Origin of the sequence: Candidatus Allofournierella merdipullorum, assembly GCF_048426865.1 — a bacterium.
Taxonomy (GTDB): Bacteria; Bacillota; Clostridia; order Oscillospirales; family Ruminococcaceae; genus Allofournierella_A; species Allofournierella_A merdipullorum.
Genome location: NZ_DBFNWJ010000025.1, coordinates 1 through 57,445, shown reverse-complemented (window position 1 = coordinate 57,445; position 57,445 = coordinate 1). Strand labels below are relative to the sequence as shown.

Genomic DNA, 57,445 nt, shown 5'->3' with positions numbered 1-57,445 from the left:
GCCGATATGCCCATCCCCATGGTGGCGGACTGCTCCGACTACGAGACCTACCGCTCGGGCAAGTATATCCCCGGCATCATGGGCACCCTGTTCAGCCTGGTGGACAAGCTGGTCTCCAGTCTGTCCGCCACGGTGGTGGGTATCGCGGTGGGCCTGATCGGACTGGACATCCTGCCCACCCAGTACAGCCCCTACACCGAGGGCATGAACATGGTGGTCATCGTGCTGTTCTGCATCATCCCCATGCTGGCATGGGCGGCCACGCTGCTGGCCATGAAGAACTACAGCCTCACCGGCGAGCGCATGAAGGAGATCCAGGCGGTGAACGCCGTGCGCAAGGACGCTGTGGCCAAGGGCATGAGCATCGACGAGGCCATGCAGACCTGGCAGACCATCGACCAGGTGCCCGAACAGTTCCGCTGATTTTTCAAAAGCAAAAAAACGCCCCGGACCGCAAGGTCCGGGGCGTTTTGTGTTCCGGCGTGACGTTTCAGGCGCCCGGGGCGCGGCGGGGGCTGCGGGGCAGCAGAAGGCGCAGGTAGAAAGCGCCGTCCTCCGCCTTCACGGTCATAAAGCCGCCGTACTTTTCGGCGGTGTGGCGGATGCTCCGCAAACCGAAGCCGTGGTAGCCGTTGGCCTCCTTGGTGCTCACCGGCAGATCCTCCGCGTCGAAGGTCAGCTCGTGGGCGATGGGGTTGATGATCTGGATCACCAGCATCTGTTTTTCGCTGTACACCTGCACGTCGATGATGCGGCGGGTGCGGTCCTCAATGGCCGAAACGCTCTCGATGGCGTTGTCCAGCGCGTTGCCGAAGATGGTGTAAAGATCCACCGGGTCCATGAAATCCAGCAGGCGGCCGTCCGCCACGCAGTTTGCCTGGATGCCGCTCGCCTCACAGAACAGGCTCTTTTCGGTGAGCACGGTGTCCAGCACTTCGTTGCCGGTCTTGGCCAGCACGTCGTAGATGCGCACCGACTGCTCCACTTCCTTGAGGTACTGCTCCCGGGCGCCGCCGGCGCAAACGGCCTCCAGCGCGCGGATCTGGTGCTTCATGTCGTGGCACTTGCGGTTGATGAGGGCGATGGTCTCTTTGGAAAGATCATACTGGGCTTTGTGCTGCATCCACAGGGTGTTCATCATGGCCAGCTCCTGGCGGATGGCGCTCTTCTGGAACAGCCCGTGCTGCAGGTAGAGCACCGTGGCGCAGTAGAACTTGATCAAAAGCAGCAGCGCCCAGCTGGTGATCTGGTCCGAAGGGGGCGCCCACACCGCCCAGAACAGGTTCGCCCCCAGAGAGATGGTCCATAGCACCAGCGCAAAGGTCAGCTGCCGCGGCCCGGTGTGGTAGGTGCCCTTGTCGGGCATCCAGCGGGCGATGGTGAGCCCCACGCCCGCCACCAGCCCGACTAGCAGGACCGTGCAGACCGACAAAAGCAGAAGGGGACGGCCGCTGAGAAAATGACGCAGCAGCGCGTCGTATTTGAACACAAGATCGCTGAGGACGGTGGCCCACACCGCGCAGTACAAAACGGATTTGCCCGTCAGATCGGCGCACAGCCGGAACAGCACGGCCGACAGCGCGAAGAACAGCGGCGGCCGGACCCACAGCGCGCCCGGGCCCAGCAGCAGGACGAGGATCAGAAACAGGACGCTGCCGGCCCCGGCCCACAGCGCGGCGCGGGATCTCCAGCGGCTGTCCCGCTTTTTCAGGGGCAGCGCAAAGACCAGTGTGAAGGACCAGAGCACCAGAAGATCCCACAGATTTGTAAGAAAAAGACTCCAGTCCATGGGTCACTGCCCTCCCACATACGCGGTCAGTGCGGTCAGGAACGCCTTGCGGTTGCGCCGGCTGATCTCCAGCTCGGTCTCGCCCACCAGAACGGTGTCCCGCCGCAGCTCGGTCACATGGCGCAGGTTCACCAGATACCAGTGGTTGCAGCGCACGAAATTGTAGCGGGAAAGCTCGTTCTCCACGCTCTGCATGGTGCCCCGCAGCACGAATTCCCCCACCTGGGTGTGATAGTGGAGCATCTTGTTCATCACTTCGATGTAGTAAATCTGCTGGGTCTCGATGCGCCGCACACAGTCCGGCAGATTCAGCAGGATCTGCCCGCTCTTGCGCGCACCGGCCCGTTTGATGGCCCGGGCGAACCGCATGGAGAAGGTGTTGTAGTTGATGGGCTTGAGCACGAAATCCAGCGCGCCCACAGCGTAGCCGCCTACGGCGTACTGGGCCATGTTGGTGATGAACATCAGCACCACGTCCTCGTCCTGGGCACGGATGCACTCGGCGATCTCCATGCCGTTCATGCCGGGCAGTTCGATGTCCAGCAGGATGATGTCGTGCTCCGGATGGTAGTCGGCCAGCAGGTCGCGGCCGTCGGCAAAGGTCTCCACCTCAAAGGTCACGCCGCTCTCGCGGGAGTATTGGTCGATGTAGCTTTGAAGCAGCTCCCGCTGGGCCTGCTCGTCTTCCACGATGGAGATGCGCATGGGCGAAACCTCCTGTAAAAAAAGTGTTCATCATTATAGCATACGCGGACCGGCTTTGCAAAAGGCGGGTCAGAACTCGCCGCCCCGCAGCACACAGTCGCTGGGGCTCAGCCGATAGCGCGTTTTGAAGGCGCGGTAGAAATTGGGATAATCTTTGAAACCGCACTGTGCCGCCGCCTCGCTGGGGGCCGCCCCCTGCAAAAGCAGCTCCCGGGCGATCTGCAGCCGTTTGAGGGTGATGAACCGGTAGACGCTGGTGCCGGCCACCCGGCTGAACTCGTGGCAGAGATAATATTTGCTCACATGCAGCTGCGCGGCCAGGTCGTCCAGGGTGATCTCCTCGGCATAATGGCTGTTGATGTGGGCCACCGCGCGGGAGACAAGGGGGCTGTTCTCGCCGGCCTGCTGACGGCTGTTCAGCGCCAGCCGGTTCAGCTGCACCAGAAGCTGCAGCAGATAGCCCCGGGCGCAGGCCTCGCCGGCGTAAAGGTTTTGGGAACGCTCTTCCAGCAGCTGCTCGAACAGCGGCTGCACCTGCACCCCGTCCGAGCGCTTGAGCAGGTTGGTGTGTTCGCTGAGGGCGTTGTCAAAGCAGCGGGAGAGGGAGTCCTCGCCGCTGCCCAGCGAGGCGAGATAGGAGCGGGAGATCCACAGCACGATGCGCTCATAGGGCACCCGCCCGGCCTGCACCGTCACCTGATGCAGCTCCATGGGGCTCAGCAGCAGCACGTCCCCCGGCCGCAGCCGGTACAGGCGGCCTTCCACCCGGTATTCCGCCTTGCCGCCCAAAAAGAAGTAGACCTCGTAAAAATCGTGGTGGTGCAGGCCCACCGAATCCAGGTGCATATCCTTGTTGTGAAAGATCTCAAAATCCGGCCGGCGCATCTCCTGCCGGGGGTCAAAGGGCTGAAAAACCGTCTTCATTCGCCTCACCTGCCTCTGCTTTTTATCTTATAGCAAGAATTACAATGTGTCAAACAATCTGTGCAATTCTTCCTTGTAAAAATCATGGTATGCTGAATACAGTAACACACAGGAGGCGGCAAGATGGAAAACGCGATCGCGCATCCCGATTTTCTGCTGGACACCGAAACGGCCCGCAAGCTGTATCACGGCTGGGCCGAGAAGATGCCCATCATCGACTATCACTGCCACATTGATCCGAAGGAGATCTTCGAGGACCGGCGGTTTGACAACATCGCCCAGGTCTGGCTGGGAGGCGACCACTACAAATGGCGCCTCATGCGCTCCAACGGCGTGGACGAAAAGTACATCACCGGCGACGCGCCCGACCGGGAGAAGTTCCAGAAGTTTGCCGAAACGCTGCCCCGGGCCATCGGCAACCCCATGTACCACTGGTGCCACCTGGAGCTGAAAAACTACTTCGGCTACACCGGCGTGCTGAACGGCAGCACCGCTGAGGAAGTCTGGCAGCTGTGCAACGAAAAGCTGAAGAACGACCCGGCCATGAGCGCCCGCGGCTTCATCACCGGCAGCAACGTGGCCATGGTGGGCACCACCGACGACCCCTGCAGCGACCTTTGCTGGCACGAAAAGCTGGCGGCGGACGAGAGCTTCTCCGCCCGGGTGTGCCCCAGCTTCCGCCCCGACCCGGCGGTGAATCTGCACAAGGCGGGTTTTGCCTCCTACATCAAAAAGCTGGAGCAGGTCACCGGCCGCTCCATCGCCACGGCACAGGACGTGTGCGCCGCGCTGAGCGAGCGCATCGAATACTTCGACGCCCACGGCTGCCGCTCGGCGGACCACGGCCTTGACTATGTGATGTTCCGCCCGGTGAGCGACGAGGCCGCCACCGCCGCGCTGCAAAAGGCGCTGGCCGGCGAAGCGCTGACCCGCGAGGAGGCCGAGGGCTACCAGACCGCCCTGCTGCTCCACTGCGCCCGGGAGTACGCCCGCCTGGGCTGGGTGATGCAGCTGCACTTCAGCTGCATGCGCAACCCCAACAGCCGGATGATGGCCACCCTGGGCCCGGACAGCGGCTTTGACTGCATCGCCGTGACCGACAGCTGCGCCGCCACCTACCGGCTGATGGACGCGCTGGAGGCGGAGGGCAATCTGCCCAAAACGGTGCTCTACAGCCTGAACCCGGCGGACAACGCCTGGCTGGACACCCTGCTGGGCGCCTTCCAGAGCTCCGAGATCCCCGGCAAGATCCAGCACGGCAGCGCCTGGTGGTTCAACGACCACAAGACCGGCATGACCGAACAGCTCACCAGCCTGGCCAACCTGAGCGTGCTGGGCAACTTCATCGGCATGCTCACCGACAGCCGCAGCTTTTTGAGCTACGCCCGCCACGAATACTTCCGCCGCATCCTGTGCAGCCTCATCGGCCGCTGGGTGGAAAACGGCGAATACCCGGCGGATATGGAAACTCTGGGCGCTCTGGTGCAGGATATCTGCTGCAACAACGCCGAACGATACTTTGGACTTTAAGAAAGAGAGGAAACGCAAATGAAGCTGTCTTTCCGATAGTACGGGCGTGAGGACGCCATCCCCCTGGAGTACATCCGCCAGATCCCCGGCATGCGCAGCGTCGTGACCGCGGTCTACGACGTGAAGCCCGGCGAGGTGTGGCCCCGGGAGAGCCTGGCCGCCCTGAAGGCGGACTGCGACTCAAACGGCCTTGTGTTCGACGTGGTGGAGTCCATCCCCGTGCACGAGGACATCAAGCTGGGCCGCGGCAACGTGGGCCAGCTGCTGGAGGTCTACTGCGAGAACATCCGCCGCTGCGCGGAGTACGGCGTGAAGTGCGTGACCTACAACTTCATGCCCGTGTTCGACTGGACCCGCACCCAGCTGGATAAGAAAGCCGCTGACGGCTCCACCAGCCTGGTGATGTACTGGGAGCAGATGAAGGGCCTCGACCCCCTGAAGGACGACATCCATCTCCCCGGCTGGGACTCCAGCTACACCCAGCAGGAGGTGCGTGAGCTGATCGCCGCCTACGGTGAGCTGGGCGAAGAGGGCCTGTGGGCCAACCTGGAGCGCTTCCTCAAGAAGGTCATTCCCGTGGCCGAGGAGTGCGGCGTGAAGATGGCCATTCATCCCGACGATCCCCCGTACCCCATCTTTGGCCTGCCCCGCATCATCACCTGTGAGGAAAACCTGGACCGCTTCCTCAAGCTGGTGGGTTCTCCCGGCAACTGCCTGTGCCTGTGCACCGGCAGCCTGGGCTGCGCCGCCAGCAACGACGTGGTGGCCATGGTGCGCAAGTACGCGGCGATGGACCGCATCGCCTTCATGCACATCCGCAACGTGAAGATCATGGAGGACGGCTCCTTCGAGGAGCGTGCCCATCTGTCTTCCTGCGGCAGCCTGGACATCAGCGAGATCGTGCGCGTTCTGGTGGAGAACGGCTTTGACGGCTACGTCCGGCCCGACCACGGCCGCATGATCTGGGGCGAGGAAGGCAAGCCCGGCTACGGCCTGTACGACCGCGCTCTGGGCGCTACCTACATCAACGGACTGTTCGAGGCCTGGGAAAAGGCCCTGAAGGCATAAACGGAGGATACAACAATGGAAAAGAACGTTCTGAATACCGATCTGACCGGCAAGGTCGCTGTTGTCACCGGCGCGGGCGGCGTGCTCTGCTCCGCTTTCGCCAAGGTGCTGGCCCGTGCGGGCGCCAAGGTGGCCCTGCTGGACCTGAACGAGGAAGCCGCCGGCAAGTTTGCCGACGAGATCGCCGCCGAGGGCGGCGTGGCCAAGGCTTATAAGTGCAATGTTCTGGACAAGGACAACTGCTACGCCGTGGCCGACGCGGTGGCCGCTGACCTGGGCCCCTGCGACATCCTCATCAACGGCGCCGGCGGCAACAACCCCCGCGCCACCACCGACAAGGAGTACTTTGAGGTGGGCGACATCGACGGCGACACCAAGAGCTTCTTCGATCTGGAGACCAGCGGCGTGGAGTTCGTGTTCAACCTGAACTTCATCGGCACCCTGCTGCCCACCCAGGCCTTTGCCCGCCAGATGGTGGGCCGCGAGGGATGCAACATCCTGAACATCTCCTCCATGAACGCCTACACCCCGCTGACCAAGATCCCCGCCTACTCCGGCGCCAAGGCCGCGGTGAGCAACTTCACCCAGTGGCTGGCGGTGCACTTCAGCAAGGTGGGCATCCGCGTGAACGCCATCGCCCCCGGCTTCTTCTCCACCCAGCAGAACCAGAAGCTGCTGTTCAACGAGGACGGCACCCCCACCGCCCGCACCGGCAAGATCCTGGCCGCTACCCCCATGGGCCGCTTCGGCGACACCGACAAGGAACTGGCGGGCGCGGTGTTGTTCCTGCTGAACAACGAGGCCGCCAGCTTCATCACCGGCGTTTGCATTCCCATCGACGGCGGCTTCTCCGCCTATTCCGGTGTGTGATCTAAGGAAAGGAGCGATACGTATGAATCCCATTTCCGAGCGCATTTCCAAGATCGGCGTCGTGCCGGTCATCAAACTGAACCACCCCGAGAGTGACGCCGCCCCTCTGGCCGCGGCCCTGTGCGAGGGCGGGCTGCCGGTGGCGGAAGTGACCTTCCGCGCCGCGGGCGCTGCCACCGCCATCCGTCTGATGCACGAGGCCCAGCCCGAGATGCTGGTGGGCGCCGGCACCGTTCTCTCCACCGCCCAGGTGGACGAGGCGCTGGAAGCGGGCGCTCAGTTCATCGTCTGCCCCGGCCTTGACCCGGACATCGTGGTCTACTGCCAGCAGAAGGGCGTGCCGGTCTACCCCGGCTGCACCACCCCCACCGATTATCACACCGCCTACAAGCTGGGCCTGGAAGTGCTGAAGTCCTTCCCGGCGGAGCAGTCCGGCGGCCTTGCCAAGATCAAGTCCATGGCGGCACCCTTCGCCATGTTCAAGATCATGCCCACCGGCGGCATCTCTCTGAAGAACCTGAAGGAATATCTCTCCTGCTCCACCATCTGTGCCTGCGGCGGCTCCTACATGGTCACCGCCGACCTGATCGACAACCAGAAGTGGGACGAGATCATCGACCTGTGCAAGAAGAGCGTGGAGATCGTGAACGAGGTACGGGGCAATGGCTGAGTTCTCTCTGGCTCATGTGGGCATCAACGCCCAAAACGCTGAAGAGGCGCTTCGCACCGCGGAGCTGTTCGGCGCCCTGTTCGGCTTTGAAGTGAAGGCCGGCAACAGCTCGGTGTTCGCGGGCAGCGGCGTGGAGGTCATGAAGGAGCCCTATAAGGGCACCCACGGCCACATCGCCATCGGCACCCCCAACGTGGCCGAAGCCCAGCGGGAACTGGAGGCCAAAGGTTTTGCCTTCGATCCGTCCACTGCCAAGTATCTGGCGGACGGCACCCTGAACGCCATCTATCTGGCCGATGAGATCTGCGGCTTCGCCGTGCATCTTGTGGGCAAAAAATAAAACAGAGCCCCGGCAGGCGTCGCTGTGCCGGGGCCGTGACCGTTGAACAATAAGAAAGGAAAGATACCTATGAAGATCGTTACCTTCGGCGAGCTGATGATCCGGCTGCAGCCTTATAACTACGAGCGGTTCGTCCAGGCGGACCACCTGGAATTCACCTTCGGCGGCGGCGAGGCCAACGTGGCGGTGTCGCTGGCCAACTACGGCGATGACGCCGTGTTCGTGACCAAGCTGCCCGCCCATGCCATCGGCCAGGCGGCGGTGAACAGCCTGCGCCGCTACGGCGTGGACACCACCAAGATCGTCCGCGGGGGCGACCGTGTGGGCATCTACTTCAACGAGAAGGGTGCTTCCCAGCGGCCCAGCGTCTGCATCTACGACCGCGCTCATTCCGCCATCCAGGAGTCCAGCCCCAGCGACTTCGACTGGGACGCCATCTTTGAGGGCGCCGACTGGTTCCACTTCACCGGCATCACCCCGGCGCTGGGCGAGAACCTGGTCACCGCCTGCGAGGAGGCCTGCAAGGCCGCCAAGGCCCGCGGCGTGAAGATCAGCTGCGATCTGAACTACCGCGGCAAGCTGTGGACCCGTGAGCAGGCCCGCGCCGCCATGACCCGTCTGTGCCAGTATGTGGACGTGTGCATCTCCAACGAGGAGGACGCCAAGGACGTGTTCGGCATCGAGGCGGAGGCCACCGACATCGCCGCCGGCGCGCTGAACAAGGAGGGCTACAAGTCCGTGGCCCGTCAGCTGGCGGAGAAGTTCGGCTTCGAGAAGGTGGCCATCACCCTGCGTGAGAGCAAGTCCGCTTTCGACAACGACTGGAGCGCCATGCTCTACGACGTGGCCGCGAACGAGTACTGCTTCTCCAAGGTGTACCACCTGCACATCATCGACCGCATCGGCGGCGGCGACAGCTTCGGCGGCGGCCTGATCCACGCCCTGCTGGGGGGGCCGCACCAGCCAGCAGGCGGTGGAGTTCGCGGTGGCTGCTTCCGCGCTGAAGCACTCCATCGAGGGCGACTACAACTTCGCCACCGTGGCGGAAGTGGAAAAACTGGCCGGCGGCGACGGCTCCGGCCGCGTACAGCGGTAAAAAACGCAAGCGCCGGCTGACCGAATGTCAGCCGGCGCTGCTTTTTTGCAAAGAGGGGGTAAGACGGTATGCAACAAGAGAAGTGCGGCCGCGCCGGGCGGTTCATCACGGTGGGCGAGGTGATGCTGCGGCTCACGCCGCCCGACTATGAGATGATCCGGGTGGCCAACAGCTTTGGGGCGAGCTACGGCGGCAGCGAGGCGAACATTGCCCTGGCGCTGGCCAACCTGGGGGTGGACAGCACCCTGTTCACGGTGGCGCCGGACAACAGCCTGGGAAAAAGCGCCGTGCGGATGCTGCGCAGCAACGACGTCCATTGCAGCCCGGTGATCCTTGCGGGGCCGGACGAGGTGCCCACCCACCGCCTGGGCACCTACTATCTGGAAAACGGCTACGGCATCCGCTCCGGCAAGGTGATCTGCGACAGAAAGCACAGCGCCTTCACGGAATACGATTACAAAAAGGTGGACATCGACCGCCTGCTGGAAGGCTACGACTGGCTGCACCTCAGCGGCATCACGCCGGCGCTGGGCCCGTCCTGTGCCAAGCTGGTGATGGAGTGCCTGAAAACGGGCCGCAAAAAGGGAATGACCATCAGCTTCGACGGCAACTTCCGCAGCACCCTCTGGACCTGGGAGGAGGCCCGGGACTTCTGTACCCGGTGCCTGCCCTATGTGGACGTGCTTTTGGGCATCGAGCCCTATCATCTGTGGAAGGACGAGGCCGACCACTCCAAAGGCGATTGGAAAGACGGCGTGCCCCTGCAGCCTTCCTTTGAGGAACAGGCGCGGGTCTTTGAGGCGTTCGTCGCCCGCTACCCCAACCTGAAATGCATCGCCCGCCATGTGCGCTATGCCCACAGCGGCAGCGAGAACAGCCTCAAAGCCTATATGTGGTTCGGCGGAAAAACCTATGAAAGCCGGCTCATCACCTTCACCATCCTGGACCGGGTGGGCGGCGGAGACGCCTTTGCCAGCGGGCTGATCTACTCCATGATGAACAATTATGCGCCGCAGGAAACGCTGGATTTCGCCGTGGCCAGCAGCGTCCTCAAGCACACCATCCACGGCGACGGCAACATCACCGATGACGCCCAATCCATCCGCTCGGTGATGAACCAAAGCTACGACATCAAACGGTGAGCATCATTCTTTTCCGCGGCAAAGCCGACAGACGCTTTACTTTGCGCTCCGGGCCTGCTATTATATAATGGTGCAAGAAAGGCGGTGAGGCTCCCATGCGTGTTTTGAAAGCGTTTCTCTGGGTGGTGATCGCGGTGTGCCTTGCCAACATCTTCTGGATCGTGGCGGGCCGGCCGCACATGACGGCGCAGGAGGTGCAAACGCTGCGGGAGGAATATACCCGCCCCGCGGCATCCTCCGCGCCCTGCGAAGCGGCGGCGGATGAGCCGGACATCGACTTCGCGGCGCTGCAGCAGCAGTATCCGGATATAAAGGCGTGGCTCACCATTCCGGGCACCGTGGTGGACTACCCGGTGCTGCAAAGCGGCGCGGACGACCCGGAGCACTACCTGCGCCGCAACTATGACCATGAGTGGCGCATGGCGGGCAGCCTGTTCTTTCAGTTCGACTGCACGCCCCAAAGCCGCAATCTGGTCATCTACGGCCACAACATGAACGATGGTTCGATGTTCGGCGTGCTGAAGGAAATGCTGGATGAGGGCTTTCTGCGGGAGCACGCGGCGCTCACCCTGGAAACACCGGAGGGCGTCCGGAATTATAAGATCGTCGCCGCCATGAAGACCGACATCAACCAGATCCCCTTCACCCGGGTCGACTTTGCCGGCGACGAGGACTTTTTGTCCTTTGCCGGCCAGCTTCTGCAAACCAGCGGCTACACGGCAGATCAAGAGGACCGCCTGCTCACCCTCGTCACCTGCGCCTACGATTGGGAAGGCGCCCGCACCGTGGTGGTTGCGGTGGAAACGGAATAATGCAAAAGTTTTCATAGCCTGAATGAAAGGGCGGCGTCTTTTAAAAAGAAAGACGCCGCCCTTTCTGCTGTCTGCATCCCCGCGGAAACCCCTGCGCAGACGCCCTGGACCCGGCGCTGCGGAAATTTTAACATGAAAAAGTGAAATTTTTGTCTGCGTGATGTCTGCGCCGGAGTTCTGTGTTAATATGTATTTATATGAGTGGCAGGGGAGAGAATATGCCCCGGACGCCACAGGCCTGAGTTCGGAAAGGGATGGGACGTTTATGCTGGCATATACCTATGTGGAGCGGGGCAAATTTGAGCTTTTGGAAAAACCGAAGCCCGTCCTTCAAAACGCGCGGGACGCCATCGTCAAGGTGACGCTGGCCAGCATTTGCTCCAGCGACCTGCACATCAAGCACGGCAGTGTGCCCCGGGCGGTGCCCGGCATCACGGTGGGCCACGAGATGGTGGGCGTGGTGGAGCAGGTCGGCTCCGCCGTCACTTCTGTGAAGCCCGGCGACCGGGTGACGGTGAACGTGGAGACCTTCTGCGGCGAGTGCTTTTTCTGCCAAAACGGCTGGGTGAACAACTGCACCGACCCCAATGGCGGCTGGGCGCTGGGCTGCCGCATCGACGGCGGCCAGGCCGAGTATGTCCGGGTGCCCTATGCGGACCAGGGCCTGAATAAGATCCCGGACGAAGTCAGCGACCGCCAGGCCCTGCTGGTGGGCGACGTGCTGGCCACCGGCTATTGGGCCGCGCGCATCTCCGAGATCAAGGCCCAGGACACGGTGCTCATCATCGGTGCGGGGCCCACAGGCCTGTGCACCCTGCAGTGTGTGCTGCTGCACCGGCCCGGGCGGGTCATCGTCTGCGATGTGGACGAGAGCCGTCTGGCCTTTGTCCGCGCCCACTGGCCTGAAGTGCTGACGGCCGCGCCCGAGGGACTGAAGGAATTTGTGCTGGCCCACAGCGACCACGGCGGCGCCGACGCGGTGCCGGAAGTGGCGGGCAGCGAGGAGACCTTCCGCATGGCGTGGGACTGCGCCCGCCCCAACGCGGTGGTCACGGTGGTGGCCCTCTACGACGGGCCGCAGGTGTTGCCGCTGCCGGAGATGTACGGCAAGAACCTCGTGTTCAAGACCGGCGGCGTGGACGGCTGCGACTGCGAAGAGACCCTGCGGCTTATCGCCGCCGGCAAACTGGACACCACGCCGCTGATCACCCACACCTATCCCTTGAAGGACATCGCCGCGGCCTACGACCTGTTCGAACACCGCCGGGACGGGGTCATCAAGGTGGCCGTTTCCATGGACTGAGGCAAAGACGCCGCGGGAGAGAACACTGTCATGAATTTTGACCGCGCCCTTTTGGAGCGTTACCGCACGCTGCTGCAGACCACCGACCTGCAGCCGGCCTATCAGGAGTTCATCCGGATGTTCCGCTGGCTGCGCACAGAGCTGGAACGGCAGCTGCCGGGCTGCCGCTTTCAGGGCGGCATTTGCGAAAACGCCATGGAATATGCCTACTTTTCTTTTTGCCCTCCGGAGCTGAGGGAAAAGAGCCTGAAGCTGGTGGTGGCGTTCGTGCACCGCTCGTTCCGGCTGGAGGTGTGGCTTTCCGGCGTGAACCGGGCGGCCCAGTGCCGCTGGGCCCGGCAGCTGTCGGCCTGCCCGCCGCCCATGGAGACCGCCGCCGATCCGGCCCGCTGTGACTGGCTGGTGCGCCTTCCGGTGGAGACAGATCTGTCCGACGGCCCGGGGGTGGCTGCGGCGGTAAAAGAAGCGGCCGGGCAGCTGCTGCGCATTGCCGGGGCCTGAATACCATGAGCAGAAAAAGCCGGGAGGCTCTGATGTTCAGAGTCTCCCGGCTTTTTGAATCATTTCCAGGCGCCCGCCTGCGCGCGGCGCTTCAGGTCAAGGACCTTTTCCTCAATGCGCTGCATAACAGCGAGAAACGCCTCGTCTCCTTTGCCGGTGGGATCGTCCAGCCCCCAGTCCTCCCGGTGGGTGCAGGGCAGCGTCGGGCACTGGACGTTGCAGCCCATGGTGACGACCACGTCCACCGGGGGCAGGTCGGCGAGGGCCTTGCTGTGCTGGCTTGCCTCCATGTCGATGCCGTGGACCTGCTTCATCAGCCGGACGGCGTCGGGGTTGATGCGGCCGCCGGGTTCGGTGCCGGCGGAAAAGCTTTCAAAAACGTCTCCGGCCAGCTTCCTGCCCAGCGCTTCCGCCATCTGGCTGCGGCAGGAGTTGTGAACGCAGAGAAACGCTACCCGTGGCTTTGGAGCGGCAGCGGTACAAGCTGGGCCCTCGCTCCGGGCCGAGCAAAATCGCAAAGGTCTTTTCAGGTCCAAATCCATTCTCCTCTCTGAGGCTGAGCCGAGATCATCGCACAGCTGTTAGAAAAATTATACCACAGCGGAAGGGGAAAAGCCATGCCGCTGCCCGCGCGGGAAGAGAAGGGCTCAGGATGCGCGAATTTGTTTTTGCCATGGGCCGCCCGACCGCTGCTTTGCAGGTGCAATGAAAGGCGGCACTGATTCGTATTCGTCTTGCGGTCCCATTGAAGCGTGCCGAAAAAAGGAAAAACCTGTGGATGTGCTCGGCGGGAGAAGAGAAAAAGCCTCCTTCGAAGGCTCTTTTTCGAAAAAACGGAAGAGGAAAAGGGCGCCAGAAGCGAAAACGGGGCGCCGGTGCAGAACGAACACCGGCTTTTTAGGGAAATTGTCTATGGCCAAAAACGCAAATCTGGACAACACTGTGTGATAATTGAAACATGGTCAAACAAAAAGTGCCGAAGTATAATTTAGACAAATCCCATCGCTTCTATGGAGGTATTTTATGAAAAAAGTTAAAATTGCAGTGATCGGATGCGGTACGATCGCGAATAATGCCCATATTCCTGCATATCTGAAGAACCCCAATGTGGAGATCACTTATTTTTGTGATATCATCGCGCAGCGGGCGCAGGACGCAGTTGAAAAATACGGCTGCGGCAAGGCTGTGGAAGATTACCGCGAACTGCTGAACAGCGACGAGGTGGACGCGGTGTCCGTTTGTACGCCCAACAACGTCCACGCCGAGATTGCCATGGCGTTCCTGCGCGCCGGCAAGGACGTTCTGTGTGAGAAGCCGGCCGCCCGCACCTACAGCGAGGCGCTGGAGATGCAGAAAGTCCAGCATGAGACCGGCCGCATCCTGACCATCGGCGTGTGCAACCGGTTCAACACGGCGGTGAACCGCATCAAAAAGGCCATCGACGCCGGCGAACTGGGCGAGGTGTACCACGTTTACATCAGCTTCCGCTCTCACCGCAGCATCCCCGGCCTGGGCGGCGCTTTCACCACCAAGGCCATCGCCGGCGGCGGCGCGCTGATCGACTGGGGCGTCCACTTCCTGGACATCGTGATGTACTGCTGCGGCGACCCCGCGCCCAAGACCGTGTCCGGCACCGCCTTCAGCAAGCTGGGCAAGGACATCGAGGGCTACACCTACCTGGATATGTGGGCCGGCCCGCCGGTCAAGGACGGCGTTTACGATGTGGACGACTCCGTCACTGCCCTGATCCGCACCGAGGGCCCGGTCATCACCCTGAACGGCGCCTGGGCGCAGAACATCGGCAAGGATGAGATGTACATCGACTTCATCGGCGACAAGGCGGGCATCCGCCTGCAGTACGGCGGCAACTACACCCTGTACACCACCAAGGACGGTGCGCTGGTGGAGAGCAATCCCCGCTATCCCACCACCAACCACTATGAGAACGAGATCAACGCCTTCGTGGATCAGATCCTGAACGGCGGCCAGAGCCCCGCCAGCATCGACAACGCGGTGATCACCTCCCAGATCATGCAGGCGATCTACGACTCTTCCGACGCGGGCAAAGAGGTCAGCTTCGGCTGAACGACACAACGACGCACCGCTGCCGCCGGCACTGCCGGCGGCAGCCTGTGAGTGAAAAGAGGAACATCATGAAAAAAATCGGTGTGATCGACTATTATCTCGATCAGTATCATTTCGAGAATTATCCCACCTGGATCCGCGAGGCTTCCGGCGGCGAGAGCCAGATCGTGTATGCCTGGGCCAAGATGGACAAGCCGGACGGCAAGACCAACGCGCAGTGCTGCGCGGAGCAGGGCATCGAACTGCTGGACGATGTGAACGAGCTGATCGAAAAAAGCGACTGCCTGATCGTTATGTCGCCGGACAACCCCGAAATGCATGAGGAGCTGTGCGCGCTGCCTCTGGCCAGCGGCAAGCCCACCTATGTGGACAAGACCTTCGCGGTGGACCGTGAGACCGCGCTGCGCATCATCGAGATGGCCAGAAAGGGCAACACCCCCTTCTTCTCCACCTCCGCGCTGCGCTATTCCCGCGAGTACGCCGACGTGAACAAGGAGGGCATCGAGTTCATCAGCAGCCGCGGCCCGGGTATGTTCGGCAACTACGGCATCCATCAGCTGGAGCCGATCATCTGCATGATGGGCGCCGGCGTGGAGAAGATCATGTATACCGGCACCGAGAGCACGCCCGCGTTCATCCTGCGCTACCGCGACGGCCGCTGCGCCACCATGGTGCAGCTGGGCTGGGAGTGCGATTTCAGCGTGGCCATCAACTATAAAGGCGACCACGCCCGGGTCATCCAGGGCGCGTCCGACTTCTATCAGCAGTTCATCAAACAGCTGGTGGCTTTCTTTGAGGACGGCGTGCCCCGCGTTCCCGCGGAGGAGACCCTCCAGGTCATCACGATCCTGGAATACGGCCACAAAGCCATGTCCACTCCCGACCAGTGGGTGAAACTTCCCGAATAAACGAATCAGAGGAAAGCCGATGAAAGCAGAGAAGCTGGGGAAACAGTTTCATTTTGACAATGAGTTCTGGGACGAGCCGCTTTCATGCGGGTGGATCGATCTGTATCAGCTGGGCGAGATCAGCTGCGAACACGGATTTGAGATCGAAGAGCACGAGCAGTTCGTGCACGAGGTTACCTACATCATTTCCGGTTCCGGCGAAGCCAGCGTGGACGGAAAAAAGATCCCCCTGCGTGAGGGCGATGTGCTGATGTGTTCCATGGGCCATCAGCACGCCATCCGTGCGGCAGAGCGGGACATCCTTCGCTTTGCTTACATCGGCTTTCGCTTTAATGAGAGCTCCGATCTGAACGACCTTGCGATCCTGAAGGCCTGCTACGAACTGCCCTACATCCTGGTGAAAGACCGCCACGATGTGATGGACCCGTTCCTGCGCGCCATCAACGAGCTGTATTCCAAAACGCTTCTGTGGTATCAGATGCTGCAGAGCTATTGCGAGCAGATCGTGATCCAGGCCGTTCGCGACTCGAAGGTGATCCGCAAAAGCTGGCCGGAACGCAAGTCGGAAAGCCGGTCTGTGAGCACGGAGGTCTACAAGATCATCCAGTATGTGGGCGAAAATGTGGAGCAGATCACCAGCGTGCGGCAGATCGCCGACACACTGTGTTATAACTACACCTATCTTTCGCACTTTTTTGCCCGGGTCACCGGCATCACGCTTCAAAAGTATATCAGTCAGAAAAAGATCGAACGTGCAAGGCAGCTTTTGAAGTATCAGGAATTCAGTGTCACCGAGATAGCCGAACGGCTGAACTACGAAAGCGTGCAGTCCTTCTCCAAGGCGTTCCGGCGGGTGATGGGCGTTTCGCCCACCGCCTACCTGCAGCGGGAACGGCATCAGATGGAAGCCTACGGGGAGGAAACTGCGCAGAGGAGGGAATCCCAGTGAAACGACTGCTGTCCTTGCTGCTCGCCGTGTCCATTGCGGCCAGCATCGTGATAACGCCCACGTTCGCGGAAACAGACCCTGTGCAGGAACAGCCTGTCACAGCTGCTGCGGAGCCTGCACAGGAAAATGAAGAGGAACCTGCCCCGGAAACGGCCGGCGACGCGCAGCAGACGCCAGCCCCGGCCGAAGAGGCGCCCGCGGAGCCCGCGCCCGAAGCGGAGGCATTGCCCGAAGAAGCACCGGCTGAGTCTGTGCCCGAGGAAACGGTGCAGGCTCTGCCGGATTTTGTGCCGCTGAACGAGCAGGCCGTCACCGTGGAGGCCGAGAGCGGCACGATCGTCAGCGGCGGCGGTGTGTCGACCGGTGACGGCAACTTCACCCCTCTCCCCAGCGGCGGCAGCTGCGTGCGCATCTGGGAGAACAATACGCAGATCGACTACACTGTTTCCATCCCTCAGGATGGTCTGTACCAGGTGAAAGTCTACGGCGGCAGCCGTGCGGGCAATTCCGCCACCGACGTGTTCGAGATGGGTTCCCTTTCGGGCAAGGTGACAGTGCCCGACGGCACCGCGCCCAACTGGCAGGAGCTGGCGGTGACCGACTCCAGCGGCGGCGCCCTGGCGACGTTCGCCCTGACGGCGGGGGCGCACACCTTCAGCCTGAAAGCGGCGACGGCCCACTGGTGCTACTACGACAAGTTTGAATTTATCCGTGTGGGCGACCTCCCCGCCGGACCGGACGCGGCGAACAGCACCGTGGTGGAGGCGGAAAGCGCCGGGACGCTGACCTCCACCGGCGACGGGAATTTCCTCGCCCTCAGCGGTTCGGGCTGTGTCCGGGTGCAGGGCGCGGCGGCGGACCTGACCTATAAAGTCTCCATCCCCTCACACGGCCTTTACAATGTCTGGGTCTACGGCGGCAGCCGGGCAACGGACAGTGCTTCCGACCGGCTGTCGGTGAACGGCGCGGACTACGCGGTGGAGGTGCCCGCGGGCACCGCGCCCAACTGGGCGGCCCTGTGCCTGACCGACGACGAAGGCCAGCCCGCACAGCTCGCGCTTAAGGCGGGCGAGATGAGTGCCGTTCTGCATGTCTCGGCCCACTGGTGCTATTACGACAAGATCGTTTTTGAAAAGGTGGGCGAACTGCCCGCGGCGCCCTTCACGGTGCAGGCGGAGGGCTACGCGAAAATGGAGGGCTCCGGCGCTGAGAAGTCTGACAACTGCGGCGGGCACTTCCCCGACCAGGCTCAGGGCGGTGGCATCCGCATGAACGGCCAGGCGGTGACCCTTACCTATACGGCAAACGCGCCCGCGGCCGGCTGGTATGACCTGGCGGTCTATGTGGGCAGCATCGCCGACGCGGACACCGGCCGCGACAAGGTCACGGTCAACGGCACGGAATACAATGTCGTTGCCCCCGGCGCGACAAAGCCGAATCTGTTCGCGGCGCCGCTCACCGACGGGGCGGGCCACACCGCCGGCCCGGTCTGGCTGGAAAAGGGCGCCAACACCCTGACCCTTACATACGAAAGCGCCGCCTGGTGCTATTATGACCGCTTCGAGTTCACCCCCGCATCCGGCCCGGCTCCCACAGGTGATCCGCTTGCGTTGGAGGCCGAAGCCGGCGCGTTCACTGCCGGCAAGGGCAGCGGCTTCAAGATTTCCACCGGCGACGGCAACTTCAGTGCGGTGAGCGCCGGCAGCTGCGTGCGCATGCTGGGCGGAGCCGCTAAACTGGATTATTCCGTCACACTGCCCGAGGACGGCCTGTACACCGTTACGGTCTACGCGGGCAGCCGCGCGGACAACTCCGGTACTGACACCTTTATGCTGGACGGCGCCGGCTATGAGCTGACGGTTCCGGCGGGCGCAAGCCCCGAATGGGCGGCGGTGCAGCCGGTGGTCGAGGCCGAACTGGAGGCCGGGACTCATACCTTCTCCATTGAATACAAGGGCGCCGCATGGTGCTATTACGATAAGATCGTTTTTGAAAAAGTTGGCGAACTGCCCGATGAGCCCAAGGGCCTGCTGGTGGAGGCCGAGGCCGGCTACGTATTCGCCGGCGCAAGCGTGTGCGGCACCGACACCCAGCTGAACCAGACCGAGGGCAACACCGCACTCCGTATCACCGGCGAAAACGCTCGGGTAGACTATTCGCTGTCGCTGACGGAAGGCGGTTTGTACCGGGTGCACGCCCGGGTGGGCCGCCGCGCTGAAAACAGCGGCACCGGCATGGGTCATGCTGGTGGCCAGCAGGGCGTGTTCGTGATCGAAAAGCAGGACGCCCCCGGCTGGAACTGGGTGACGCTGAGCGACGGACAGGGCGGCGAAAAGCTGCTGGCGCTGGAAGCGGGCGAAGTGACCTTTATGCTCACCAGCGAGGTGAACTGGTGCTATTACGACAAATTTGTCTTTGAAAAGGTGGGCGAAATCCTCACCGTCGAGCAGACCATTGCTCTCATCGAGGCGCTGCCCGCCCCGGAGAATATGACCACCGCGGATCGCGCGGCTTATGAGAACGCCCGCTTCTGGTACGATGCGCTGGAGCCCCAGAACCCCGGTGCGTTCCCCCAGTCGGTGCAGGGAAAACTGCTGCTGTGCGGCGCGCGGCTCGCCGCGCTGGATGCGGGAGCGCCGGCGGACGCCGAGCGCTATCTCTACGAGTTTGAAAACGGAGCGGTCACCGGCACGGCGGCTGTGCTGGGGGCCGAGGGCAACATGAAGTCCTACTCCGGCACGGGCTATGTCTGGCTGGGTGACGGCAGCGTGTCGCTGTCCTTCTATGTGCCGCGCAGCGGCCGGTACGACCTGTACCTGGCCGCCGGTTCCGAGACGGCCGATGATAAGTGCGACAATGTCATTGTCAACGGCGGCGAGAACCTGCTGGTCTATGTGCCGAAAAACAGCGCGGGCCGGTGGGTGGAAAGCGAGCCCGGCCGCGAGCGCTACACGGAAGACGTGCTGGATCCCCAGCCGCCTGCCGCCGGCTTTGAGCTGACCGCCGGCTGGAACACCATCACCGTCAAATCGGGCTGGGGCTATTCCAACCTTGACTATCTCTTCATCCAGCCGGCCGACGGCGAGACGGAAGGCGGATATGCCACCCTCACCGATGTGGTTGCGATGATCGAGGCCCTGCCTCAGCCGGATAAGCTCACCGCAGCGGATGTGGCGGCGGTGCAGAAAGCCTATCAGGGCTATCTGGAACTTACCGACAGCGATAAAGCCAAACTCACGGCGCAGCAGCTGGAAAAACTGCTCCTGTGCAGCGCCCGTGCAAACGCCCTGGCGCGGGACCCCAATGCTCCCGCGAACCGCTGGCAGTACGAATTCGAGGACGGAGCCCCCTCCGCCTCCGGCGCGGCCATCGTGGGCGCGGACGGCAACATGAAAAACTTCAGCGGCCGCGGCTATGCCTACATCTTTGACGGCAGCGTGACCCTGCGCTTTTATGTGCCGCAGGCGGGCACCTACCGGCTGAACATGGTCAGCGGCACCGAGGGCAGCGGCGACAAGTGCGACTATGTCACCGTGAACGGCGGAGAGACGCTTTTGGTCTACACGCCCCGGGATATGAACGGCGGCTGGAACGTGAGCCAGCCCGGCCGTGAGCGCTACCTCAACGGCGGCCTGTCGCCGCAGTATCCGGCCTCCGGCTTCTGGCTGAACAAGGGCTGGAACACCATCGTGGTGAAGGCGAACTGGGGCTACTCCTGCTATGACGCGTTTTACATCGAGCCCTTCTTCGGGTATGACTATGAAGGCTATTTCACCCTGGACGAGGTAGAGGAGATGGCCGCCGAGCTGCCCTGGTACAATGAAGTGGACCTGGGCCGCATGGACACGGTGAAGCGCATCTACAAGGCCTATCTGTCCATGAAAGCGGAAGACCAGTATAAGCTGAGCTACCGCGGGCGGCTGCTGATGTGCAACGCGCGCATCAACGCCCTGATGCGCGACCCCGACGCGCCGGAAGGCAGGCTGTGGTATGAACTGGAGGAGGGCCGCGTGGTGGGCAACACCGCCCGCAGCAACGACGCCATCCCCTACGGAGGCTACAGCGGCAGCGGGTATGTGTACCTGTTCGACAAAGGCGCGGAGCTGGACCTGTTCGTGCCGGAGAGCGGCACCTATAACATCTACCTGGTGGCGGGCACCGCTCCCGAGGGCGACAAGTGCGACTACCTCTGGCTCAACCAGACCTATCAGTATATGGTCGCCACCCATGCCCAGCCCAAGCAGTGGGTCTACAGCCCGGCGGGCGTGGAGTCCTATCTCAACGGCAGGCTCACCCCCGCGATGCCCGAGGGCGGCATCTATCTGGAAGCCGGCTACAACTTCATCGAGCTGGTGGCCAACTGGGGCTACAACGCCTACGACGCGCTGATCATCGAACCCGGCACCGGCAGCAGCGCCGCGGGCGCATCGTCCGAGGCGGTCCTGCAGACCGGCCGCACGGGCCCCGGCTGGCCCGGCGAGAGCACTGCCCGCAGCTGGGAGCCGATGGATCTGGCCCAGCTGAGCGTGCAGGCGGGCGCATCCCAGACGGAAAAGAGACGCAACCTGACGGCGGCGGTGGTCGCGGCCTGTGCCGTGGCGGCAGTGGCCGGTGTGGGCGTGGGCGTCGCTCTGCGCAACAAATCCCGACAGGAGGAGCAGGAAGGCTGATATGAAATACGGCACAAAGACGATCAAACGCGGCGCCGCGCTTTTGGCCGCGGCACTGCTGCTTACCCTGGCGGGCTGCACAAGCTCCGCCGGGACCGGCGAGCCGGACTACGCCTCGTATGACCTGGTGGTGACCGCCTGGGACACGCCCCAGCAGGTGCTGGACGCGGTGCGCAATGCGGGCGTGACCCCGTTCCAGCATTTTGACGGCGACTCGCTCCTGGCGCCCAGCGATTTGGCGGAGATGGGCGAAAAAGTGTCGGTGTATCTGTGCGAGGGCAGCTACGAAGCCGGCGACGGCGACTTTATCCTCACCGACGGCAGCTGCGAGCTCACCGTCACCGGCGCGGGCGCCGGCAAGACCGTTGTGAACGCGGGGGGCAGCCTCCGCAAGAACACCGGCTCTGGCCTGTCGGTAAGCGGCGGCGAAAAGACGGTGAAGCTGAGCGGGCTGACCCTTCAGGGCTTCCGCTACGGCGTGCTGATCGAAAACGCGTCGGGCGTGGAGCTGCAGAATGTGGAGCTGGCACAAAACAACTTTGCGGGCCTTCGCATGGAGGCGGCCACCGGCTGCACCGTCAACGGCTGCACCTTCACCGCAAACGGCGGCCCCGGCGCGGGCGATGTGGGCTACGGCCTGTCCCTGGACGACCGCAGCACCGGCAACACCGGCTCCGGCAACGTCTACTCCGGCAACGGAAACGCCAACGCGGTGGACTATCCCTCCTTCTGGGCGACCAGCAGCGACGGCGGCAACTCCATCGAACTGGAACTGGAAGACGGGCCTGCCGCCGTGCAGCCGGTGCTGACCGACCCGGTGATGGAAGCCCAGAACGCCCGGCCCGGGCCTGACGCCCTGCGCTATGAGATGGAGCAGGGCGGCTGCGTCGGCGCCGGCATCACGGACGGCGACAAGATGGAAACGCCCTCCGAAGGGCAGTACGTCTATCTGTTCGACGGCACCATCACCCTGCGCATCGATGTGCCCGAGGCGGGCAGCTATCGGCTGTTCGTGGTGGGCGGCAGCGATGACGGGAACGACAAGTGCGATTATATCCAGGTGAATGGCGGCCCGCAGTACCTCACCTCCTTCCCGGGAGCGGAGCAGGGCGTGTGGCAGCTGTGCCAGCCCGGCACGGAATTCTGGAGCAACGGCGTGCTGCTGCCGCTGGTGCCCACAGAGGGTTTCGCCCTGAACGAAGGCGAGAACGAGATCGTCATCACGGCGAACTGGGGATACAGCGTTTACGACTGTATCTACATCGAGAAAATACAGGAAAACTGAGAAAGGACGGCAGCTATGACGAAATTGCTGAAAAAGACGGCCTGTACGCTGCTGACCCTTCTTCTGCTGACGGGCCTTGTGCCCGCAGCGCAGGCGGAAGAATCATCACAGGAGGTGCAGCAGATGCCGGCACTGACAGGCATGTTCGTGGCTACGGAGCTTGTGACCCATGACAACCCCTGGACGCAGGAGGACTGGAACCACGCTGTGCGCCAGCTGAAAGACGCGGGCATGGACAAGATCGTTCTGCAGTACGCGGTGCAGTATTACAGCGAAAGCTACAAGGTGTACTACTACACCCCCAGCTTTGAGGACCCGGGCGAGAACGTGAACAACCGCCAGCAGACCATTGAATACGCCCTGAACGCCTGCCGCGACAACGGCGTGCAGCTGTGGCTGGGCCTGCATCTGGCCGAGGATATGTGGTTCTCCTCTATGAACGCCGGTTTCCGTGATGTGGGCGAGGACGGCAAAAGCGAATTCCTCACCACCAGCGCGGAATTTTCCAAAAAGGTGTTCGACGATTTGTGGGCCCAGTACGGCGCGGAATACGGCGACGTGATCGGCGGCTGGTATCTGCCCTATGAGTTCAACAACACCGTGGGCGAGACCGCCCGCACCCGTCTGGTGCAGGACTTCTACGCCCCCCTCACCGAGCATATGAAGCAGGTCACACCGGACAAGCAGATCATGGTCTCCCCGCTGATCTACCCGCCCATGCTCACCGAGCCCACCCAGGAGATGCTGAACACCTGGGAGATGCTTTGCTACGACGTGTGGGCGAACTCCCGCGTGGACATCATCGCGCCCCAGGACGGCTGCGGCTGGGAGTCCAGCGTGCGGGAGAACCTGCCCCCGTATTACGAGGCGATGGTCCGCGCGAAGGAAGCGGCCCAGACCGAGCGTGACCGCAAGGGCTGGGGCAGGGCCGTTGCCTGGAACAACCCGGAACTTTATTCCATGACCGGCTCCAACACCATGACCATGCAGCGCTTTGGCGCCAACATGCAAACGCTGGACCAGTATGTGGAAGAACACGTGAGCTTCAGTTTGCACAGCCTGGTGTATTTTGACGACCTGACCAAGGCGGGCACCAACCCCACCAACCGGGCTTTCTACGAAGCCTATCTGCGCATGGTGCAGCAGGGCGGCCTCACCCAGCCCGAGCAGCCCATCCCCGCGCCTTCGGGCCTGAGCGCCGCGGTGGAGAACGAGTTCGACGCCGCGCTGAGTTGGGAGCGCCTTGAACTGGAGGATCCGGCCCTGCCGGTGGCGGGCTATCAGATCCGCCGCGAGGATGTGAACGACCCCGAAGCCGGCGCGATCCTGCTGCGGGACGTGCCCCAGCCCGCGGAGGGCGAGCAGACCGTGACCACGGTGGACGCCCAGCTGGAGCCGGGCCATACCTACCGCTATTCGGTGTACGCCTATGACGGCGCGGGCAACCTTTCCGGGCAGCCTGCGGTGACCGAAGTGACCATTGACAGCACCGCCGTGGCCCTCAAGACAGTGAGCGCCAAGCAGACGGTGTCGCCCCTGGCGGTGTCCGCCTACGGACTGGACAACGCGCCGCTGGTCAGCGGCGACCTCTCCGCCCTGACGGCCGGAGGAACGGACGTCCGCTTCGCCCTGCCGGAGGGGGAGAGCTCGGTGCGCTATGTGCTGCAGCTGGACAATCAGAGCGAGCAGCCCGTATCGTTTGTGTATCTGAATGTAAAATACAGCCCGGCCGAGGGCCTGTATTTCCCCCAGAAGATCGAAGTCCTGGCGGACGGTGTGCCGGTGAACACCCTGTATCCCCAGCAGGAATACGGCACCAGTATGGTGGGCGATGTGCGGGTCGCCATCAGCCTGAACGGGGCGACGGCCGCAGAGAAGCTGGAACTGGTCATCACCCAGAACCAGCAGTATCTGGCGCTGGCGGGCCTGCAGGCAAGCGCACCCGCCGCGGGCCTGCAGATGCCCGATGACTACACCGCGCCGGCCAATCTTGCCGCCGGGCTGCCGGTGGTCATCAGCGGCTACGCGGCCACCCAGAACTTTGACCCCAACGCCAGTTTCCGCGGCACCGACCGTTTGGTGCTGGACTACGGCGCCGGCCTCATCACCACGGAGACGAACCTCTACAAAGGCGGCTACGCCACCGATCTGCTCACCCGCGGCAGCGAGGACCTGCCCTTTGTGAGCTGGCAGGCGGACGGCGGCAGCTGCCGCATCCCCGGCAAGGCGGCGGACGCCGACCGGTCGGTGTGGCTGCGCACGGTGGGCCTGGGCTCCAGCTTTGACCTCACGGTGGAGCTGGAAGCGCCTCAGACCATTCAGGGCGTGTCCACGGAATGGCTGTCCGACCGGGACGCCGCGGTGTTCCTGCCGGTCTACATCGAGTACTACGGCATGACGCAGGCGGGTGTGGAGCAGTTGATCGGCGTGGCCAAGCGCCCCAACGAGGCACAGATCGACTTTACCCGCCCGGCCGCGCAGGACAACTGCCACCGGCCGGAGACCTTCCGCTACAAAGCGGCGGACACGGGCGAGACCGTCTACACCAAGATCATCGCCCGGGTGTATGTGCAGTATCCCGCCAACAGCCATTTTGTGCGGGCATTCTCGGTCTATTGATCCATGAAAAAGGAGGAGCTTCGACCCATGAAAAAGAGCCTTTTGCTGAAAATCATCTGCCTTGCGCTGGTTCTGGCGCTGGCGCTGTGTGCCTGCGGCACTCCGCCCGAGAACGTCACCAGCGACGCCCAGTCCGGCGCGCAGGGCGGCGGGGAGCCGGTGGAGACCCATCCGGAGATCTCCGGCACCGTGACCTTTGCGGTGCGCGACAACGTTCTGGAGCAGACCCGCGCCTTGCTGCGTGAGTTCATGACCATCTACCCCAACATCCGCGTGGAGGTGCAGGAGTTCTCCAGCTCCGATGACCTGTACACCTACCTGACCACCCAGTCCACCGCCCAGAACATGCCGGACGTGGTGCTGGGCTGGGACAACCTGTCCGCCTTCGCGCTGCAGAACTGGCTGTACCCGCTGAACGAGTTCCTGGATGCCGACGACGAGACCCAGTACATCAATCAGGAGATCCTGGACGGCTTCACCTATGAGGGACAGGTGTACGCCGTGCCTTCCTACCTGCTGTTCTCCAGCGTTGTGGTCAACCTGGACCTGCTGGACGAGCTGAACCTGGATGTTCCGGGCTATGACTGGACCATCGACGAGTTCGTGGAGCTGGCCAAAGCGGCCACCACCACCTCCACCTCCGGCATCAACCACCTGGAGTCTCTGGACCAGTATCTGATGATGCAGCTGCAGGAGACCGGCGGCCAGTGGGGCTATGATCCTGCCACCCGCACCTTCAACCTGACCAGCGGCGCCTTTGAGCAGGCCGAGCGCTATGTGGAGGACCTGCGCAAGGTGCCTCAGCTGGTGGCGGACGACCTGCGCGATCCCAACGTCACCGCCAACGGCGGCATGGACGACTACGCCAAGAAGTTCGGCGCCAACGCCGACGGCCTGGCGGACGGCAAGATCCTCATCGCCAACCAGAGCACCTGGGACGACACCTGGCTGGCCACCTCTCTGGAAGGCATCAACTGGGACTTCTATCCCATCCCCGGCGTCACCGCCGAGAGCGGCAAGCAGATCGTCCACGCGGACTACGGCATGATGCTGTCCACCGCGCAGGATCCGGAGGCCGCCTTTGAAGTCCTGAAATTCTTCACCTACGGCAAGGACGGTCTGCTCGCCCGCATGCGCCTGCAGGAGGAGAACGCCGGCGGCATGTTCGCCAACAACCGCTTCACCGTGCCGGCCAGCAGCCATCCCGAAGTGGCGGAGATGTTCGCCAACTGCACCAATGTGCCCGAAGGCGTCAAGTATATGTACGCCCACATGGATAACGCCGTGAAGGGCGACTACAGCAAGGTGCTGCCGGATTACTGGAAGGTGGTCAACGACAGCATCTACCAGGCCATCGAGCGTATCCGTAACGGCGAGGACCCCGCCTCTGTTGCGGCGGAGACCGAAGCGAAGATCAACAACGATTTCGCCGCCAGCTATGCGGTGTTCAGCGAACAGATGAAACAGGTCCAGAGCGATTTTGAGGCAATGAGAGCACAGTGATCCCGCTCTGCGGGTGAACAAAGCCGGGAGGCCGCTGAAAACAGGACGGCCTCCCGCTTTTTGAATGAATTTTGCTGCCGGAGGTACGGCCGATGAGAAAACGAAAAGCAAGTGTGCTGCTGGCGGGCGTTCTGCTGGCCGCGGCGCTGATGAGCGGCTGCGGCCAAAGCGTGCAGCAGGCGAAGGCGCAGGGAGACCCCCAGCCGGCGCTCTACCACGGAGATTGGTCCGTGGCGGACCCGGACGCGGTGAGCTTTGCCGCGCAGCCGGCCGAGGGCGGCTTCTGGCAGATCCCGGCGGGCGGCTCACAGCAGATCGTGCTGGAAGTGCCTGCGGCGGGCGAATACACCCTGCTGCTGCATTATGCCACCGACGAGGACGTGATGCTGCGCAGCGTGCTCAGCGTGCAGCTGGCGGGGCAGGAGTGCATGACCCAGCTCCACTCCATCTGGCGGGACGAGACCAAAGACTACGGCGCCGACCGCTACGGAAACCAGACGCCGCCCACCCAGGTCACCGTGGATGAGCCGGTGAGCGAGTTTGTGATCGATCAGTCGCAGATCGCGCGCACGCCCTTCGTGTTTGAACTTCCGGCCGGCAGCGCGCAGCTCACCCTCTCCAGCGAGGACGTCGGCCTGCGGGTGTACGGCGTGGAGCTGGTGCGGGCGGAGCCCACCCCCGGCTACGCCGAGTACCGCCAGGCCCAGGGCGAAGGCCCCGACGGCGCGGACCGCATCGTGATCGAGGGCGAAAACTACAGCGTGAAGTCCGACTCGTCCATCCGCGCGGGTGCGGAGCGCAGCGCCTCTCTTTCGCCCTATGACTATACCTGCCTGCTGCTGAACGTGCTGGACGGCGGGGCCTATTCCACCGCCGGCCAGAAGGTGCAGTATTCCTTTACGGTGGAAAACGCCGGATACTACGATCTGGCCTTCCACTACCGGCAGAACAGCAAGGAAGGCCTGCCGGTCTATCAGAACATCCGCATCGACGGCAGGAGCCTCTTCGCCGAGATGGAGAGCATGCCGTTCCCCTATACCGGGGTGGAATACGCGAACGCGGTGCTCACCGCCGACGGCGAGCCGGCGGGCATCTGGCTGGAAGCGGGGGAGCACACCCTGCTCCTTGAAGCGGACGGCACCCCTCTGCAGGAGGCGGTGGACCGCATCGACGCTGTGATGGAACAGCTCTCCGCCATCGGGCTGGAGATGAAAAAGCTGGCGGGCACCCAGGCGGACTCCAACCGCACCTGGGACGTGGAAAGCTATCTGCCAGGCGTTCTGGACCAGCTGGCGGCCTGCGAGGAGGAGCTGTGGGACATCTACGCCCTGCTGGGCGAGATGCAGGACGCACAGCCCGCGGCGGTCCTCGGCGTCAAGCAGGCGGCGGGCAATCTGGAAAAGATCCTGGAGCGGCCGGAGAAGATCCCCGGCAAGCTGTCGCTGCTCAGCGAGGGCTCCGGCTCCGCCACCCAGCTTCTGGCCGACCAGATCGACAAACTCAACGGCCAGAGCCTGACCATCGACGCGATCTATCTGCAGAGTGAGCCCTTTGACCAGAAAGAGAACGCGGGCTTTTTCACAGAACTGGCCGACGATGTGAAGCGCTTTTTCTACGCGCTGATGCTGAAGGACGACGCCGGTTCGGAGGAAAAGACGCTGGAGGTCTGGGTGAACCGGCCGGTGCAGTACATGGAAGTGCTGCAGACCATGGCCGACACCGACTTCACCCCCAAAACCGGCATCAAGGTGCGCTTTTCCCTGATGCCCAGCGAGCAGCGCATCGTGCTGTCCAACGCCACCGACATGGCCCCGGACGTGGTGATGGGCCTTGCCACCAACACGCCCTTTGACCTGGGCCTGCGTGGCGCGGTGTGCGATCTGACCCAATTCGAAGGTTTTGCGGAACTGATGGAGGAGTATAACCCGGAATCCATCACCCCCTACATCCTGGGCGACCAGGTGTTCGGACTGACCGAGACCCAGGACTTCTACGTCCTGTTCTACCGCACCGACATCCTGGAGCAGCTGGGCCTGGAACCGCCCCGCACCTGGGAGGACGTGCGCGATCTGATGCCGGTGCTGCAGCGCAACTCGATGAACTTCTACCTGCAGCTGTCCGGCTACACCGGCACCAAGCCTCTTTACAGCACCGCGCCTTTCCTGATGCAGGCGGGCGGCGGTATCTATGCCGAGGGCGACGCGACCCGGACGGGTATCAATTCGGCGGCATCCCTCGCCGGGTTTGAGACCCTCACCGACCTTTACCGCCTTTACAGCGTGCAGCCCACGGTGTCCAGCTTTTACAACAATTTCCGCTACGGCCAGATCCCGCTGGGCGTTGGCTCCTTCTCGGACTATGTGAAGATCAAGAACGCCGCGCCCGAGATCGCCGACAAGTGGGCCGTGGCGCTGGCTCCCGGCGTGGAGGACGAGAACGGTGTGATCCACAACGGCACCACCGGCGCCTCCTCCGCCTGCGCCATCATGTCCGGCTCCGAGATGCAGCAGGAGAGCTGGGAATTCCTTCAGTGGTGGCTGTCCGCCGAGGTGCAGACCACCTTCGGCAACACCCTCCAGACCACCTACGGCCCGGAATACCTGTGGAACAGCGCCAACATCGAGGCGTTCTCCCAGCTGAATTTCCCCAAAGAGGACAGGGAAGTCATTCTGGAGCAGTGGAGCCAGATGAAGGAGATCAACCGTCATCCGGCCCTGTACGCGGTGGAGCGTGAGCTGAGCAACGCGTGGCAGAAGGTGGTGGACGAAAACACCCCGGCCCGCATCGCGCTGGACGAAGCGGCGGCCAACGTTGACCGGGAATTCCGGCGCAAGCTGGCGGAGTTCGGCTATCTTGACGCGGAGGGAAACGTGCTGACGGCTTATGAGTATGTGCCGGCGCAGCAGATTTTGGAGAGCTTGTCAGATGAAAAAGATTAAAGATTTGCTGAACAGACATTCCCACTGGGTGCTGCTGGCGCCGTTCCTGGCGTGCTTCACGGTGTTCATCCTGCTGCCTGTTTTGTGCGCGGTGGGCCTTTCGTTCACCCGGTTCGACACGGTGCAGTTCCCGGAGTTCATCGGCCTGGACAACTACATCTCCATCTTCACCCAGGACCGGGACTTCATGCAGCACGTGCTGCCAAACACCATCGTCTATGCGCTGGCGGTGGGCCCCGGCGGCTACCTGCTGTCTTTCATGCTGGCGTGGCTGCTCTCCCAGCTGAGCAAATGGCCCCGCACGGTCCTGGCCATCGTGATCTACTCGCCGTCCATTCTGGGCAACGTGGCGCTGGCGGTGGTGTGGGGCGTGCTCTTCTCCGGCGACAGCAACGGCTATCTTAACCGGATGCTGCTGGCGTGGAACGTCATCGAAGAACCCATCCTCTGGCTCACCTCGCCCCAGTATCTCATGCCCATCATGATCTTCGTGGGCCTGTGGTCCAGCATGGGCGTGGGCTTTCTGGCGATGCTCTCGGGCATTCTGAACGTCAACCCGGAACTCTACGAGGCGGCGGCCATCGACGGCGTGCACAGCCGCCTGCAGGAGATCTGGTACGTCACCATTCCGGCCATCAAACCGCAGATGCTGTTCGGCGCGGTGATGGCGCTGGTGGGCACCTTCAACTCGCCGGGCATGGGCGTGGCGCTTTCCGGCTCCAACCCCACGCCGCAGTACGCCGGTCAGCTGATCGTGAACCACATGGACGACTACGGCTTTTTGCGATATGAGATGGGCTATGCCGCTGCGCTTTCGGTGGTGCTGCTGATCCTGGTCTGGCTTTCCTCCCGGGTGGCCTACAGGCTGTTCGGAGAAAGCGATGACTGATATCTGAATCAAAGGAGACACGGGATTATGGCAAAACACTCGGTGATCAAAACCGCGCCGGAAAAATTCAAGGCGGATCAGATCTGGACCTATCTTATCCTTCTGCCGGTGATCGTTATCATGCTTCTGCCGGTGCTTTATGTGCTGTTCCACGCGTTCAAGCCGATGGATGAGCTGTTTGCCTATCCGCCGCGCTTTATCACCCTGCGCCCTACGCTGGACAACTTCAAGCGCCTGTTCGCCATGGCCGACACTTCCAACTGGCCGGTAACGCTGTATATCTTCAACAGCCTGGTGTCAACGGTGTGCGTTGTGGTGGGTGCGCTTTTGATGTGCGCGGCGGCGGGCTACGTCCTTTCCAAAAAGAACTTCCGCGGCAAGCGCACTATCCAGCGCCTGAACCAGGCGGCGCTGATGTTCGTGCCGGTGGCGGTGGCGGTGCCCCGCTTCCTGATCATCAAGCAGCTGGGGCTGATGAACAGCTTCTGGTCTCAGATCCTGCCGCTGCTGGCCATGCCGGTGGGCCTGTTCCTGGTGCAGCAGTTCATCGACCAGCTGCCCAACTCTCTGCTGGAGGCCGCCCAGATCGACGGATGCTCCGATTACGGCATCCTGTTCCGCATCGTGATCCCCATCATCAAGCCGGCGCTGGCAACGGTGGCCATCCTGGCCTTCCAGTCCGCGTGGAGCTCGGTGGAGGCCTCGCAGATGTTCATCGACAGCGAAAAGATCAAGACCTTTGCCTACTATATGTCGGCAGTCACGTCCCCCACGGGCAACACGGTGGACGGACAGGCCATGGCCGCGGCGGCTGCCGTGATCATGTTCGTGCCCAATGTGGTGCTGTTCGTGCTGATGCAGTCCAAGGTGATGAATACGGTCGCCCATTCGGGCATCAAGTAAAGGAGGTGCTCCGCAGCATGAAAAGACGCAGAGGACTGCTGGCAGCCGCGGCGACGCTGGCCCTGCTTTCCGGCCTGCTGGCGGTGCACGCGGAAACCGGCTCTTCCGGCAACGCCACCACCTCCACCTTCGTCACGCAGGCGGGCTCCGACCAGCTGGTGCCCACCCAGGACGCCTACCTCACCGGCGATGTGCTGTTCCTGGATTCGCCGCTCACCATGCCGGAGGACATCTTCGTGCAGGGCGGCCGGCTGTATGTGGCGGACAGCGGCGCCGGCCGCATCGTGAGCACCGATCTTTCGGGCGGCGATGTGCAAAGCCTGGGAGAGGGCATTCTGTCCTATCCCACCGGCGTGTTCGTGACCGACGCGGGCGAGATCTATGTGGCCGATTCCGGGCTGCAGACGGTGGCGGTGCTCAGCGCCGACGGTCGGCTGCTGCGCCGGTATGACCGGCCCCAGACCCGCACCTTCGGCGCCAACGCCCAGTACCAGCCCTCCAAGGTGGCGGTGTCCGACGCTGGCATCATTTATATCGTGTCCACCGGCTCCTTCGACGGCGTGATCCAGCTGGACCAGTCGGGCGAGTTTTTGGGCTATTACGGCTACAACAACGTGCAGATGTCCATGCTGGAGACCATCCAGAACCTCATCTTCACCGAGGAGCAGCTGGCCCAGCTGTTCAACAAGATCCCGCTGGCCTTCTACAATCTGGCGCTGGATTCCAAGGGCATGTGCTACACCGTGACCCAGAAGACCGATGTGGCGCCGCTGAAAAAGCACAACATCGCCGGAGTGAACATCCTGAACTCCTCGCCTGAGGTGGAGAATCTGGCGGATTTGTGCATCGGGCCGGACGGCCAGATCTTCACCGTCAGCGAGAGCGGCATGATCTATGAGCTGGACAACAACGGCACGCTGCTGTTCGCCTGGGGCGGTCAGGCCGCCAACAGCGAGCGGCGGGGCCTGTTCACGCTGGCGGCGGGCATCGCCGTGGATGAGGACTGCTGCCTCTACGTCCTGGACAAGGAGCGGGGCGTGGTGCACACCTTTATCCCCACCGAATACGCTTCCTTGATGCACACCGCCATCCGCCAGTATGAGGACGGCAGCTATGCCGACAGCCGCGACACCCTCACCCGGCTGGCGAAGCTCAGCGGCGACGTGCAGATGGTCAACTATTACATGGGCAACAACCTGATGCAGCTGCGGGACTATGAGGGCGCCATGGAGAGCTACCGCCGCGCGGGCGACAGCGCGGGTTATTCCGACGCCTTCTGGGAGGTCCGTACTGCCGGCGTGAACCAGTGGTTCGCCGCGGGCGCGCTGGCGCTGGCGGCGCTGGTGTGCGGCGGCCTGCTGCTGGGCCGCCTGCGCCGCAGGAAGGCCCGGCCCGCCGCGCCGATCTATTACTACACCGACGGGCGCAAGGCCGGCGAGATCGGCCTGGGCGAAAACCTGCGCTTTGCCTTTAAGTTCTTCAAGCATCCCTTCGACGCCTTTTACGAGGTGAAAGTGGGCGCCCGGGGCACCGTGCTCAGCGGCACCGTGCTGTATCTGCTGGCCTTTGCGGCCTTCGCCTTTTACTATGCCGGGCGCGGCTTTGCCTTCAGCCAGCTGGAACTGAGCGAAATATCGCCGTTCTATGTGATGATGCTGTTTTTCCTGCCGGTGGGGCTGTTTGTGCTGGCCAGCTATATGGTGAGTGAGATCAACAACGGCGAGGGAACGTTCAAAAAGATGTACGCGGGCATGAGCTATGCCATGATCCCCTTCATCTGCATCGCGCCGGTGCTCACTCTTTTGAGCCATGTGCTCACCCTGTCGGAGTCCTTCCTGATCTCCTTCGGCATGGGGTTCTGCGTCGTCTGGAGCGGGGTGCTGGTGCTGCTGGCCATCAAGGAGATCCACAACTACGAACCCGGCCAGGTGGCGATGAACGTGCTGCTGGCGCTCTTTTTGATGATCGTGATGATTTTCGTGGGGTCCATCATCGGCATGTTCTGGGACACCGTGCTGGATACCCTGTCCGCTTTCGGAAAGGAGGTGCTCTATCGTGTCACAGGCTAAAAGCCGCATCGCCGGGCGCATTGCCGCCTTTGCGCTGGCGGCGGGGCTGCTGCTGAGCGCGCTGCCCGCCGTGTCCGCGGGGGAGAGCACCCCCGGCCAGCGGGAGCTTGGTTCCAACCGCTATACGCAGGTGCTCGCCGAGAGCGAAACGCTGACCGGGTTTGACCTGGAAGGCTTCGAACTGCTGATGGAAAACGAGACGCTGGCGGTCTATTACCGCGAGCAGACCGGCGGCATCCGTGTGCAGGACAAGCGCTCCGGGTATGTCTGGGGCATGATGGCCCAGGACAAGCCCGAAAACCTGAATACCCGCTGGGCGGCCATTGCCAATTCTCTGGTGATGGCGGAAGTCTACGACAGCCAGGACAAGCTGGTGTTTGCGGGCGCGCAGAGCATGGAGTGCACCGTGCGGGGGAACACCGCCGTCATGGATGTGTACTTTGACGAGTGGCAGCTGGGCTTCACCTTTGAAATGACCCTGAACGAAAACGCGCTGACCTTTTCCATGAGCGACGACTCCATCCGCGAGGAGGGAGAGTACCGCCTGGCCAGCGTCACCTTTGCGCCCTTCTTCGGCGCGGTGGAAGGGGATTCAGTCCCGGGATACGTCTTTTTGCCGGACGGCTGCGGCGCGCTGATGCGCTTTTTGAGCCCCCGCAACTATCTGCAGGGCTACGCCAAGCGCATCTACGGGGCTGACTATGCCATCGACGCCATCAACTCCGCCTACACCGGCGCGCAGAACACCACGCTGGAGGAACAGACGGTGACGCTGCCGGTGTTCGGCATGACCCACGGCGAGCGGCAGAACGCTTTTCTGGCGGTGGCGCAGCAGGGCGAGGAATACGGCACCATCACCGCCGACCCGGCGGGCCTTGTGTGTGACTATACCCGCGCCAACGTGAAGTTCGTCTACCGCCAGATGTACGAACAGCCCATCAGCCGGGTGGGCGTGGGCGTGCAGACGGTGCAGGCCCAGCCCAACCGGGTGGACCCGCAGATCAGCTATTATTTCCTCACCGGTCAGGACGCCGGCTACACCGGCATGGCGCGGCAGTACCAGTCGCTGCTGGTGGAGGCGGGCGTGCTGACCCGCCGCGAATGGGATGAAACGGTCCCCCTGCGGGTGGACTTTCTGGCGGCAGACGTCCAGAAGGAATTCATCGGTACCTCGGTGAATGTGGCCACCTCCGCCGAGACGGTCCTTGAAACGGCGGAGCAGCTGCGGCAGGCCGGCGTGGAAGGGCTTTCCGTGGGTCTGCTGGGCTGGCAGAAGGGCGGCCTGCACGGCTACGACAAGACGGCGTCCGCCTCAAAAACGGTATACGGCGGCCTGGACGCGCTGGAGCAGCTGGGGCAGGAGGTGCCCCTCTCGCTGGTGGCGGACCCCTTCAGCGCCAAGGAGGGGCAGTTCAACACCCGCAGCGAGGGCGCCATCTCCCTGTCTCAGACACTGGTAATGAAGCAGGGCGACGAGGACGCCTTCCTGGACGACACCTATTACCTCAAACCGGCGGCGGGCCTGGAGGCGCTGCAGGCCCAGACCCGCCAGCTGACGGACGCGGGCCTGGAGAACTTTGTGTTCAACGGACTGGGCGAGCTTCTCTACGGGGAATACCTCACCCAGGAGAGCACCAGCCGCACCCAGGTGCGTCAGCAGGTGGAGCAGGCGGCCGGCGAGCTGGAGCAGCTCTGCGGCCCGCTCACCCTCACCCGTCCCAACGCCTATCTGCTGGCCTACACGGGCGCCTGCGACCAGACGCCCATGACCGGCAGCCAGTTCCTGTACGAGACCGACACCGTGCCCTTTTTGCAGATGGTGCTCTCCGGCTATGTGGAGCTCTATGCGCCCTATACCAACCTGAGCTTCTACTCCCAGCTGGACCTTCTGAAGATGATCGATTTCAACACCTGCCCCACCTATCTGCTCACCGAAAAGGACAACTACGCGCTGCGCAACACCGCCTCGGCGGACCTGTGCAGCACCGCCGCCCGGGAGTGGGTGGACTCGGTGGCCGAGACCTACCGGACGGTGAGCGAAGTGCTGGGCGAGGTGCGCGGCCAGGTCCAGCTGGACCGCCGCGTGCTGGAAACGGGCCTGGTGGAAAACACCTATGAAGAGGGCGTGGTCTACGTGAACTACAACGAGACCGCCCGCACCCTGCCCGGCGGCACAACGCTTCCCGCCCTGAGCGCGGTGTATCTGGAAGGAGGGGACGCACGGTGAAAAAGAAAGGCGCACCGAAAAAACACGCCAGCCTGCGCACGCAGAACGCCCTGGAAGGCTACATCTTTCTGCTGCCGTGGCTGGCGGGCCTGCTGGTCTTCACGCTGTTCCCCTTTCTGTATTCGATCTTTCTGAGCTTCAGCGAGGTGCAGATGTCGCCCACCGGCATCAAGACCCGTTTCGTGGGCCTTCAGTGGTACAAAGAGGCTTTCACGCTGGACACCACCTTCACCCTCTCGCTGCTGGACACCATGAAATTCGTGCTGCTGAGCACCCCGATGATCGTGGTGGTGGCGCTGTTGCTGGCGCTGCTGCTCAACGGCAAATTCCGGGGCCGGGGCTTTTTCCGGGCGGTGTTCTTCTTCCCGGTGCTCATCATCAGCGGCCCGGTGATCCAGGAGCTGCTCAGCACCGACACGGTGGCGGTCATCCGGCCGGAGAATTATCTGATCTATGATTTTGTGGCCTCGCTGCCCACGGTGTTGTCGGCGCCGCTGATGTACATCTTCGACAACATCGTGCTGATCATGTGGTTCTCGGGCGTGCAGGTGGTCCTGTTCCTGGCGGGCCTGCAAAAGATCGGCTACCCCATCAAGGAGGCGGCCGCCATCGACGGCGCCTCGGTCTGGCAGATGTTCTGGAAAATTTATCTGCCTTTCCTGCGGCCGCTGATTTTGCTGAACACCATCTACACGCTGGTGCAGCTGAGCGCCTTTTCCAGCAACGAGGTCAACAAGGAGATCGTGAACAAGATGACGCTGGTGGGCAAGACCTACGGTTATTCCTCGGCGCTGGCGTGGATCTATTTTGTCTGTATGCTGGCAGTGCTGGGCGTAGCCTTTCTGCTGCTGCGGGAACGAAAGGAGAGCCGCCGATGAAAAAACGTCTTTCCGCCGACCCGGTGCGGCTGAAACACCACGGCAAGCGCATCGCCATGAGCGCCGCGCGCTACTTTTTGCTGATCGGCATCGGCGCGGTGTTCCTCTATCCCATCCTGTTCATGCTGGTGAACTCGCTGAAGGATGTGCAGAATCTGGTGAATCCCACCATCGAGTGGCTGCCCTCCCACCTGTATCTGGAGAACTTCGGCCGTGCGCTCTACACGCTGCAGTATGAGCGGGTGCTGCCCTTCACGGTGCTCTACGTTGCGGTGGCGGCGCTGGCGCAGACCGTCAGCTGCGCCATGGCCGGCTACGCCTTTGCCCGCCACGAGTTCCCCCTCAAGCGGCTGTGGATGGTCATGCTCATCGTGGCCTTCCTCATCCCGGCCCAGGTCACGCTGGTGCCGAAGTACCTGATGTTCTACAAATACGGCCTCACCGGCTCCCCGCTGGCCACCTGGCTGCCCGCTCTTCTGGGGCAGGGGGTGAACAGCTCCATTTTTGTGCTGGTGTTTTATCTGTTCTTTGCCGGCTATCCCCGTTCCTACGACGAGGCCGCCCAGCTGGACGGAGCGGGCCGTCTGACGGTGTTCTTCAAGGTGGCGCTGCCCATGGTGGGGCCGGCCATCGTGGTGAGCATCCTGTTCTCCTTCGTCTGGTTCTGGAACGAGACCTACACCTCCAGCCTGCTGCTGGGTTCGGAGTTCCGCACGCTGCCCATGAAACTGGAAAGCTTTGTGGCGGAGTTCACCAGCATTTATCAGTCCTCCTCGTCCTCCAGCATGGCCACCAAGCTCAACGAAAGCCTGCGCATGGCGGCCACGCTGCTGGTCATCAGCCCGCTGATGCTGCTCTATGCAGTGCTGCAGCGCCGGTTCATCGAGGGCATCGAGGCGGCAGGCCTCACAGGCGAATAAACCACAGCAAAAAGGGGACCGGCCCAAGGGCCGGTCCCCACATTTGAACGTTTTTCTGTCAGCCGCAGCGCAGGTCGTTCTGCGGGCGGCAGCCCTGCAGCACCTCGTCCAGCGAGGGGCAGCGAAGGCTGGTGTGCATCCGGATCGCCTTTTCGGCGTACATCGCCGCGTAGAAGGCGGAGAAAGCGTCCTCCAGCGCGGGCAGGGGAGAAGCGTCCTCCTCGATCATGCGGATCAGCGCGCTGAGCTGGGCGTACATGTCCTTGTATTTGGACGGGAGGTTGATGGAGGTGTACTGGCCGGTCTCGCTGGAGTAAAGACTGATGAGATCGCCCTCCTCCTGGTTCTCCTGCCGGGCGCTTTGCAGCGTGAGGGAGACGCGCCCCTTGTCGCCCACAAACTCCTTCAGGTTCTGGGAGGCCATGTTGGGGCTCCAGCCGGCCTCATAGTAGCCCATGCAGCCGTTGGCCAGCCGCACGTTGATGACGCCGTAGTTGTCCCGCGGGGCGTCGGCGTCGATGCGGGCGGAAAAGCCGCCCACCGACACGATGGACGAGCCGCTGAACCACTGCATCACGTCCAGATAATGCACGCCGCAGTCCACGATGGGCGAGCAGTCCTCCATCAGCCGCTTGTAGCGCGGCCAGTTCATCGCGTGGTGGTTCTGCACCATGCGGATGGTCTTCAGCTGGCCGATGGCTCCGCCGGCGATCAGCTCGGCGATTTTGTTGTAGGCGCGGTTGTGGCGCAGGATGTGGGCGATCAGCACCTTGCAGGAGGAGCGGCGCACAAGATCGAAAAACTCCACGCCGTCCTCCACGCTGCCGGCGATGGGCTTTTCGCACAGAACGTGCTTGCCGTGAGCCGGGCAGTCCCGGGTGATGGGCAGATGGCTGTCCACATATGAAGCGACGATCACGATGTCCACCGCCGGGTCGTCCAGAAACTCCCGGTAGTCGGTGCCGAAGCGGGCCGCGCCATAGCGGCGGGCGAACTCCGCTGCCCGCGCCGGGTCCTGATCCACCACGCCGGCGATGCGGATGTTGTCGCGGTAATAAATGTCCTCAATGTGCTGCTGGCCGATGTGACCGCAGCCGATGAGCAAAACGCCGTATTGTTTAGCCATGTGCCCTTTCCCCCTCAAAAAAACGGATGCGTCAGAACTGCGGGTGGCTGCGCAGGAAGTTCACCGCCAGCGCGATGTCGGCGGCGGGGTCGGCGCCCACCTCGCGTTCGATGGTCAAAAAGCCCTTGTAGCCGATGTCGTTCAGCGCTTTCAGATAGCCGTCGAAATCCACCTTGCCCTGTCCCAGAGGCACTTCCTTGAAGTACTCCTCCATGCGCAGGTCACCGATGCCGCCCTCGGCAAAGAAATCGTAAATCACCTGGGGGTCGGTCTTTTTCAGCATCAGGCCGTCCTTGGCGTGGGTGTGGACGATGTAGTCCCGCAGGGTGTAAACGGCTTTCACCGGGTCGTTGTCGGTCACCATGACCAGGTTGGCCGGGTCCAGATTGACCGCCACGCCCCGGGAGCTCAGGCTGTCCAGAAAAGCGCGCAGGCGCTCGGCGGGTTCCGGTCCGGTCTCAATGGCAAAGCGGGCGCCGTTCTGCTCGGCGTACTCCGCCAGCTGGTTGCAGGCATCCTGCAGCACGAAATAGGTGTCGTTGTGCTCGGCGGGCACAACGCCGATGTGGGTGGTCACCACCCGGGCACCCATCTCCAGCGCCAGGTCCACGATGCGCTTGGAGCGCTCGATCTTGGCGGGGTTTTCCTCGCGGCGGGTGAAGCCGTGGCCGCCCAGATCGCCGCACAGAGCCGAGACCACCAGGCCGTTGGAGTGGATGATGTCCCGCTTTTCGGCAATCAGCGCGGGGGTCATGTTCTCCGGCGCCATTTCGCCCTCCACGGCGTACAGCTGCACGCCGTCCGCACCCAGTTGGGCGCATTTCTCCATGCTCTCGCGGAAGGGGAGCCCCAGCCAGTCGGAAATAATGCCGATCTTGAAGTTTTCCATAACGATACCTCCATGTAAAGAGTGGTTCCTTAAGGTCATTATACGGAAAATCGACGGGCGCGGCAATGCGTAATCCATGGTTGTTGCTTGTCCGGATTTGCGCATGACGCGCCCGGCCATGAACAAAAACAGAAAAGAGGAAAAAACGATGAATCAGCAGCAGACAAAGCTTCGCGAGTATCAGCAGTGGGCGCGGGAGGAACTGCGCCGCAGCGTGGACTTCTGGCTCAAAAACGGCATGGACCCGGTGCACGGCGGCGTATATACCTGCCTTGACCGGCAGGGCCGGCTTTTCAGCACCGATAAAAGCGTGTGGTTCCAGGGACGCTGCGCGTGGACGTTCGCCTATTTGTGCCGGGTCTACGGCGCCCGCCCGGAATGGCTGGAGGCGGCAAAGAGCTGTCTCGATTTTATGGAGGCCCACTGCATCAATCGCAAAGCGGGCGACCGCATGTATTTCACCGTCACTGCCGACGGCCGCCCGCTGCGCCAGCGCCGGTACTGCTTTTCCGAAGGCTTTTATGCCATTGCCAACGCGGAATACTACGGCGTCACCGGCGACGAGGAGTGCCTCCGCCGTGCCCGTCGCGCCTATGAGCTGATTTATCAGCTCAACAACGGCCTCATCCAGGACCCCACCGGTCTCGGCCCGAAGACCATCCTCGAGACCCGCTCCGGCCGGGCGCTGGCCGACCCCATGATCTACCTGAACATCACCGCCGTTCTGCGCCGCTGTGACCCGGAGAACCGGGAGCTGTACGACGCGCGGGCAAAGGAGTGCTGCGAGCAGATCTTCCGCTATCACTTCAAGCCTGAGCTGAAGTGCACGCTGGAGACGGTGGGCCCGAACGGCGAGCTGCAGATGGAGTACAGTGCGGGGCGGGTGGTGAACCCGGGGCACGACATCGAGTGCAGCTGGTTTGTAATGGAACAAGCCCGCCGTACCAGCGACGAAGCGCTGCGACGGCGGGCTCAGACGATGTTTGATTACGCCTACGAAGGCGGATGGGACAAAGAATACGGCGGCCTGCTTTATTTCATCGACTGCAAAGGCATGCCGCCGGAGGCCTACGAGCACGACATGAAGCTCTGGTGGCCGCACAACGAACTGCTCATCGCCAGCCTGATGATCTACCGGGACACCGGCGACGAAAAATATCTGGAGATTTTTGAAAAGACGCTGGACTACTGCCGCCGGGTGTTCAGTGACCCGGAATACGGCGACTGGTACGGCTATCTCCGCCGGGACGGAAAACCGACCCTGCCGGCCTGCAAAGGCTCCACCTTCAAAGGCCCGTTCCATCTGCCCCGGTGCCTGATGATGGTGGATCAGCTCATCGACCAGATTTTGGAGTAAGAGCGGCGCTCAGGCTTTTCGCCTGGGCAGCTTCGCAAAGGCGAGACCCAACAGGAAGCCTGCCAGCGCGGGCAGCACCCAGCCGAAGCCCTTGTCCGCCAGGGGCAGCCACTGGGCCAGCCCGGCCACAGGGGCCAGGAAGTTCGCGGCCGCGGAGCCCTTGGGCAGCGCGCAGACCAGATCCAGTACCGCCGCCGGCACAGTGAAACTTACCGTCCAGGCCAGCACCCGGCGGTCGTTGCCGAACAGGCCGCCGCCCAGCGTCAGCAGGATCAGCACGATGGACAGCGGGTACAGGAACATCAGGACCGGAGCGGTCCAGGCCAGAATGGCGTCCAGACCCAGATTGGCGATGGAGAAGGAGAACACGCAGAAGCCCACGGCCCACACCCGGTAGCCCGGCCCGTGGGGGAACATCTGCACAAAGGTCTCGCCGCAGCTGGTCACAAGGCCCACCGCCGTTTTGAGGCAGGCCACCGTCACCGTGGCCGCCAGGATCAGCGCGCCGGCGCTTCCGAAGTAGTGCTGGGCGATCTGGGCCAGGGCCTCGCCGCCGTTGGCTGCGGGCTCGAACAGCCCGCGGCTCTGGGCGGCCATCACCGCCACCAGAACGTAGATGAAGCCCATCAGCAGCGCGCTGAACACCCCCGCGCCCACGGTGCTTTTGGCCACCTGGCCGGGCTCGGTCACACCCAAACGGCGGATGGCGTCCACCACGATGATGCCGAAGGCAAGGCCCGCCAGCGCGTCCATGGTGTTGTAGCCCTCCAGGAAACCGGCGGCAAAGGCGTCTGTCTCATAAGCGCCCACGGGGGCCGCGGCGCTCACCGCGCCCAGCGGCGAAACGAGCGCCCGCACCACCAGCACGGCGAGGAAACACAGGAACAGCGGGTTGAGCACCTTGCCGATCCAGGTCAGCAGTTCGCCCGGCCGCAGCGAAAAGAACAGCACCGCGCCGAAGAACACAAAGGTGAACACGGCCAGCGCCAGCCGCTGGTTCGCGCCCGGCAGCATCTGCTGCACGCCCACCGTGTAGGACACGGTGGCGCAGCGGGGAATGGCGAACAGGGGCCCGATGGTGAGATAGAGCACGCAGGTGAAAAATAGGCCGTAGCGACGGCCCACCCGGCTGCTCAGCGAAAGAAGACCGTCCGCCCGGCTCACGCCCAGAGCGGCCACGCCCAGCAGCGGCAGACCCACTCCGGTGATGAGCAGGCCCGCGCTGGCCATCCAGACGCTGCTGCCCGCCAGCTGACCCATGGAGGCCGGGAAGATCAGGTTGCCCGCGCCGAAAAACATGCCGAACAGCATGCTGGCCACGGCCAGCAGCTGACGCAGAGTGAGCTTTTTCATGGTAAGTCCCTCATCTTATGTATAGAGTGTAAAAAGTATACCGCATCCGCCGCGCTTTGGCAATCGCCGCGCGAAATGAAAAAGCCCCGCTCTGCCGGCAGAGCGGGGGACAGGCGATTCACTTCAGCTCGCGCCACTGGCTGCGGATGAACAGCCCGGTGACAACAGGCACCAGCGCGGAGCCGATGAGGGACATCGCCACGGCTGTGGCCGCGCCCAGCGCGCCGACGTTCTGGGCCACGCCCACCGCGAAGGAGCCCACCGCGCACAGGCACATGACGATGTAGCCCAGACGACGGCCGGCGAACAGCAGCGCGCACAGGCCGGCGATGGAGACAACTGCGATGGCCACCGACAGCCAGCGGCCTTCAGCGAGATTCAGCCCGGTGGTGCACACGCAGAGCACCAGCGCGATCCAGAGCCAGGTTTTAGACGATTTTTTCATTTTGTGTCCTCCTGAAATAGTAAAGTGGATGTTTTATGCCCGCGCGACGGCCTGCGCCAGCTGCTCCAGATCCGCCCCGTCGGGGTGGGAGAGCGCCCGGTTGAAGTTTTCGATCATGGCCTCCACGTTGGGCGCGTGGCCCGGGGCGGCGAGCATCGCCTCGTAACGGCGGCGGACGGCCTGGGGCATCTTGCCCTGACACATGAAACTGCCCGTCACGGTGCAGCCGGCGCCCAGCTTTTCCCGCACCCGGCCCAGCACCGCCTGAAAATAGGCGGGCTGACTGCCGAAGCCGGCGGTGCCGAACAGGAATACCTCTTTGCGGGTCACCTTGGCGAGAAAAGCCGCCAGCTCCTCGTCGCAGCAGCCCTTATCGGTCCAGAAGCCGATGTACAGCCGGTCGGCGGCCAGAGCGGCCTCGTCCGGCCCGCCGAAATACAGGCAGCCCTCCGCGGGCAGGCCTTTCTGAATGGCGCGGGCCAGCTGCTCGGTGTTGCCGGTGCGGCTGGAATAAACGATGGCGTAAGTCATTTCCTGTTGCCTCCTTCAAAAAACAAGCGGCCGCCTCATTCGCGAGGCGGCTCCATGCGCGGCGCAAGTTTGCGCAAAAGCGTGAAAAGCGTCTCCTGTTCCTCCGGGGTCAGCGTGGCCAGCCGCTTGTCGTCCCAGTCAAAGAACACCTGATGGCTGGCGGCAAAAGCTTTGCGGCCCTTGTCGGTCAGGTCCAGCCGGTAGCGGCGGCCCGCTTTTTCACGGGTGAGAAAGCCGCCGTCCACCAGCTTGGTGATGCACCGCTGGGAATGGCCCCAGTCCAGCCGCAGCGCCTCGGTGAGCTCGGTGGGCGAGGTGCCCGGATGCTTGCCCACATAGATCAGAAAGAACAAAAGGCCGAAATGCAGCCCCATCTGCTCCAGTTTTTCGCCGGTGTAGGCGGAAAAGTCCCGGTAGAGCGCAGCGGACTGAAAAGCCAGTGTGTCGAACATGGAAACGCTCCTTACAAATTCTTGACAAAGTCAAGTATACTCGCATGTTTGACTTTGTCAAGTAAAAGATGCAAAAAAATCTGCCCCGGGGGGACGGGGCAGAGAAGTCAGCGCACAAAGAGCATGATCTTTGTGATGTATTCGCTTTCGTCGTTGGAGGAGAGATAATCGTTGATGCAGAACTCATAAGAGTCTGAAACGATCTCCAACCCGTGGCGGGCGCAGTAGTCCAGCAGTTTGCGGTAGGAACGGCCGATGGAGGCGTAGAGGCCGAAGTGATACAGGCTGACGCACTGTCCGGAGGGGGTGGGGCGGATGTTGGGGGCGCGGTCGGTGTTTTCGGTGAGGACGAATGCCTGAGACGCCTGGGTGAAATCGCCGCTGCGGATGCGCTCCAGCGGAACCACCACGCCGGACTGGAAAAAGATGGGCAGCTGCTTTTGAAAGGCGGCAGCGAAGCACTTTTTGGTGGCGATGCTGATGTCACGGAAGGAGAAGGGCGCCTGCACCGGTTCATACAGAAGGTACTGCACGGACGCCTCTTCGACCCTCACTTCCTCGGAGGCCTTGCAGGAGGCGTTGGCCCGCTCCATCTGGTCGCAGCGCAGAGCCAGCCGGCTGCGGATGAGGCTCAGCTCGGCAATTTCCCGGTCGATGCGGGCCAGCTGGCTGCGCAGCAGCACCAGGCTGCTGTCGATGGTGAAATCCTGCATGTGCGCCTGGATCTCTTTCAGCGAAAAGCCGATCTTCTTCATGATGAGGATGGTGTCCAGAAAATCCAGCTGGGCGGCGCTGTAGTAACGGTAGCCGTTGTCCGGGTCCACATAGGCGGGCCGGAACAGACCGATCTTGTCGTAAAAGATCAGGGTCTGCTTGGAGATCTTCTGGTACTTTGCCAGCTCGCCAATCGAAAAAAGGTTTTCCATGGGGCCTCCTTTCGCGTTCACCGCTGATTCCTATTATACCGCCGGCGGGGCGAGGCGGCAAGGAGCCTTCGGCAAAACAAAAAAGCCGGCGCAAGCATTTCGCTTGCGCCGGCTTGGTGCGGTTGGAGGGGCTCGAACCCCCGACCTATTGGTTCGTAGCCAATCACTCTATCCAGCTGAGCTACAACCGCAGGACCGAGGTATATTTTATCGTTTTTAGGGGGCGACAATGGTAATTTTATTCGAATTTCCTTGTAAAAATTAGTAAATTGCGGATTATTTACAAAAAAGCGGCGGCCCTCTTTCCAGCCGATATACAGCGGAAAGGGGGCCGTCGCCTCAGGACATATGGCTTAAAAAGACGGACGAGCGGCAGAACTGGCGGTAAACCACCAGCGACAGCAGAACGGTGAGGCTGTCCGCCGCCACCTGGGCCCAGAGCAGCCCGTACATGCCCACCAGAGCATTGAGCAAAAACAGCATGGGGATGTTCAGCGCCAGCCAGCGGGTCACGCCCAGGAACAGGGCGATGCGGCCCTGCCCCAGCGCCTGGAACAGGTACACGGTGAAAAAGCTCAGGAACATCAGCGGCGTGGCCAGCACGCGGATGCGCAGGAACTGAGCCGCCAGTTCCACCGTGCGGGCGTCGGCGATGAACAGGTGGGAGAACTGCACGGCGAACAGCTCATACAGCAGGATGCTCACCCCGGCCACCAGCAGGCCCGTGCGGCGGGCAAGGCGGACGGTGCCTTCCATGCGGCCGCGGTCGCGGGCAGCGTAGCTGTAGGCCACCAGAGGCATCATGCCCTGGCAGATGCCGATGCCCACATTCAGCGGGAAGCGCTCCACCTTCAGCACGATGCCCACCGCCGCGAGGGCCAGATCGTCGTAGGCCACCATCAGCTTGTCGATGATGACATAGTCCAGGTCGAACAGGAAGGTGGTCACTGCCGAGGGCACACCCACACTGAAGATGGCGGCAATGCTTTCGGCGCGGGGCATGCCCGCCCGGGGCGAGAAGGTGATGGCCGCGCCCCGGCCCAGCCGGGCCATCACCACGGCGAAATAGGCAAAGGCTGCACAGTTGGAAAGGCAGGTGGCCAGCCCCGCGCCCAGCACCTCCTGACCGTCCGGTAGAAGGACGAACATAAAAAGCGGGTCCAGCGCGATGTTCAACACACCGCCCAGAATGATGCCGGCGCTGGCCTCGCGGGAGAGGCCGACGCTGCGGATAAGGTTGGAAAGCACGTTGGAGAGCACCGTGGGCACGCCGCCCACCACGATGACGCACAAGGCATACTGCCGTGCGTAGGCGTAGGTGTTGGCTCCCGCGCCCAGCAGGGCCAGAACGGGCTCCATAAACACCAGAATGCCCACCGAGAACAGCGCCGCCACCGCCAGACCCAGATAGAGGGAAAAGGCGCTCACCCGGCGGGCCTCCGCCTCGTCGCCCTGGCCCAGCAGCCGGGAGATCAGCGAGCCGCCGCCGATGCCCGCCAGACCGGCCAGGCACAGGGTAATGTTGAACACCGGCAGAATGAGCGAGGTGGCCGCCACCATGTAGGGGTTGTTGGTCTGGCCCACAAAAAAGGTGTCCGCCATGTTGTAGATCAGAACGATCAGCTGGCTGGCCACCGCCGGGAGGACCATCTTCGCCAGCGCGGAAGGAATGGGAAGATTCTTGAAAACGTCTTCCCGCGAGAGATTTGACTTTGCCTGCATTGTATGCTCCTGAAACCTGCGGCCCCGGGACTTTGCCCCGCGGCCTGTAATGAACGAACGCAATGACCAATCATAACACACCGCGGCGAAAAATGCCATGCGGCGGCGAAAATTTTTTACTGCCCGTTTTCCGCCCCCTGGGTGCGGTGCAGACAAAACCGGTTCTTGTGAAAGGACAGAATGCCCTCGCTGCGCATCCGGCCCAGCTCCTTGGAAAGGGCGGTGCGCTCCACGTTCAGATAGTCCGCCAGCTGCTGGCGGTCGAAGGGGATGGAGAACTCGGTGGAGCCCTGTTCCGCCGCCCGGGCCGAGAGATACAGCATCACCCGGCTGCGGACGCCCTTGGCGGAAAGGCAGAACACCCGGTCGGACCAGGCCAGGTTCTTGCGGGCGAACAGCAGCGTCAGATTGCGCAGCAGCGTGGGGTACCAGCTGCACTGCCGGTTCTCGTCCGCCAGCAGCGCCTCCAGACGGATAAAAAGCACCCGGCTGTTTTGCGCGGCGGTGACATGCACCATCATGGGCACGCCGCACAGGGCGTAGGTCTCGGCGAACACATGGCCGGCGGGGATGCTGTGCAGAATGACCCGGTTGCCCCACAGGTCGATGCTCTCCACATGCACTTCACCGGAAAGCAGCACGCAGAATTCGCCGGTAGCGTCTCCCGCGTGAAAGACTGTCTCGCCCTTTTCAAAGTCCGCAGTGCGCACCCGCCCCGGAGCCATCATCTCGCCGTATTCCGCAGGGGAAATGCCATTGAACAGTGGCAGGGAAGAAATTTCCATTCGTTTGCCTCCAGTTTTGTGGTCAAAACCACATACTTGCGGATAGGATTGTACTATACTGGAGCCACAAACACAAGGAGGCTGAAAACATGATCCGCAAAATCATCCACATCGACGAGGAAAAATGCAACGGCTGCGGCGCCTGCGCCGCCGCCTGCCACGAGGGCGCCATCGGCATGGTGGATGGCAAGGCCCGCCTGCTGCGGGACGACTACTGCGACGGCCTGGGCGACTGCCTGCCCGCCTGCCCCACGGGAGCCATCACCTTTGTGGAGCGGGAGGCCGCCGCCTACGACGAAGCGGCGGTCAAGGCGAACCAGGCGGCAAAGGCTGCGCCCGTCCACAGCGGCTGCCCCGGCGCGCAGGCGCGGCAGATGCGGCGCACGGCGGAGGCTGCACCCGCTGCGCCTTCCGCTTCGGAGCCGTCCCAACTGGGCCAGTGGCCCTGCCAGATCAAGTTGGCGCCGGTGAACGCCCCCTGGTTCGACGGGGCGAAGCTGCTGGTGGCGGCGGACTGCGCTGCCTACGCCTATGCGTCCATGCACCGGGACTTCATGCGGGGCAAGATCACCCTCATCGGCTGCCCCAAACTGGACGGCGTGGATTACAGCGAAAAACTCACCCGCATCCTTGCGGAGAACGACATTCAGAGCGTCACCGTGGTGCGTATGGAGGTGCCCTGCTGCGGCGGGCTGGAGATGGCGGTGAAAAAGGCGCTGCAGGCCAGCGGCAAATTCATCCCCTGGCAGGTGGTGACCCTTTCGGTGGACGGCCGGGTGCTGGACTGACCGAAAATCACATAAAAAAGGGAGGCCCGACGGCCTCCCTTTTTTATTCATTTCTTTCCAGCAGTTCCAGATACTTTTCCGCCGCGCGGGAAAAGACCTGGTACTTCTTCCAGATGATGTGCATGCCCGCCTCCCGCCGGGGTTCCAGCGGCCGGAAACAGAGAGGGCTGTCCTCACTGAGGTTGATGATGCGGTCCAGGCACAAAGCGCAGCCCATGCCGTCCTCCACCATCAGCGAACCGTTGAAGGCGAGGGTGTAGGTGCCGGCGATGTTCAGCGACTCCACCCCGGTGCCGAACCATTCGGGCAGCAGCGGCCCTTTGAGCACCTGCCGGGACACCAGCAGCGGCTGGTGGATGAGGTCGGCGGGGGTCACGGCTTCCTTTTCGGCCAGCGGATCGTCCCGCCGCACCAGCACTCCCCACACGTCCCGCCAGGGCACCGGCAGGGCGTTGTACTTCGCCCGGTCCACATGGTCGAACACCAGCCCAAAGTCGATGAGGCCCTTGTCCAGCAGCTCGCAGACCTCCATCCCGTCGCCGCTGATGATTTGAAAACGGACCTCGGGATACCGCCGGCGCAGTTCCCGGGCCGCCCGGGTGAGGAAGTGCACGCCCACTGTTTCGCCCGCGCCCACGCTCACCTCGCCGGTGAGCAGCCCGTCGCCCAGGGCCACCTCCCGCTCGGCCTTTTCCACCAGTTCCAAAATCTCCTCCGCCCGCTTTCGCAGCAGCATGCCCTCGCCGGTCAGCGATACGCTTCGGCTGCCCCGCACCAGCAGCGTCTGGCCCAGCTCCTCCTCCAACTCGTGGATTTGGCGGGAGAGGGTGGGCTGGGTGATGTGCAGGGCGTTGGCCGCGTTGGTGATGCTGCCCTCCCGGGCAACGGTGAGAAAATAGCGCAGCAAACGCAGTTCCATGGTGCATCGTCCCTTCCCTTGTTTCCTCCATTATACTTTGCTTGAACGATGCTTGCAAGGCATGGAGTAGAATACAATATAGGTATTTGCTATTTCACGGCCCCTGGTTTACACTGAAATCATAGAGGAGCCACAAAGGGGGAGAAGCGAATGGAGCGTTCGCAGCCGGAAGGGCAGAAACCCTGGGCGTGCGCCTGCTGCGCCATGGAAGCCGCCGAGCTGGCCCAGACCCTGCGGGACGCGGGCTGCACCGAGGAGGCCGCCGCAACGCTGCTGGCCGACGCGCAGGACGACCGCCGCTTGCTGGAACTCTTGGCGCGGCACCGGGCAGAGCTGCTGGACGAGGTGCACCGAAGCGAAAAGAAGATCGACTGCCTGGACTATCTGGTCTACCGCACCAAACAGAACCGACACAAACGGGAGGAATGAATATGCTGGGAAATTTCACCTACTGCAACCCCACGCGGCTGCACTTCGGCGAACAGGCGCTGGAGCAGCTGGCGGGCGAACTGAAACACTACGGCGGCCGGGTGCTGCTGGCCTACGGCGGCGGTTCCATCAAGAAAAACGGCCTTTATGACAAGGTCACCGCCATCCTCAAAGCCTGCGGCAAGGAAGTGTTCGAGGTGCCGGGGGTCATGCCCAACCCCACGGTGGAAAAGCTGTATGAGGGCTGCCGTGTGGCCCGGGAGAACAACGTGGATCTGATTTTGGCGGTGGGCGGCGGCTCGGTGTGCGACTACGCCAAGGCGGTGTCCGTCTCCGCCTGGTGCCAGGAGGACCCCTGGGATAAATACTTCCTGCGCATGGAGGACGTGTCCAATCCCATCATCCCGGTGGGCTGCGTGCTCACCATGGTGGGCACCGGCAGCGAGATGAACGGCGGCGCGGTCATCACCCACCCGGCCCAGAAGCGCAAGATCGGCCATGTGTTCGGCAGCAACGTGATGCCCCGTTTCTCCATTCTGGACCCCACCCTCACCTACACCGTGCCCATGGAGCAGATGGTGGCCGGCATCTACGACGCCTTCAATCACATCTGTGAGCAGTATTTCTCCGGCGAGGACGACAACACCACCGACTACATCGCCGAGGGCCTGATGCGCTCGCTGATCGCCAGTTCCCGCATCGCTCTGCGCCAGCCGGAAAACTATGAGGCCCGCAGCAACATCATGTGGGCCGCCACCTGGGCGCTGAACACCCTGCTGGCCATGGGCAAGTCCACCGACTGGGAGGTGCACATGATCGGCCAGTCCATCGGGGCCTACACCAACGCCACCCACGGCATGACCCTCTCCGCCGTGTCCCTGGCCTATTACCGCTATATCATGGCAGACGGCCTTGCCAAATTCGGGCGCTTCGCTGTGAATGTCTGGGGCATCGACCCGGCGGGCAAGAGCGCTGAGGCGCTGGCCGAAGCGGGGCTTGCGGCCATGGAGAGCTGGATGGAGGAACTGGGCGTGGCTTTGAATATCCGCCGGCTGGGCGTTACCGAGGACATGCTGGAAGGCATCGCCGACGGCACCTTCCTGATGACCGGCGGTTACCGCACCCTTACCCGGAACGATGTGCTGAACATTCTGAAAGCAAGCATGTGAAAGGGAGGAAACGACCATGGCAGTGAAACAGACGGCAGGGCGGGACGCTCTGGGCCAGTTTGCCCCGGAGTTCGCCCGTCTGAACGACGACGTGCTCTTCAGCGAGGTGTGGAGCAGGGAGGACGCCCTCAGCCTGCGGGACCGCTCCCTGGTCACGGTGGTGTCGCTGATGGCCCAGGGGCTGGTGGATGAGTCCTTCCGCTATCATCTCACCACCGCAAAGCAGAACGGCATCACCCGCACCGAAATAGCCGAAATTCTCACCCACGGGGCCTTCTATGCCGGCTGGCCCAAGGCGTGGGCGGCCTTTCGCATGGCGAAGGACGTCTGGACCGAGGAGGGCGAGGACGCAAAGGCCCGCCACCAGAGCGAGATGGTGTTTCCCATCGGCGCGCCCAACGACGCCTACGCCCAATACTTTGTGGGCCAGAGCTACCTTGCGCCCCTTTCCGGCAGCCAGGTGGGGGTGTTCAACGTCACCTTCGAGCCGGGCTGCCGCAACAACTGGCACATCCACCACGCAAAGAGCGGCGGCGGCCAGATTTTGGTCTGCGTGGCCGGACGCGGCTGGTATCAGGAGGAGGGCAAGCCCGCCCGGGCGCTGCGCCCCGGCGACGTGGTGAACATCCCCGCCGAAGTGAAGCACTGGCACGGCGCCGCGGCGGACAGCTGGTTCTCCCACCTGGCGCTGGAGGTGCCCGGCGAGGAAACAAAAAACGAGTGGTGCGAGCCGGTGAGCGACGCGCAGTATGAGATGTTGAAATAAAAGGAGGAAACACCATGAGCAAACGGGTTCTGATCATTTCCACCAGCCTGCGTCAGAACGCGAACTCCCACCTGCTGGCGCAGCAGTTCGCCGAGGGCGCGCGCCAGACGGGCCATGAGGTGGAGCTGATTTCTCTTGCGGAAAAGGACATCCGCTTCTGCAAGGGCTGCCTTGCCTGCCAGACCACCGGCCGGTGCGTCATCCACGACGACGCGGACACCATCGTGCAGGAGAAGATGCTTCATGCCGACGTGCTGGTGTTCGCCACCCCCATCTACTACTACGAGATGAGCGGCCAGATGAAGACCCTGCTGGACCGGGCGAACCCCCTTTATTCCGCCGATTACGCTTTCCGTGAGGTGTGGCTGCTGACCTGCGCCGCCGAGGAGGGGGACGAAGTGTGGCAGCGGGCCGCCGCGGGCCTTGGCGGCTGGGTGGAGTGCTTTGACAAGGCGAAGCTGGCGGGCGTAGTGTTCGCCGGCGGCGTCACCGCGCCCGGCGAGGTGAGCGGCAGCGAGGCGATGCAGCGCGCGCTGGAAGCGGGCCGGTCGCTGTGAGCCGGGCGGCATGGCCGGGCCGGGCGCTTGCCGCGCTGCTGGCCCTGGCACTGACCGGCTGCGGGGCGGCTCCCGCGCCGCAAAGCAGCGAGACCGCGCCGACGGCCGTACCTTTCGTGGCGGATTCCCGCCCGACGAGCGGTTCACAGGCAACCGGCGGCCCGTCCGCCGCACCACAGGAGGAAGAAACGTTGCTGTACATTCAAGTGGGAGATACGACCTTCACTGCCGTTTTAGAAGATAACCCCTCTGCCGAGGCGCTGGTGGCGCTGCTGGAGGAGGGCCCCGTCACCCTCGAGGCGGAAAACTACGGCGGCTTTGAAAAGGTGGGCGCGCTGCCCGAAACGCTGCCGCAGAACGACGCTCGCCTTACCGCCGGGCCGGGGGACGTGATGCTGTACCGGGGCGATTCCGTCGTGCTGTTTTACGGCAGCAACACCTGGTCCTATACAAAACTGGCCCGCATCACCGATACCGACGGGCTCAAAGACGCCCTCTCCGGCGGCGAGACCTCCTTCACCCTTTCGCTGGAGAAGTGAACCGGCGCATAGCCGCACCCTTTGCTGCATACCCTACCAGAGGGTGATACAATGAAAAAATTTCCCTGGAAGACCTATGCGGCCTGGATCTTGCTGGCCGAGGCGGTGGGCGGCCTGTCCGGCTGGCTCACCCGGGAGGGCACAAAGCTTTATACCGAGAGCATCGTGCAGCCGCCGCTCTCGCCGCCGGCCATCGTCTTTCCCATCGTCTGGGCTGGCCTCTATGCCCTGATGGGCGTCAGCGCCGCCCGCATCTGGATGGCTCCGCCCTCCGACGACCGGCGGCTGGGCCTCTGGCTGTTCGCCGGGCAGCTGACCTTCAACTTCTTCTGGAGCATCATCTTCTTCAATCTCCAGTGGTTCGGCTTCGCGCTGCTTTGGCTGTTCGTGATGTGGGCGCTCATTGCGGCCATGGTGCTGGTTTTTTACCGCATCGAGAGCCTCGCGGCGCGGCTGCAGCTGCCCTATCTTGTGTGGGTGGCTTTTGCAGGGTATCTTAACGCCGGCGTGTGGCTGCTGAACTGAAACAAAAAGGATGGACCCCGCAAAGGGTCCATCCTTTTTTCTTACATCTCGATGCCGGTGCGGGCGGGCAGCCCGGCGTGGAAATAGTGCTTCACCTCGCCCATCTCGGTGACCAGGTCCGCCCGCTGGCACACCTGCTCGGCGGCCCAGCGCCCGGTGAGCACCAGCTCGGTGTGCTCCGGCCGCTGGTCCATCAGACGCAGCAGGTCGTCCACGGCCAGCAGGCCCAGATGTTCCGCCACCAGGATTTCGTCCAGCACCACCAGGTCGTATTTCCCGCTCACAAGGGCCTCCCGGGCCTTTTCATAGCCCGCCCGGGCGCAGGCGGCGTCCCGCTCGCGGTCGGGGCCGGAAAGCTCCGCGCCGCTGCCGTACTGCTCCACCGTCACCGCGCCGCTCAAAAATTCCCGCAGCGCCCGGATCTCACTGGTGTTGCCCTTTTTCATGAACTGGCCGAAATAGATCTGCATGCCCGCGCCGGCGGCACGGAGCACGAGGCCCAGAGAGGCGGTGGTCTTTCCCTTGCCGTTGCCGGTGTATACCTGCACCTTTCCCACAGAAAGCTTGCTCATTCGTTTCTCCTTTTCGGCGCCGGGGCGCCGTTGCTTTTTTCTTTATTATAACCGCAACGGTCCGCCGCGCCAAGCCTGTTTCCGGTGACCATATCACTGTGGGCGTTCGGTTTTGTGTTATAATAAGAAAAACAGAAGGGAGTTGGGGATTATGTTGGAAGTTGGAATGAAAGCGCCGGGATTCACCCTGCAGGACCAGGACGGCCGTGAAGTGAGCCTGGCGGACTATCGGGGCAAAAAAGTGGTGCTCTATTTTTATCCGAAGGACAGCACCCCCGGCTGCACCCGGCAGGCCTGCGCCTTTGCGGGCTCGCTGAGTGAGATCAAAGCCCAGGGGGCAGTGGTGCTGGGCGTCAGCAAGGACTCCGTTGCCTCTCACCGCAAGTTCGCCGATAAATACGGCCTTCCCTTTACGCTGCTCAGCGACCCGCAGCTGGAAGCCATCCAGGCCTACGGCGTCTGGCAGGAAAAGAAGCTCTACGGCAAAGTGAGCATGGGCGTCGTGCGCACCACCTTCCTCATCGACGAGGAGGGCACGGTCACGGCGGTGATGCCCAAGGTCAAGCCGGATACCAACGCCGCCGATGTGCTGGCGATGCTGAAAGGAGAAAAGTGAGCCATGAAGAAGATGTTTTCCGCCCTGCTTGCCCCGCTGCTGCTGCTCACCGGCTGCGGCGCGGGCGGCGAGGGCTACCGGCAGATCACCCAGCAGGAAGCCAAGGAGCGGATGGACGCCGGCGGCGTGCTGGTGCTGGACGTGCGCGAACAGGACGAGTATGACGGCGGCCACATTCCCGGCGCGGTGCTGCTGCCCCTGGGTACCATCGACGAGACCAGCGCCGCGGATACTATAGGCGAAAAGGACGCCGAGGTGCTGGTCTACTGCCGCAGCGGCAACCGCAGCAAGCAGGCGGCGGCCAAGCTGGCGGAGCTGGGTTATACCAATGTGTATGAGTTCGGCGGCATCATGACCTGGCCCTATGAGGTGACCACCGAATGAAGATCATCGTCTCGCCGGCCAAGAAGATGAAGGTGGACGACGTGCTGCCCTGGCAGGACCTTCCCCCTTTTCTGGAAAAGACCGGGCGGCTGCTGGAGGCGCTGCGGGCTATGCCCTATGACCGGCTCAAAGCGCTCTGGAAGTGCAACGACTCCATCGCGGAGGAAAACCTGCGCCGGCTGGAAACGATGGACCTGCGCCGAAACCTCACGCCCGCCATTCTGAGCTACGAGGGCATCCAGTACCGATACATGGCGCCGGATGTGTTCACCGACCGGGAGTTTGACTATCTGCAGCAGCGCCTGCGCATCCTCTCCGGGTTTTACGGGCTGCTGCGCCCCTTCGACGGGGTGCGGCCCTACCGGCTGGAGATGCAGGCAAAGCTTTCGGTGGACGGCGCGAAGGACCTCTATGAGTTTTGGGGCGCGGACCTGGCGTCGGCGCTGGCAGACGGCACCGACTGGGTGCTGGACCTGGCCTCGAAAGAATACAGCGCCGCGGTGGAAAAGCATCTGCCCGCGTCGGTGCCGCTGGTGCGGTGCGTCTTTGGCGAGGAACAGGAGGGCAAGGTGGTGGAAAAGGGCACCCTGTGCAAGATGGCCCGGGGCGAGATGGTGCGCTTTATGGCCGAGACCGGCGCCGCCCGCCCGGAGGACCTGCAGGCCTTCGACCGGCTGGGCTACCGCTTTTCACCCCGCCACTCGGCGGAGAACACGCTGGTGTTCCTGCGCGGCGAATAAATTCGGAACCAAAAGCGCTTCCGGGCAGCCGGAAGCGCTTCCTTCTGCCCGGAACAAGCCGGAAAGCCCTTGCGTTTTTGACCCTGTTCCCGTACAATAAACTGCGGCCGGCGCTGTGCCGGCATCACGCAGCAGCAAGGAGAGCACAATGAAAGAAACCTTCGCCCTGAAGGGCAATCTTATTTTTACGCCGGTCTGCGGGCAGCTGGAAGTGCGGCCGCAGCAGTATCTCGTTTGCGAAAACGGACTGGTGGCGGGCATTTTTGAGACGCTGCCCGAGAGGTACGCGGGCATCCCCGTCCACGACCACGGCGACCGGCTCATCCTGCCCGGTCTGGTGGACCTGCACGTCCACGCCAGCCAGTACGCCTACCGGGGGCTGGGCATGGACATGGAACTGCTGGATTGGCTGGAGGAGAACGCCTTCCCCGAGGAGGCCCGTTTTCCTTCGCCGGAATATGCCCAGGCGGCCTACCGGATTTTTACCGATGAGCTGACCCGTAGCGCCACCACCCGGGCGAGCATCTTTGCCACAGTGCACCGGCCGGCCACTCTGCTTTTGATGGAACTGCTGGAAAAGGCAGGCCTGCGGGGCTTTGTGGGCAAGCTGAACATGGACTCCAACTGCCCGGATTACCTGCGGGAGACCGCCGAAGGCTCGCTGGCCGAGACCCGCCGCTGGCTGGAGGAGAGCGCCGCTTTTTCCGGCGTGCGGCCCATCCTCACGCCCCGGTTCATCCCCAGCTGCTCCGAAGAGCTGATGGACGGCCTGGGCCAGCTGCAGCGGCAGTTTGGCACGGCGATGCAGTCTCACCTGTCGGAGAATCTCTCCGAGATCGAGTGGGTCAAACAGCTGCGCCCCTGGGCCCGGTTCTACGGCGAAGCCTATGACCGGCCGGGCCTGTTCGGCGGCGAGTGCCACACCGTGATGGCTCATTGCATCTGGAGCAGCGAGGAGGAGCGGGCCCGGATGAAGGAACAGGGCGTGTTCCTGGCCCACTGCCCCCAGTCCAACATGAACGTGTCCTCCGGCATTGCCCCGGTGCGCACCTGGCTGAACGAGGGCCAGAAAGCGGGCCTGGGCAGCGACGTGGCCGGCGGCGCGCATCTTTCCATCTTCCGCGCCATGACCGACGCCATCCAGAGCTCCAAGCTGCGCTGGCGTCTGGTGGACGACAGCCTGCCCGCCCTCACCCTGCCCGAGGCGCTGTATCTGGCCACCAAGGGCGGCGGCGAATTCTTCGGCAAGGTGGGCAGTTTCGAGCCCGGCTATGAGTTCGACGCCATCGTCATGGACGACAGCGCCCTGCCCACCACCCGCCAGTGCACCCTTACCGAGCGACTGGAGCGGGTGGTCTGGCTCTCCGACGGGCTGCCCCTGGCCAAGTATGTGGCCGGCCGGCGGCTGTTCTGAAAGAAAGGCGGCCCGCTGAACGCCCGGCAGATACAAGGAAAGAACGCTCTGAAGAGCAGACAGGAATCACATTCTGTGCTATCCTTACAATAAGGAAACGCCTTCACCCAAAAGGCGCAACAAAACCAAGGGGAGGACCGCCCAGTGAACACCACCCTGATCGCAGGCATGCTGCTGGCCTACACCGCCGTGCTGAGCCTGCTTATCCGCAAGGCCTGCTCCGATCAAAAGAGCTATCTGGTGGAAAAGATCCTGTGCAGCCTGAGTTTCGTGGCGGTGGCCGCGGTGTCGGCCCGTGTGGGCAGCCGGCCGGAGGCCTTTGTGCATCTGGCGCCCGCGCTGGGCTGCTGCGTGACGGGCGACGTGCTGCTGGCCATCTACAACCGCCGCCGCAAGCTGCCCTGGTTCGTGGCGGGCGGGACCTGCTTTCTGGCAGGGCACGGCCTGTTCGTCTGGGGCCTGTGCCGCCTGCAGCCGGCCAACTGGCTGGTGCCCGCGGCGGCTGCCGCCGGCGCGCTGGGCGTGCTGGCCCTGAGCCGCCTGCCCGGCATGCACTTCGGCCGCCTTTTGCCCATGGCGGCGATTTATGCCACCTTTGTCTCCGCCTTTTTGGGCAAAGGAGCTCAGCTGGCCATTGGACTGGGCCAGCCCTGGTGCTTCCTTGTTCTGGCAGGCGCGGCTCTGTTCTGGATTTCCGACCTGCTGATTTTGTTCCTCTATTTTCACCGCAACCCTCATCCGGCGGTCCACCCCGCGAATCTGGCCACTTATTATTACGGGATGTTTCTGGTGGGCCTCAGCCTGGGATTTTAAAAAAATAATGAAAAGCGCCTCCCGCCAGGGAGGC

General features: G+C 62.9%; 51 protein-coding genes, 1 tRNA gene and 2 pseudogenes (1 of these 54 cut by a window edge). 38 read left to right on the top strand and 16 right to left on the bottom strand.

The features are described 5' to 3' along the window. On the top strand, positions 1-423 hold the 3' portion of the coding sequence (locus ACMNAY_RS04330; protein ID WP_418718521.1) for an MFS transporter. It extends 1,140 nt beyond the left edge of the window; 423 of the gene's 1,563 nt are visible here — the last part of the coding sequence; the start codon falls outside the window, past its left edge; the stop codon is at positions 421-423. 67 nt (positions 424-490) lie between these two features. Here ACMNAY_RS04330 and ACMNAY_RS04325 read toward each other — a convergent pair whose 3' ends face one another. From ACMNAY_RS04325 to ACMNAY_RS04315, 3 genes are all read right to left on the bottom strand, one after another. Then, entirely contained in the window at positions 491-1,789 is a 1,299-nt protein-coding gene (locus ACMNAY_RS04325; RefSeq protein ID WP_418718520.1) for an ATP-binding protein, read from the bottom strand. Positions 1,790-1,792: 3 nt separating this feature from the next. Next, positions 1,793-2,494 (bottom strand): LytR/AlgR family response regulator transcription factor, encoded by a 702-nt coding sequence (locus tag ACMNAY_RS04320; protein WP_418718519.1) that lies wholly within the window; start codon positions 2,492-2,494, stop codon positions 1,793-1,795. 69 nt (positions 2,495-2,563) lie between these two features. After that, positions 2,564-3,418 carry an AraC family transcriptional regulator gene (locus tag ACMNAY_RS04315; protein ID WP_418718518.1) on the bottom strand — a complete coding sequence of 285 codons (855 nt, stop codon included), beginning with the start codon at positions 3,416-3,418 and terminating at the stop codon, positions 2,564-2,566. A 123-nt stretch (positions 3,419-3,541) separates the two neighbouring features. Here ACMNAY_RS04315 and uxaC point away from each other — a divergent pair, with 123 nt between their 5' ends. From uxaC to ACMNAY_RS04265, 10 genes and pseudogenes are all read left to right on the top strand, one after another. Beyond that, positions 3,542-4,948 (top strand): glucuronate isomerase, encoded by a 1,407-nt coding sequence (gene uxaC, locus ACMNAY_RS04310; RefSeq protein WP_418718517.1) that lies wholly within the window; start codon positions 3,542-3,544, stop codon positions 4,946-4,948. Between the two features lie 18 nt (positions 4,949-4,966). Then, positions 4,967-6,016, top strand: a pseudogene (gene uxuA, locus ACMNAY_RS04305) (mannonate dehydratase). A 15-nt stretch (positions 6,017-6,031) separates the two neighbouring features. Next, on the top strand, positions 6,032-6,886 hold the full coding sequence (locus tag ACMNAY_RS04300) for an SDR family oxidoreductase (protein ID WP_418718516.1): 855 nt from the start codon (positions 6,032-6,034) through the stop codon (positions 6,884-6,886). A 22-nt stretch (positions 6,887-6,908) separates the two neighbouring features. Further along, positions 6,909-7,556: a bifunctional 4-hydroxy-2-oxoglutarate aldolase/2-dehydro-3-deoxy-phosphogluconate aldolase gene (gene eda, locus ACMNAY_RS04295; RefSeq protein WP_418718515.1), complete on the top strand. Its 648-nt coding sequence runs from the start codon at positions 6,909-6,911 to the stop codon at positions 7,554-7,556. Next, entirely contained in the window at positions 7,549-7,896 is a 348-nt protein-coding gene (locus ACMNAY_RS04290; RefSeq protein ID WP_394966418.1) for a VOC family protein, read from the top strand. Before eda ends, ACMNAY_RS04290 begins: the two co-directional genes overlap by 8 nt. Before the next feature lie 69 nt (positions 7,897-7,965). Beyond that, a pseudogene (locus tag ACMNAY_RS04285) lies at positions 7,966-8,992 on the top strand (PfkB family carbohydrate kinase). A gap of 68 nt (positions 8,993-9,060) precedes the next feature. Next, entirely contained in the window at positions 9,061-10,134 is a 1,074-nt protein-coding gene (locus tag ACMNAY_RS04280) for a sugar kinase (protein WP_418718514.1), read from the top strand. 95 nt (positions 10,135-10,229) lie between these two features. Beyond that, the gene (locus ACMNAY_RS04275) at positions 10,230-10,946 is read left to right on the top strand and encodes a class B sortase (protein ID WP_418718513.1); all 717 of its coding nucleotides are present in this window, start codon (positions 10,230-10,232) and stop codon (positions 10,944-10,946) included. Between the two features lie 265 nt (positions 10,947-11,211). Beyond that, complete coding sequence (locus ACMNAY_RS04270; RefSeq protein WP_418718512.1) at positions 11,212-12,249, top strand: alcohol dehydrogenase; 1,038 nt, start codon at positions 11,212-11,214, stop codon at positions 12,247-12,249. A gap of 30 nt (positions 12,250-12,279) precedes the next feature. Then, a complete protein-coding gene (locus ACMNAY_RS04265; protein ID WP_418718511.1) occupies positions 12,280-12,750 on the top strand; it encodes a DUF7000 family protein in 471 nt (156 codons plus the stop codon). Positions 12,751-12,809: 59 nt separating this feature from the next. Here ACMNAY_RS04265 and ACMNAY_RS04260 read toward each other — a convergent pair whose 3' ends face one another. Beyond that, positions 12,810-13,268, bottom strand: coding sequence for an arsenate reductase ArsC (locus ACMNAY_RS04260; protein ID WP_418718528.1), 459 nt, complete (start codon positions 13,266-13,268; stop codon positions 12,810-12,812). Between the two features lie 505 nt (positions 13,269-13,773). Here ACMNAY_RS04260 and ACMNAY_RS04255 point away from each other — a divergent pair. The 14 genes from ACMNAY_RS04255 (at position 13,774) to ACMNAY_RS04190 (ending at position 37,594) form a co-directional block, all read left to right on the top strand. Continuing rightward, positions 13,774-14,835 carry a Gfo/Idh/MocA family protein gene (locus ACMNAY_RS04255; RefSeq protein WP_394976624.1) on the top strand — a complete coding sequence of 354 codons (1,062 nt, stop codon included), beginning with the start codon at positions 13,774-13,776 and terminating at the stop codon, positions 14,833-14,835. Positions 14,836-14,903: 68 nt separating this feature from the next. Then, entirely contained in the window at positions 14,904-15,743 is an 840-nt protein-coding gene (locus ACMNAY_RS04250; protein WP_394966432.1) for a hypothetical protein, read from the top strand. A 19-nt stretch (positions 15,744-15,762) separates the two neighbouring features. Next, on the top strand, positions 15,763-16,692 hold the full coding sequence (locus ACMNAY_RS04245) for a helix-turn-helix domain-containing protein (RefSeq protein WP_394966434.1): 930 nt from the start codon (positions 15,763-15,765) through the stop codon (positions 16,690-16,692). After that, on the top strand, positions 16,689-21,362 hold the full coding sequence (locus tag ACMNAY_RS04240) for a hypothetical protein (RefSeq protein WP_418718510.1): 4,674 nt from the start codon (positions 16,689-16,691) through the stop codon (positions 21,360-21,362). Before ACMNAY_RS04245 ends, ACMNAY_RS04240 begins: the two co-directional genes overlap by 4 nt. Before the next feature lies 1 nt (position 21,363). Next, a complete protein-coding gene (locus ACMNAY_RS04235) occupies positions 21,364-22,647 on the top strand; it encodes a right-handed parallel beta-helix repeat-containing protein (RefSeq protein WP_418718509.1) in 1,284 nt (427 codons plus the stop codon). Positions 22,648-22,662: 15 nt separating this feature from the next. After that, positions 22,663-25,266: a DUF4434 domain-containing protein gene (locus ACMNAY_RS04230; RefSeq protein WP_418718508.1), complete on the top strand. Its 2,604-nt coding sequence runs from the start codon at positions 22,663-22,665 to the stop codon at positions 25,264-25,266. Between the two features lie 27 nt (positions 25,267-25,293). After that, on the top strand, positions 25,294-26,769 hold the full coding sequence (locus ACMNAY_RS04225; RefSeq protein WP_418718507.1) for an ABC transporter substrate-binding protein: 1,476 nt from the start codon (positions 25,294-25,296) through the stop codon (positions 26,767-26,769). A gap of 92 nt (positions 26,770-26,861) precedes the next feature. Next, entirely contained in the window at positions 26,862-29,708 is a 2,847-nt protein-coding gene (locus ACMNAY_RS04220; protein WP_418718506.1) for an extracellular solute-binding protein, read from the top strand. Continuing rightward, a complete protein-coding gene (locus ACMNAY_RS04215) occupies positions 29,695-30,597 on the top strand; it encodes a carbohydrate ABC transporter permease (protein WP_418718505.1) in 903 nt (300 codons plus the stop codon). Before ACMNAY_RS04220 ends, ACMNAY_RS04215 begins: the two co-directional genes overlap by 14 nt. A gap of 27 nt (positions 30,598-30,624) precedes the next feature. Next, on the top strand, positions 30,625-31,500 hold the full coding sequence (locus ACMNAY_RS04210) for a carbohydrate ABC transporter permease (protein WP_394966446.1): 876 nt from the start codon (positions 30,625-30,627) through the stop codon (positions 31,498-31,500). A gap of 17 nt (positions 31,501-31,517) precedes the next feature. Next, positions 31,518-33,569 (top strand): YIP1 family protein, encoded by a 2,052-nt coding sequence (locus ACMNAY_RS04205; protein WP_418718504.1) that lies wholly within the window; start codon positions 31,518-31,520, stop codon positions 33,567-33,569. Further along, positions 33,556-35,796, top strand: a complete 2,241-nt coding sequence (locus ACMNAY_RS04200; protein WP_418718503.1) for a DUF5696 domain-containing protein — start codon at positions 33,556-33,558, stop codon at positions 35,794-35,796. The genes ACMNAY_RS04205 and ACMNAY_RS04200 overlap by 14 nt, the downstream gene beginning before the upstream one ends. Beyond that, on the top strand, positions 35,793-36,674 hold the full coding sequence (locus ACMNAY_RS04195) for a carbohydrate ABC transporter permease (protein WP_394976609.1): 882 nt from the start codon (positions 35,793-35,795) through the stop codon (positions 36,672-36,674). Before ACMNAY_RS04200 ends, ACMNAY_RS04195 begins: the two co-directional genes overlap by 4 nt. Continuing rightward, positions 36,671-37,594 carry a carbohydrate ABC transporter permease gene (locus tag ACMNAY_RS04190; protein WP_418718502.1) on the top strand — a complete coding sequence of 308 codons (924 nt, stop codon included), beginning with the start codon at positions 36,671-36,673 and terminating at the stop codon, positions 37,592-37,594. Before ACMNAY_RS04195 ends, ACMNAY_RS04190 begins: the two co-directional genes overlap by 4 nt. Before the next feature lie 58 nt (positions 37,595-37,652). Here ACMNAY_RS04190 and ACMNAY_RS04185 read toward each other — a convergent pair whose 3' ends face one another. Continuing rightward, entirely contained in the window at positions 37,653-38,720 is a 1,068-nt protein-coding gene (locus ACMNAY_RS04185) for a Gfo/Idh/MocA family protein (RefSeq protein ID WP_418718501.1), read from the bottom strand. 31 nt (positions 38,721-38,751) lie between these two features. Then, positions 38,752-39,609, bottom strand: a complete 858-nt coding sequence (locus ACMNAY_RS04180) for a sugar phosphate isomerase/epimerase family protein (protein ID WP_418718500.1) — start codon at positions 39,607-39,609, stop codon at positions 38,752-38,754. 148 nt (positions 39,610-39,757) lie between these two features. On the opposite strand from ACMNAY_RS04180, the gene ACMNAY_RS04175 reads away from it, so the two are divergent. Next, on the top strand, positions 39,758-40,966 hold the full coding sequence (locus ACMNAY_RS04175; RefSeq protein ID WP_418718499.1) for an AGE family epimerase/isomerase: 1,209 nt from the start codon (positions 39,758-39,760) through the stop codon (positions 40,964-40,966). A 9-nt stretch (positions 40,967-40,975) separates the two neighbouring features. On the opposite strand, the gene brnQ is transcribed toward ACMNAY_RS04175, so the two are convergent. The 8 genes from brnQ to ACMNAY_RS04135 all read right to left on the bottom strand — a co-directional run bounded on the left by brnQ (position 40,976) and on the right by ACMNAY_RS04135 (position 47,180). Further along, a complete protein-coding gene (gene brnQ / locus ACMNAY_RS04170) occupies positions 40,976-42,319 on the bottom strand; it encodes a branched-chain amino acid transport system II carrier protein (protein ID WP_418718498.1) in 1,344 nt (447 codons plus the stop codon). 118 nt (positions 42,320-42,437) lie between these two features. Continuing rightward, positions 42,438-42,764, bottom strand: a complete 327-nt coding sequence (locus tag ACMNAY_RS04165) for a hypothetical protein (protein WP_418718497.1) — start codon at positions 42,762-42,764, stop codon at positions 42,438-42,440. A 33-nt stretch (positions 42,765-42,797) separates the two neighbouring features. Beyond that, entirely contained in the window at positions 42,798-43,295 is a 498-nt protein-coding gene (gene bilS, locus ACMNAY_RS04160; protein ID WP_418718496.1) for a flavodoxin family protein BilS, read from the bottom strand. Between the two features lie 35 nt (positions 43,296-43,330). After that, complete coding sequence (gene bilQ, locus ACMNAY_RS04155; protein WP_418718495.1) at positions 43,331-43,747, bottom strand: bilirubin utilization transcriptional regulator BilQ; 417 nt, start codon at positions 43,745-43,747, stop codon at positions 43,331-43,333. A gap of 107 nt (positions 43,748-43,854) precedes the next feature. Further along, positions 43,855-44,673 carry a MerR family transcriptional regulator gene (locus ACMNAY_RS04150; protein WP_418718494.1) on the bottom strand — a complete coding sequence of 273 codons (819 nt, stop codon included), beginning with the start codon at positions 44,671-44,673 and terminating at the stop codon, positions 43,855-43,857. 114 nt (positions 44,674-44,787) lie between these two features. Next, a tRNA-Arg gene (locus ACMNAY_RS04145) sits at positions 44,788-44,864 on the bottom strand. Positions 44,865-45,012: 148 nt separating this feature from the next. Further along, positions 45,013-46,395 (bottom strand): MATE family efflux transporter, encoded by a 1,383-nt coding sequence (locus ACMNAY_RS04140; RefSeq protein ID WP_418718493.1) that lies wholly within the window; start codon positions 46,393-46,395, stop codon positions 45,013-45,015. A gap of 116 nt (positions 46,396-46,511) precedes the next feature. Further along, a complete protein-coding gene (locus ACMNAY_RS04135; RefSeq protein ID WP_418718492.1) occupies positions 46,512-47,180 on the bottom strand; it encodes a Crp/Fnr family transcriptional regulator in 669 nt (222 codons plus the stop codon). Positions 47,181-47,269: 89 nt separating this feature from the next. On the opposite strand from ACMNAY_RS04135, the gene ACMNAY_RS04130 reads away from it, so the two are divergent. Beyond that, entirely contained in the window at positions 47,270-47,968 is a 699-nt protein-coding gene (locus ACMNAY_RS04130) for an ATP-binding protein (protein ID WP_418718491.1), read from the top strand. Positions 47,969-48,011: 43 nt separating this feature from the next. On the opposite strand, the gene ACMNAY_RS04125 is transcribed toward ACMNAY_RS04130, so the two are convergent. Then, positions 48,012-48,887, bottom strand: coding sequence for a LysR family transcriptional regulator (locus ACMNAY_RS04125; RefSeq protein WP_394966476.1), 876 nt, complete (start codon positions 48,885-48,887; stop codon positions 48,012-48,014). 150 nt (positions 48,888-49,037) lie between these two features. Between ACMNAY_RS04125 and ACMNAY_RS04120 the strand changes: the two genes are divergently transcribed. From ACMNAY_RS04120 to ACMNAY_RS04095, 6 genes are all read left to right on the top strand, one after another. Then, the gene (locus tag ACMNAY_RS04120) at positions 49,038-49,316 is read left to right on the top strand and encodes a hypothetical protein (protein WP_418718490.1); all 279 of its coding nucleotides are present in this window, start codon (positions 49,038-49,040) and stop codon (positions 49,314-49,316) included. Between the two features lie 2 nt (positions 49,317-49,318). Then, positions 49,319-50,485 (top strand): iron-containing alcohol dehydrogenase, encoded by a 1,167-nt coding sequence (locus ACMNAY_RS04115; RefSeq protein WP_394976364.1) that lies wholly within the window; start codon positions 49,319-49,321, stop codon positions 50,483-50,485. A gap of 16 nt (positions 50,486-50,501) precedes the next feature. Beyond that, on the top strand, positions 50,502-51,251 hold the full coding sequence (locus tag ACMNAY_RS04110; RefSeq protein WP_418718489.1) for a carboxymuconolactone decarboxylase family protein: 750 nt from the start codon (positions 50,502-50,504) through the stop codon (positions 51,249-51,251). A 14-nt stretch (positions 51,252-51,265) separates the two neighbouring features. Beyond that, on the top strand, positions 51,266-51,808 hold the full coding sequence (locus ACMNAY_RS04105) for a flavodoxin family protein (RefSeq protein WP_418718488.1): 543 nt from the start codon (positions 51,266-51,268) through the stop codon (positions 51,806-51,808). Between the two features lie 191 nt (positions 51,809-51,999). Further along, a complete protein-coding gene (locus tag ACMNAY_RS04100; RefSeq protein ID WP_418718487.1) occupies positions 52,000-52,347 on the top strand; it encodes a cyclophilin-like fold protein in 348 nt (115 codons plus the stop codon). A 51-nt stretch (positions 52,348-52,398) separates the two neighbouring features. After that, entirely contained in the window at positions 52,399-52,872 is a 474-nt protein-coding gene (locus ACMNAY_RS04095) for a TspO/MBR family protein (RefSeq protein ID WP_418718486.1), read from the top strand. A 41-nt stretch (positions 52,873-52,913) separates the two neighbouring features. On the opposite strand, the gene ACMNAY_RS04090 is transcribed toward ACMNAY_RS04095, so the two are convergent. Beyond that, positions 52,914-53,444, bottom strand: a complete 531-nt coding sequence (locus ACMNAY_RS04090) for a cob(I)yrinic acid a,c-diamide adenosyltransferase (RefSeq protein WP_418718485.1) — start codon at positions 53,442-53,444, stop codon at positions 52,914-52,916. Between the two features lie 151 nt (positions 53,445-53,595). Between ACMNAY_RS04090 and bcp the strand changes: the two genes are divergently transcribed. From bcp to ACMNAY_RS04065, 5 genes are all read left to right on the top strand, one after another. Continuing rightward, positions 53,596-54,060 carry a thioredoxin-dependent thiol peroxidase gene (bcp, locus tag ACMNAY_RS04085; RefSeq protein ID WP_394976352.1) on the top strand — a complete coding sequence of 155 codons (465 nt, stop codon included), beginning with the start codon at positions 53,596-53,598 and terminating at the stop codon, positions 54,058-54,060. A 3-nt stretch (positions 54,061-54,063) separates the two neighbouring features. Further along, entirely contained in the window at positions 54,064-54,444 is a 381-nt protein-coding gene (locus ACMNAY_RS04080) for a rhodanese-like domain-containing protein (RefSeq protein ID WP_394976350.1), read from the top strand. Further along, positions 54,441-55,184 carry a peroxide stress protein YaaA gene (gene yaaA, locus ACMNAY_RS04075; RefSeq protein ID WP_394976349.1) on the top strand — a complete coding sequence of 248 codons (744 nt, stop codon included), beginning with the start codon at positions 54,441-54,443 and terminating at the stop codon, positions 55,182-55,184. The genes ACMNAY_RS04080 and yaaA overlap by 4 nt, the downstream gene beginning before the upstream one ends. A 148-nt stretch (positions 55,185-55,332) precedes the next feature. After that, on the top strand, positions 55,333-56,598 hold the full coding sequence (locus tag ACMNAY_RS04070) for an amidohydrolase family protein (protein ID WP_394976347.1): 1,266 nt from the start codon (positions 55,333-55,335) through the stop codon (positions 56,596-56,598). Between the two features lie 144 nt (positions 56,599-56,742). After that, positions 56,743-57,411, top strand: coding sequence for a lysoplasmalogenase family protein (locus ACMNAY_RS04065; protein WP_394966499.1), 669 nt, complete (start codon positions 56,743-56,745; stop codon positions 57,409-57,411). The last annotated feature ends 34 nt before the right edge of the window (positions 57,412-57,445 follow it).

Coding starts and splice junctions, on each gene's coding strand:
- ACMNAY_RS04325 (WP_418718520.1), bottom strand. CDS start 1,789: ATGGACTGGAGTCTTTTTCTTACAAATCTGTGGGATCTTCTGGTGCTC.
- ACMNAY_RS04320 (WP_418718519.1), bottom strand. CDS start 2,494: ATGCGCATCTCCATCGTGGAAGACGAGCAGGCCCAGCGGGAGCTGCTT.
- ACMNAY_RS04315 (WP_418718518.1), bottom strand. CDS start 3,418: ATGAAGACGGTTTTTCAGCCCTTTGACCCCCGGCAGGAGATGCGCCGG.
- uxaC (WP_418718517.1), top strand. CDS start 3,542: ATGGAAAACGCGATCGCGCATCCCGATTTTCTGCTGGACACCGAAACG.
- ACMNAY_RS04300 (WP_418718516.1), top strand. CDS start 6,032: ATGGAAAAGAACGTTCTGAATACCGATCTGACCGGCAAGGTCGCTGTT.
- eda (WP_418718515.1), top strand. CDS start 6,909: ATGAATCCCATTTCCGAGCGCATTTCCAAGATCGGCGTCGTGCCGGTC.
- ACMNAY_RS04290 (WP_394966418.1), top strand. CDS start 7,549: ATGGCTGAGTTCTCTCTGGCTCATGTGGGCATCAACGCCCAAAACGCT.
- ACMNAY_RS04280 (WP_418718514.1), top strand. CDS start 9,061: ATGCAACAAGAGAAGTGCGGCCGCGCCGGGCGGTTCATCACGGTGGGC.
- ACMNAY_RS04275 (WP_418718513.1), top strand. CDS start 10,230: ATGCGTGTTTTGAAAGCGTTTCTCTGGGTGGTGATCGCGGTGTGCCTT.
- ACMNAY_RS04270 (WP_418718512.1), top strand. CDS start 11,212: ATGCTGGCATATACCTATGTGGAGCGGGGCAAATTTGAGCTTTTGGAA.
- ACMNAY_RS04265 (WP_418718511.1), top strand. CDS start 12,280: ATGAATTTTGACCGCGCCCTTTTGGAGCGTTACCGCACGCTGCTGCAG.
- ACMNAY_RS04255 (WP_394976624.1), top strand. CDS start 13,774: ATGAAAAAAGTTAAAATTGCAGTGATCGGATGCGGTACGATCGCGAAT.
- ACMNAY_RS04250 (WP_394966432.1), top strand. CDS start 14,904: ATGAAAAAAATCGGTGTGATCGACTATTATCTCGATCAGTATCATTTC.
- ACMNAY_RS04245 (WP_394966434.1), top strand. CDS start 15,763: ATGAAAGCAGAGAAGCTGGGGAAACAGTTTCATTTTGACAATGAGTTC.
- ACMNAY_RS04235 (WP_418718509.1), top strand. CDS start 21,364: ATGAAATACGGCACAAAGACGATCAAACGCGGCGCCGCGCTTTTGGCC.
- ACMNAY_RS04230 (WP_418718508.1), top strand. CDS start 22,663: ATGACGAAATTGCTGAAAAAGACGGCCTGTACGCTGCTGACCCTTCTT.
- ACMNAY_RS04225 (WP_418718507.1), top strand. CDS start 25,294: ATGAAAAAGAGCCTTTTGCTGAAAATCATCTGCCTTGCGCTGGTTCTG.
- ACMNAY_RS04220 (WP_418718506.1), top strand. CDS start 26,862: ATGAGAAAACGAAAAGCAAGTGTGCTGCTGGCGGGCGTTCTGCTGGCC.
- ACMNAY_RS04215 (WP_418718505.1), top strand. CDS start 29,695: ATGAAAAAGATTAAAGATTTGCTGAACAGACATTCCCACTGGGTGCTG.
- ACMNAY_RS04210 (WP_394966446.1), top strand. CDS start 30,625: ATGGCAAAACACTCGGTGATCAAAACCGCGCCGGAAAAATTCAAGGCG.
- ACMNAY_RS04205 (WP_418718504.1), top strand. CDS start 31,518: ATGAAAAGACGCAGAGGACTGCTGGCAGCCGCGGCGACGCTGGCCCTG.
- ACMNAY_RS04190 (WP_418718502.1), top strand. CDS start 36,671: ATGAAAAAACGTCTTTCCGCCGACCCGGTGCGGCTGAAACACCACGGC.
- ACMNAY_RS04185 (WP_418718501.1), bottom strand. CDS start 38,720: ATGGCTAAACAATACGGCGTTTTGCTCATCGGCTGCGGTCACATCGGC.
- ACMNAY_RS04180 (WP_418718500.1), bottom strand. CDS start 39,609: ATGGAAAACTTCAAGATCGGCATTATTTCCGACTGGCTGGGGCTCCCC.
- ACMNAY_RS04175 (WP_418718499.1), top strand. CDS start 39,758: ATGAATCAGCAGCAGACAAAGCTTCGCGAGTATCAGCAGTGGGCGCGG.
- brnQ (WP_418718498.1), bottom strand. CDS start 42,319: ATGAAAAAGCTCACTCTGCGTCAGCTGCTGGCCGTGGCCAGCATGCTG.
- ACMNAY_RS04165 (WP_418718497.1), bottom strand. CDS start 42,764: ATGAAAAAATCGTCTAAAACCTGGCTCTGGATCGCGCTGGTGCTCTGC.
- bilS (WP_418718496.1), bottom strand. CDS start 43,295: ATGACTTACGCCATCGTTTATTCCAGCCGCACCGGCAACACCGAGCAG.
- bilQ (WP_418718495.1), bottom strand. CDS start 43,747: ATGTTCGACACACTGGCTTTTCAGTCCGCTGCGCTCTACCGGGACTTT.
- ACMNAY_RS04150 (WP_418718494.1), bottom strand. CDS start 44,673: ATGGAAAACCTTTTTTCGATTGGCGAGCTGGCAAAGTACCAGAAGATC.
- ACMNAY_RS04140 (WP_418718493.1), bottom strand. CDS start 46,395: ATGCAGGCAAAGTCAAATCTCTCGCGGGAAGACGTTTTCAAGAATCTT.
- ACMNAY_RS04135 (WP_418718492.1), bottom strand. CDS start 47,180: ATGGAAATTTCTTCCCTGCCACTGTTCAATGGCATTTCCCCTGCGGAA.
- ACMNAY_RS04130 (WP_418718491.1), top strand. CDS start 47,270: ATGATCCGCAAAATCATCCACATCGACGAGGAAAAATGCAACGGCTGC.
- ACMNAY_RS04125 (WP_394966476.1), bottom strand. CDS start 48,887: ATGGAACTGCGTTTGCTGCGCTATTTTCTCACCGTTGCCCGGGAGGGC.
- ACMNAY_RS04120 (WP_418718490.1), top strand. CDS start 49,038: ATGGAGCGTTCGCAGCCGGAAGGGCAGAAACCCTGGGCGTGCGCCTGC.
- ACMNAY_RS04115 (WP_394976364.1), top strand. CDS start 49,319: ATGCTGGGAAATTTCACCTACTGCAACCCCACGCGGCTGCACTTCGGC.
- ACMNAY_RS04110 (WP_418718489.1), top strand. CDS start 50,502: ATGGCAGTGAAACAGACGGCAGGGCGGGACGCTCTGGGCCAGTTTGCC.
- ACMNAY_RS04105 (WP_418718488.1), top strand. CDS start 51,266: ATGAGCAAACGGGTTCTGATCATTTCCACCAGCCTGCGTCAGAACGCG.
- ACMNAY_RS04095 (WP_418718486.1), top strand. CDS start 52,399: ATGAAAAAATTTCCCTGGAAGACCTATGCGGCCTGGATCTTGCTGGCC.
- ACMNAY_RS04090 (WP_418718485.1), bottom strand. CDS start 53,444: ATGAGCAAGCTTTCTGTGGGAAAGGTGCAGGTATACACCGGCAACGGC.
- bcp (WP_394976352.1), top strand. CDS start 53,596: ATGTTGGAAGTTGGAATGAAAGCGCCGGGATTCACCCTGCAGGACCAG.
- ACMNAY_RS04080 (WP_394976350.1), top strand. CDS start 54,064: ATGAAGAAGATGTTTTCCGCCCTGCTTGCCCCGCTGCTGCTGCTCACC.
- yaaA (WP_394976349.1), top strand. CDS start 54,441: ATGAAGATCATCGTCTCGCCGGCCAAGAAGATGAAGGTGGACGACGTG.
- ACMNAY_RS04070 (WP_394976347.1), top strand. CDS start 55,333: ATGAAAGAAACCTTCGCCCTGAAGGGCAATCTTATTTTTACGCCGGTC.